This is a genomic window from Vibrio sp. Isolate30, assembly GCF_022397975.1.
Lineage (GTDB): Bacteria > Pseudomonadota > Gammaproteobacteria > Enterobacterales > Vibrionaceae > Vibrio > Vibrio fortis.
On the sequence record NZ_JAKEUS010000003.1, the window covers coordinates 230687 to 288357 of the forward strand.

General features: G+C 46.3%; 40 protein-coding genes (2 of these 40 running past the window's edge). 23 read left to right on the forward strand and 17 right to left on the reverse strand.

The window, feature by feature from the left end; all coding sequences use genetic code 11:
* Window positions 1-725, reverse strand: the 5' portion of a protein-coding gene (gene tyrS, locus L1D60_RS11270; RefSeq protein ID WP_239841168.1) for a tyrosine--tRNA ligase. It extends 463 nt beyond the left edge of the window; 725 of the gene's 1188 nt are visible here — the first part of the coding sequence; it begins with the start codon at window positions 723-725; the stop codon falls past the left edge of the window.
* 129 nt (window positions 726-854) lie between these two features.
* Between tyrS and L1D60_RS11275 the strand changes: the two genes are divergently transcribed.
* Window positions 855-2144 (forward strand): peptidoglycan DD-metalloendopeptidase family protein, encoded by a 1290-nt coding sequence (locus L1D60_RS11275; RefSeq protein WP_239841169.1) that lies wholly within the window; start codon window positions 855-857, stop codon window positions 2142-2144.
* A 119-nt stretch (window positions 2145-2263) separates the two neighbouring features.
* On the opposite strand, the gene L1D60_RS11280 is transcribed toward L1D60_RS11275, so the two are convergent.
* The 3 genes from L1D60_RS11280 to erpA form a co-directional block, all read right to left on the reverse strand.
* Window positions 2264-5368: an efflux RND transporter permease subunit gene (locus L1D60_RS11280; protein ID WP_239841170.1), complete on the reverse strand. Its 3105-nt coding sequence runs from the start codon at window positions 5366-5368 to the stop codon at window positions 2264-2266.
* Window positions 5369-5379: 11 nt separating this feature from the next.
* A complete protein-coding gene (locus L1D60_RS11285) occupies window positions 5380-6489 on the reverse strand; it encodes an efflux RND transporter periplasmic adaptor subunit (RefSeq protein WP_239841171.1) in 1110 nt (369 codons plus the stop codon).
* A 321-nt stretch (window positions 6490-6810) separates the two neighbouring features.
* On the reverse strand, window positions 6811-7152 hold the full coding sequence (gene erpA, locus L1D60_RS11290) for an iron-sulfur cluster insertion protein ErpA (RefSeq protein ID WP_032551754.1): 342 nt from the start codon (window positions 7150-7152) through the stop codon (window positions 6811-6813).
* Between the two features lie 297 nt (window positions 7153-7449).
* Here erpA and hemL point away from each other — a divergent pair, with 297 nt between their 5' ends.
* From hemL to L1D60_RS11360, 14 genes are all read left to right on the forward strand, one after another.
* Window positions 7450-8739: a glutamate-1-semialdehyde 2,1-aminomutase gene (gene hemL / locus L1D60_RS11295; protein ID WP_239841172.1), complete on the forward strand. Its 1290-nt coding sequence runs from the start codon at window positions 7450-7452 to the stop codon at window positions 8737-8739.
* A gap of 310 nt (window positions 8740-9049) precedes the next feature.
* Window positions 9050-10135, forward strand: a complete 1086-nt coding sequence (locus L1D60_RS11300) for an AI-2E family transporter (protein WP_239841173.1) — start codon at window positions 9050-9052, stop codon at window positions 10133-10135.
* 91 nt (window positions 10136-10226) lie between these two features.
* Window positions 10227-11249 (forward strand): 16S rRNA (guanine(1207)-N(2))-methyltransferase RsmC, encoded by a 1023-nt coding sequence (gene rsmC, locus L1D60_RS11305; protein ID WP_239841174.1) that lies wholly within the window; start codon window positions 10227-10229, stop codon window positions 11247-11249.
* A gap of 217 nt (window positions 11250-11466) precedes the next feature.
* Window positions 11467-14856, forward strand: a complete 3390-nt coding sequence (locus L1D60_RS11310) for a response regulator (protein WP_239841175.1) — start codon at window positions 11467-11469, stop codon at window positions 14854-14856.
* Between the two features lie 849 nt (window positions 14857-15705).
* The gene (locus tag L1D60_RS11315) at window positions 15706-17388 is read left to right on the forward strand and encodes an ABC transporter substrate-binding protein (protein WP_150869235.1); all 1683 of its coding nucleotides are present in this window, start codon (window positions 15706-15708) and stop codon (window positions 17386-17388) included.
* A 170-nt stretch (window positions 17389-17558) separates the two neighbouring features.
* On the forward strand, window positions 17559-18545 hold the full coding sequence (locus tag L1D60_RS11320; RefSeq protein ID WP_032551522.1) for an ABC transporter permease: 987 nt from the start codon (window positions 17559-17561) through the stop codon (window positions 18543-18545).
* Between the two features lie 2 nt (window positions 18546-18547).
* Window positions 18548-19573 carry an ABC transporter permease gene (locus L1D60_RS11325; protein ID WP_239841176.1) on the forward strand — a complete coding sequence of 342 codons (1026 nt, stop codon included), beginning with the start codon at window positions 18548-18550 and terminating at the stop codon, window positions 19571-19573.
* 2 nt (window positions 19574-19575) lie between these two features.
* Window positions 19576-20559, forward strand: a complete 984-nt coding sequence (locus L1D60_RS11330; protein ID WP_239841177.1) for an ABC transporter ATP-binding protein — start codon at window positions 19576-19578, stop codon at window positions 20557-20559.
* An 83-nt stretch (window positions 20560-20642) separates the two neighbouring features.
* Complete coding sequence (locus tag L1D60_RS11335; protein ID WP_239841178.1) at window positions 20643-21638, forward strand: ABC transporter ATP-binding protein; 996 nt, start codon at window positions 20643-20645, stop codon at window positions 21636-21638.
* A 280-nt stretch (window positions 21639-21918) separates the two neighbouring features.
* A complete protein-coding gene (locus L1D60_RS11340) occupies window positions 21919-23640 on the forward strand; it encodes a glycoside hydrolase family 9 protein (RefSeq protein ID WP_239841179.1) in 1722 nt (573 codons plus the stop codon).
* A 1-nt stretch (window position 23641) separates the two neighbouring features.
* Window positions 23642-24511 carry an N-acetylglucosamine kinase gene (locus L1D60_RS11345; RefSeq protein ID WP_239841180.1) on the forward strand — a complete coding sequence of 290 codons (870 nt, stop codon included), beginning with the start codon at window positions 23642-23644 and terminating at the stop codon, window positions 24509-24511.
* Window positions 24512-24532: 21 nt separating this feature from the next.
* Entirely contained in the window at window positions 24533-26452 is a 1920-nt protein-coding gene (locus L1D60_RS11350) for a family 20 glycosylhydrolase (RefSeq protein WP_239841181.1), read from the forward strand.
* 98 nt (window positions 26453-26550) lie between these two features.
* Window positions 26551-28956 carry a N,N'-diacetylchitobiose phosphorylase gene (locus L1D60_RS11355; protein ID WP_239841182.1) on the forward strand — a complete coding sequence of 802 codons (2406 nt, stop codon included), beginning with the start codon at window positions 26551-26553 and terminating at the stop codon, window positions 28954-28956.
* Between the two features lie 74 nt (window positions 28957-29030).
* The gene (locus L1D60_RS11360) at window positions 29031-30443 is read left to right on the forward strand and encodes a phosphoglucomutase/phosphomannomutase family protein (protein WP_239841183.1); all 1413 of its coding nucleotides are present in this window, start codon (window positions 29031-29033) and stop codon (window positions 30441-30443) included.
* A gap of 146 nt (window positions 30444-30589) precedes the next feature.
* Here the strand turns inward: L1D60_RS11360 and L1D60_RS11365 are convergent, their stop codons facing one another.
* From L1D60_RS11365 to hrpB, 10 genes are all read right to left on the reverse strand, one after another.
* Entirely contained in the window at window positions 30590-31618 is a 1029-nt protein-coding gene (locus L1D60_RS11365) for an ABC transporter ATP-binding protein (RefSeq protein WP_239841184.1), read from the reverse strand.
* On the reverse strand, window positions 31618-33243 hold the full coding sequence (locus L1D60_RS11370) for an iron ABC transporter permease (RefSeq protein WP_239841185.1): 1626 nt from the start codon (window positions 33241-33243) through the stop codon (window positions 31618-31620). The genes L1D60_RS11365 and L1D60_RS11370 overlap by 1 nt, the downstream gene beginning before the upstream one ends.
* A gap of 248 nt (window positions 33244-33491) precedes the next feature.
* Window positions 33492-34508, reverse strand: coding sequence for a Fe(3+) ABC transporter substrate-binding protein (locus L1D60_RS11375; RefSeq protein ID WP_239841186.1), 1017 nt, complete (start codon window positions 34506-34508; stop codon window positions 33492-33494).
* Between the two features lie 145 nt (window positions 34509-34653).
* Window positions 34654-35883 (reverse strand): ammonium transporter, encoded by a 1230-nt coding sequence (locus L1D60_RS11380; RefSeq protein WP_239841187.1) that lies wholly within the window; start codon window positions 35881-35883, stop codon window positions 34654-34656.
* A gap of 25 nt (window positions 35884-35908) precedes the next feature.
* Entirely contained in the window at window positions 35909-36247 is a 339-nt protein-coding gene (gene glnK / locus L1D60_RS11385; protein ID WP_004738200.1) for a P-II family nitrogen regulator, read from the reverse strand.
* Between the two features lie 213 nt (window positions 36248-36460).
* A complete protein-coding gene (locus L1D60_RS11390; protein WP_239841188.1) occupies window positions 36461-36829 on the reverse strand; it encodes a YacL family protein in 369 nt (122 codons plus the stop codon).
* 158 nt (window positions 36830-36987) lie between these two features.
* On the reverse strand, window positions 36988-39576 hold the full coding sequence (gene acnB / locus L1D60_RS11395; protein WP_239841189.1) for a bifunctional aconitate hydratase 2/2-methylisocitrate dehydratase: 2589 nt from the start codon (window positions 39574-39576) through the stop codon (window positions 36988-36990).
* Window positions 39577-39848: 272 nt separating this feature from the next.
* Window positions 39849-42179 carry a patatin-like phospholipase family protein gene (locus L1D60_RS11400; RefSeq protein ID WP_239841292.1) on the reverse strand — a complete coding sequence of 777 codons (2331 nt, stop codon included), beginning with the start codon at window positions 42177-42179 and terminating at the stop codon, window positions 39849-39851.
* A 40-nt stretch (window positions 42180-42219) separates the two neighbouring features.
* Entirely contained in the window at window positions 42220-44634 is a 2415-nt protein-coding gene (gene mrcB / locus L1D60_RS11405) for a penicillin-binding protein 1B (protein ID WP_239841190.1), read from the reverse strand.
* A complete protein-coding gene (hrpB, locus tag L1D60_RS11410) occupies window positions 44631-47129 on the reverse strand; it encodes an ATP-dependent helicase HrpB (protein ID WP_345772869.1) in 2499 nt (832 codons plus the stop codon). Before hrpB ends, mrcB begins: the two co-directional genes overlap by 4 nt.
* Before the next feature lie 34 nt (window positions 47130-47163).
* Here hrpB and sfsA point away from each other — a divergent pair, with 34 nt between their 5' ends.
* From sfsA to panC, 7 genes are all read left to right on the forward strand, one after another.
* Entirely contained in the window at window positions 47164-47886 is a 723-nt protein-coding gene (gene sfsA / locus L1D60_RS11415) for a DNA/RNA nuclease SfsA (protein ID WP_239841191.1), read from the forward strand.
* A 137-nt stretch (window positions 47887-48023) separates the two neighbouring features.
* Window positions 48024-48470 (forward strand): RNA polymerase-binding protein DksA, encoded by a 447-nt coding sequence (dksA, locus tag L1D60_RS11420; protein ID WP_032551504.1) that lies wholly within the window; start codon window positions 48024-48026, stop codon window positions 48468-48470.
* A gap of 87 nt (window positions 48471-48557) precedes the next feature.
* Window positions 48558-49433, forward strand: coding sequence for a tRNA glutamyl-Q(34) synthetase GluQRS (gene gluQRS / locus L1D60_RS11425; protein ID WP_239841192.1), 876 nt, complete (start codon window positions 48558-48560; stop codon window positions 49431-49433).
* A 183-nt stretch (window positions 49434-49616) separates the two neighbouring features.
* Window positions 49617-50972, forward strand: coding sequence for a polynucleotide adenylyltransferase PcnB (gene pcnB / locus L1D60_RS11430; RefSeq protein WP_239841193.1), 1356 nt, complete (start codon window positions 49617-49619; stop codon window positions 50970-50972).
* Complete coding sequence (folK, locus tag L1D60_RS11435; RefSeq protein ID WP_032551501.1) at window positions 50969-51454, forward strand: 2-amino-4-hydroxy-6-hydroxymethyldihydropteridine diphosphokinase; 486 nt, start codon at window positions 50969-50971, stop codon at window positions 51452-51454. Before pcnB ends, folK begins: the two co-directional genes overlap by 4 nt.
* Before the next feature lie 23 nt (window positions 51455-51477).
* Window positions 51478-52272: a 3-methyl-2-oxobutanoate hydroxymethyltransferase gene (panB, locus tag L1D60_RS11440; protein ID WP_150869250.1), complete on the forward strand. Its 795-nt coding sequence runs from the start codon at window positions 51478-51480 to the stop codon at window positions 52270-52272.
* A gap of 8 nt (window positions 52273-52280) precedes the next feature.
* Window positions 52281-53171, forward strand: coding sequence for a pantoate--beta-alanine ligase (gene panC, locus L1D60_RS11445; protein ID WP_150869251.1), 891 nt, complete (start codon window positions 52281-52283; stop codon window positions 53169-53171).
* An 86-nt stretch (window positions 53172-53257) separates the two neighbouring features.
* On the opposite strand, the gene L1D60_RS11450 is transcribed toward panC, so the two are convergent.
* The 3 genes from L1D60_RS11450 to L1D60_RS11460 all read right to left on the reverse strand — a co-directional run bounded on the left by L1D60_RS11450 (window position 53258) and on the right by L1D60_RS11460 (window position 56842).
* Window positions 53258-54028: an ABC transporter permease gene (locus tag L1D60_RS11450; protein WP_239841194.1), complete on the reverse strand. Its 771-nt coding sequence runs from the start codon at window positions 54026-54028 to the stop codon at window positions 53258-53260.
* A 1-nt stretch (window position 54029) separates the two neighbouring features.
* Window positions 54030-54947, reverse strand: a complete 918-nt coding sequence (locus L1D60_RS11455) for an ABC transporter ATP-binding protein (RefSeq protein ID WP_239841195.1) — start codon at window positions 54945-54947, stop codon at window positions 54030-54032.
* A 224-nt stretch (window positions 54948-55171) separates the two neighbouring features.
* Window positions 55172-56842, reverse strand: a complete 1671-nt coding sequence (locus L1D60_RS11460) for a SulP family inorganic anion transporter (RefSeq protein ID WP_239841196.1) — start codon at window positions 56840-56842, stop codon at window positions 55172-55174.
* Between the two features lie 243 nt (window positions 56843-57085).
* Between L1D60_RS11460 and can the strand changes: the two genes are divergently transcribed.
* Window positions 57086-57671 carry the 5' portion of a carbonate dehydratase gene (can, locus tag L1D60_RS11465; RefSeq protein ID WP_239841197.1) on the forward strand. Its footprint extends 83 nt past the window's final position, so 586 of the gene's 669 nt are visible here — the first part of the coding sequence; its start codon is at window positions 57086-57088; the stop codon falls past the right edge of the window.

The window sequence follows — 57671 nt, forward strand, 5'->3', positions numbered from 1 at the left end:
CTTGGAGCTTCACTAATACCGATGTAGTTGTGTGCAGACTTAGACATCTTCTTAACGCCGTCTAGACCAACAAGTAGAGGCATCATTAGTACCGCTTGTGGCTTTTGACCTGCTGCTTTTTGCAGTTCACGACCCATTAGAAGGTTAAACTTCTGGTCAGTACCACCAAGCTCAACGTCGCTCTCTAGTGCTACAGAGTCGTGGCCTTGTAGAAGTGGGTACATGAATTCGTGGATAGCGATTGGTTGACCGCCAGCGTAACGCTTTTTAAAGTCATCACGCTCAAGCATACGAGCAACAGTTTGGTTAGAAGCAAGACGAATCATGCCTTCAGCACCAAGCTCAGATAGCCACTCAGAGTTGAAACGAATTTGTGTTTTCGCTGGATCTAGAATCTTGAATACTTGCTCTTTATAAGTTTCAGCATTCTTTAGGACGTCTTCACGGCTTAGTGGTGGACGCGTTGAGTTCTTACCAGACGGGTCACCAACCATTGCAGTGAAATCACCGATCAGGAATGTCACTTCATGACCAAGCTCTTGGAAAGCACGAAGCTTGTTAAAGATAACCGTATGGCCTAGGTGGATATCTGGTGCTGTTGGATCGGCACCTAGCTTAATACGTAGAGGACGACCCTCTTTCAGTTTTGCAATCAGTTCGTCTTCTGGAATCAGTTCTTCAACGCCACGTTTGATCTCGGCTAGTGCAGCTTCAATACTCGCCATTCTTGTTCACTCCCACAGATTTGGCAAAAATATAATAATTAGACATCTTACTTGAATAGCGATGTATTTTGAAACCAGTTACACTATTCAGTCGTCTATTTTCTTAATATTTACTATACGAACCGGAACATGTTGTCTATTTTTGCACGCCTTCCTATATTGCACCGGGTCTTTATTGCATTTTTCAGTGCCGTAATCTTCGTTGCTCTTTTTCTTCTTCCCGATGTCAGTTCTCTGCGTGACAAAAGTGACTCTCTCGTTATTGGCAAACATTACCCTCTTACTATCAATGCCGCTGCTTTGGTAAGTAATGAAGAGCATGTACCCACAGCGGTGCTTAACTGGGAGAAATACACGGTTCGTTCTGGTGAAAGTACCTCGGTGCTCTTTGAACGTATCGGCCTCTCTTACCGACTACTGATCACTCTGCTCAACACCAATAAAGACATCAACAAACAGCTGTCGAACCTAAAACCGGGTGACGTGTTGCAGTTTGGTTTCGATGAAAACAACGACCTAATTCAGCTCAAAAGACAGCTAAGTGCCTTCGAGAGCTTTAAGATCACCAAATCAGGTGACAGCTACACCTCAAGCTTTGATAAAAAAGAGGTCGCCTACCAATACAACTACGCTGAAGCAGACATCACCTCTAATTTCTGGAATGCGGGTATGAGCGCAGGTTTAACCGCTAACCAAATCATGGAGCTCGCGGGGATATTTGGTTGGGATATCGACTTCGCATTAGACATTCGCAAGAACGACAGCTTTAAGATTCTGTACCAAGAGAAAGTGGTTGAGGGCGAGGTCATTGGTCGCGGTAAGATCACGGCTGCAATTTTCAAAAACCAAGGTGATACCTTTACCGCCATCCTTGATGACAAAACCGGTAACTACTACGACGATCAAGGGCGAGCGATGAAAAAAGCCTTTCTGCGCTCTCCGGTCGACTTTAGACGTGTAACGTCGAACTTCAACCCTCGCCGCAAGCACCCAGTAACAGGTAAAGTGCGCCCACACCGAGGCACAGATTATGCTGCACCAGTGGGTACGCCTATTTGGGCTGCCGGTGACGGTATTGTTCAGAAATCTGGCTACAACCAATTTAACGGTAACTATGTCTTTATCAGGCACAGTAATACTTACCTCACGAAGTACCTGCACCTTAAAAAACGTTTAGTGAAAACAGGTCAGCGAGTTAAACAGGGACAAACTATCGGTACCTTGGGTGGTACAGGTCGTGTTACAGGCCCACACCTTCACTACGAGTTCCTCGTTAATGGCGTACACAAGAACGCTCGAACGGTGAAGCTACCACAATCTAAATCTCTAACGGGCAAAGCTAAGACAACCTTCATTGCGAACTCGAAGCTACGTCTAGAGAAACTAGACCGTTATAGCCAACTACTGGCGACTAACTAGCATATACACTTATCGAGCGTTCACTTTAAGTCGCCCGATATGTAGAACAACACAAAAGACAAAGAGCACTCCACAGTGCTCTTTGTCTTATCTATCGTGCCAAACGGGTTTCGTTGGTATCACTCAGTTGCATCTGTTTCCTGTTTGTTCTTATTCCTACCCAACATCAGCAAGCAAGGCGTGAGCACCAAGGTTAAAACCGTCGCAAATGCCAAACCACCAGCAATCGCAGTTGCCAGTTGCGACCACCACTGGGTACTCGGTGCGCCAAATTCGATCTTTTGATTAATCAAATCGATATTCATCTCAAGCACCATTGGCATCAAGCCTAAAATCGTCGTCACTGTGGTTAACATTACAGGTCTCAGACGCTGGACGCCGGTTCTTAATATCGCATCGCGCTTGTCTAAACCTCGCTTAACCAACTGATTGTAGGTATCGATAAGCACGATATTGTTGTTCACTACAATACCGGCTAATGCGATGACCCCAATTCCCGACATCACCACTCCAAAAGGTCGCTGGAATATCAGTAGCCCCATAAATACACCGACGGTTGAGAACAGTACCGCACTCAAGATAAGGAAAGCTTGGTAAAAGCTATTGAACTGAGTAATGAGAATCAAGGCCATTGCCGCCAGCGCAACCATGAATGCGCTTTGAAGAAACGCTGATGAGTTTTCCTGCTCTTCATTCTGACCACGAATGCGGAATTCCACACCACTCGGTAAGCCGAGCTCACTCAGCGCCAGCTCAATCTTGGGTAGCTCGAGCGCGAGGTTATAGCCTTCTTTCATATCTGCCAAAACGTTGATCACGCGCTTACCATCAAGACGCTTAATCGTATCTTGTTTATGATCAGGCACGATCTGCGCGAAATTGGTAATAGGTACTAGACCCGCTGGTGTTTTTACTCGCAGTTGATCAAAGCGACCTATGTCTCTCTTGTCATTTGGGTAACGCACCAAGATATCGACCTCTTCTGATGAATCATCAGGCAAGTAATCACCAATTTTTAGTCCATTTGTAACGAATTGAACGGTATTCCCAACCAGAGTGGCATCTGCTGCAAAGCGAGCCGCATCGTCACGCCGAATATCCACTTTCCAATCAATACCATCTTTACTGCTTGTATCACTAATGTTGGTCAGCGCAGGGCTGGCATCCGCCCAAGAACGAACCACTTTAGCCGCTTGATTTAATTGCTCAGGTGTCTTTGCCGAAAGCTCAATGACCAAGTCATTTTCAACGGGAGGCCCGGCATCTGGAAACTTAAACTCGATTTCAACACCTGGGTATTGGTCAGTTTGAACCTTAAGTTCATCAATGATCGCTTTGACACTGCGACGATATTGCCAATCAACCGGCGTGATTGAGATAAGACCAATCTGGTCGTCTCCCCCAGTACGCGTATAAACACTGTCGAACTCTTCATGTCCCAACATCATCTGTTCAATATCTCTCATGATCACGTCTTTTTCTTGAATAGAGAGATCGCCATGTGAGCGCACTTTGACGTTGAAAAATGGCGGATCAACCTCGGGGAAGAATTCCGCGCCAAGCCCCGCTTTAGCGTAAGAAAATCCAACAGCGATAGAGAGCAATATTGCGCTCAATAAGATCTTGAGCGGATGCTGAATCGCGATAGACAGGGTGTGATAATAGAGCTTGGTAATCCCGGTCGCTTGCGAGAAGTCCCCGTTATGCAAAGCCACCATGCGAGATTGGTTGCCAGAAGATACGTACTGCGGCTTACCAATCAGCCCTCCGAGCACCGGGACAAACAACAGTGCCATCAACAAAGAGGCGAATAGAGTCGCAATCAAGGTTAATGGTAGGTACTTCATGAACTCACCGGTCACATCAGGCCAGAATAGCAGTGGAGCAAACGCCGCTAAGGTTGTTGCGGTCGATGCTGTAATCGGCCACGCCATACGTTTTGCTGCCGCTTGATAAGCGGTTTTCCTTGCTTCCCCCTCTTGCATCCTTCTGTCTGCAAACTCGGTGACAACAATCGCGCCATCCACTAGCAAGCCCACCGCCATGATCAACGAGAACAACACCACGATGTTGACCGTTAAACCAAACACCGAGAGCACCAACAACCCAGTTAAAAAAGATCCAGGAATAGAGATACCAACCAATAACGCAGTACGAACGCCAAGAATCGCGATGATCACGATCACCACCAAGATAATGGCGGAGAGGATGTTATTTTGCAGATCATTAAGCATGATCTTTACGTCTTTTGATTCATCCCAAGTGAACTTAACCAACAAGTTATTTGGCCATTCTGCTCGTTGCTGAGCACCACCAACGACCGCCTTCACCAGTTCAACGGTCTCAATAATATTCTCACCAGCGCGTTTTTTAATGTCCAATACCACAGCCGCTTTGCCATCCAAGCGGGCAAAGCTTTCAGGGTCACGAAAGGCACGCCTAACCGTGGCAACATCACCAAAGGTCACTACCTGCTTACCATCGACTTTGATAGGCAATTCAAGAACATCTTTCAGCGAGTTAAACACAGAAGGGACTTTGATTGAGAATCGACCATAACCGGTATCAACAAACCCAGCTGCCACAACGCGGTTATTCAGCGCGATCAGATTGTAGATATCCGCTTGATCTAGGCTGTAGCTCTCCATCAACAAGGGATCGACGATGATCTCTACGATATCTTCTCTATCACCAGCTATATCCACCTCAAGAATTTGACGGTAGCTCTCTAGCTTGTCACCCAATTCACGAGCAATTTGAACGATAGTACGCTCTGGCACTGTTCCATATAGAACCACAGAAAGTACTGGTTGTTCAGAGGCTAACGTAACTTCATTGACGGTCGGCTCATCACTGTCTTCTGGCAACTTAGGCTTGGCAAGATCGACCGCATCACGCACGTCTGCCATCGCTTTAGTCAAATCGACTCCGACATTGAACTCCAACACCACAGAAGCATGGCCTTCTGAAGCCGTTGCCGTCATCTCTTTTACACCCTCAATCGAGCGTAGCTCTTGCTCGATTGGGCGAACTAACAAACGCTCGGCATCCGTAGGAGAGATACCTTGGTGACCAACAGAAACGTAGATGATCGGGATGGTAATGTCGGGGCTCGACTCCTTAGGAATCGATATGTAAGTGCCGACTCCCGCAACCAGAATAAATAGCAGTAGAGAGAGCATGGTTCGCGAACGAGACATCGCAGCATCAATCAATGAATACATGATGTTATCTCCTAGTTCGCCGCAGTTGTTTGCTCTGTAGCAATCACATTGTCACCATCACGCACAAAGCCTTGTCCAACGGTGATGATGTCCACTTGCTCACCAAGCCCAGCTAGCCAAACACCATCTTGTTCTGCTTTAACCAATTGAATTGGGACAAACTTTACCATCTGGTCATCACCAGACTGGATCAATGTTTTTACCCCAAGGTTGCCAGCTTCATCCAAAGCCAGCATCGCCGGCGTCACTTTTATCGCTTGCTGGCTTTCTAGATTAAGAGAAACCTCTGCACTGACGCCCGCGGGCAAGCGGCGCTGAGGGTTTGGAATTTCAATCTCAATGGGAAATGTATTGGTCGACGCTGTTGATATCCGAGAAATATAGCGAAGCTTACCTTCGACACTTTGGTGTCCTAACAGACGAACATTAGCTGCCTGCCCTAGTTGCAACTGCTGAATATGGCGCTCACTGACATCGGCTTCAATCACTAGCGGATCAAGGTCGATGACACCAGCAACAGGATCGCCGACCCCTACAAAATCCCCGACTTCAACTTGCAGCTCTTGCACGATGCCAGAGAAAGGAGAGCGAATCACCGTGTTACGCAGAGCTAGCTCTGCATTACTCTTCATCGCTTTGGCTTCTGTCAGTGCAGCTTCTGCGGTGGTATAGGCAATCTCACCTTGCAGTCCACGCTTTTTCAGAGACTGCGCAGCCTTAAACTCTTTCTGCTTTAAACGATATAAGGCTGAAGCTCGCTCTAATTGAATGCCTAAATCAGCTTTGTCTATCTGCGCGATTGCTTGACCAGCTTCAACTGCATCGCCTTTCGCGATATTGAGCGTAACGATCTTACCTGCGATCTCTGCCCCTAAACGAGCATGTCGGTCAGGTGCTGTTCTCCCATACAGATCAATAGCTTTATAAGTTGGTGAGGCGTGGAAATTTTGAAAGGAGACCTTTGCTAGGGGGACTTCCGTGCTCGTTGAAGACGCTGGCTCTTCTGCTTGTCCTACACCTAAACCCAGCCATACAGACAGCAATATCACCAAGAAGAGGGATACCAACCAAGGTTGTTTTGACCAAGAGGAAAACCCAAGGCGGGAGAATCGGCTAGGCATAACACGTCCTTTTACTATTCATAACCTGATGATTGAGAGAAAAACTAAACTCACGTAACTATGTGCAACTTCCTGATACACAACCCCAACCATAACAGACCCACAAAAGGTAAAATTCGATGAGCCCGACACTTTATTCAACATATCGTTTAATAAACAGCCGCATAGCGCCCTTTAAAGACAGATACTTAGCCTAAAATTCTAGGTTTCTCATTAACATCAGCGATGCTCGTAAACTCACTTTAACGAGCGTAAAAAAACAAAAAAAAACGCCGAACCTAAGTTCAGCGTTTCTATATAGCAATACGTTTTTGTCAGCTCTTACACACTGAACGATGCACCACAACCACAAGTTGTTGTTGCATTTGGGTTGTTTACAAAGAAGCGCGCGCCCTCAAGACCTTCTGTGTAATCCACAACACCGCCAATCAGGTACTGAAGGCTCATTGGGTCAACCACTAGCGTTACACCACTATTTTCAATAGTCATGTCACCATCATTTACTTTTTCATCAAATGTGAAGCCGTATTGGAAACCGCTACAACCACCACCTGTAATGTATACACGCAGTTTTAGATCTGGGTTTTCTTCTTCAGCAATCAGCGTTTGTACGCGGGTAGCTGCTGCATCAGAAAAAGACAATGGGATATTTGCTTCGCTCACGACAACCTCTCTTACCTGTGTCAAAAACAACATGATACAAATCGAGTTCGAGATCATAGTTGTTGAATATATTTTTCTATTGCGCTGATTATCCAATACCTGACTGAAACGTTCAAGTATTCACCATCTGATCGCCGTTTTTCCTGCTAAAAACTCATCAAATAAAAATAAATTAGCCGCTTAACCCCTCAAAACCATCAGATTCGGGTGATTATCTCAGCGAAACCATTCCTAGTTGGTTTATGGATAGGTACAATGCGAGCCAATTGGTCCCGACAGTCAAAAGAGGATATATCAATGACCAAATCAGCAGAGCTGTACGAAAAAGCACAGCAAACTATTCCGGGTGGCGTTAACTCTCCTGTACGTGCATTCAACGGTGTGGGTGGTTCTCCAATCTTCATCGAGCGCGCTGATGGCCCGCTAATTTTTGATGCTGATGGTAAAGCATATATCGACTACGTTGGCTCTTGGGGCCCAATGATCTTAGGTCACAACCACGCCGTTATCCGTGATGCTGTTATCGAAGCGGCTCAACGTGGTCTTAGCTTCGGTGCACCAACCGAAACTGAAATCAAGATGGCTGAACTGGTATCTGAGATGGTTCCTTCAATGGAACAGCTACGTATGGTGAGCTCAGGTACAGAAGCAACGATGAGTGCGATTCGTCTAGCTCGTGGCTTCACAGGTCGTGACAAGATCCTTAAGTTTGAAGGCTGTTACCACGGTCATGCAGATAGCCTACTAGTAAAAGCAGGTTCTGGTGCTCTGACTCTAGGCCAACCAAGCTCTCCTGGCGTTCCAGCAGACTTTGCTAAGCACACGCTAACAGCAACCTTCAATAACCTAGATTCAGTACGCGAGCTATTCGAAGCAAACAAAGGTGAGATTGCTTGTATCATCGTTGAACCTGTTGCGGGCAACATGAACTGTATCCCACCAGTTGAAGGCTTCCACGAAGGTCTGCGTGAAATCTGTGACCAAGAAGGTGCACTACTGATCTTTGATGAAGTAATGACAGGTTTCCGTGTTGCTGAAGGTTGTGCGCAGGCTTACTACAACATCAAACCAGATCTAACGTGTCTTGGTAAAGTAATCGGTGGCGGTATGCCAGTAGGTGCTTTTGGTGGTCGTAAAGATGTAATGCAATACATCGCGCCAACAGGCCCAGTTTACCAAGCGGGTACTCTATCAGGTAACCCGGTTGCAATGGCGGCTGGTTACGCATGTTTAAACCTTCTAAAAGAAGAAGGCAACGAGAAGCGTCTAGCGGCAAAGACTAAACAATTGGCTGATGGCTTCAAGCAGCTTGCCGACAAACATGGTGTTCCACTACTTGTTCATCAAGTTGGCGGTATGTTTGGTTTCTTCTTCACTGAGCAAGAAACAGTTACTTGCTACGAAGATGTAACTAAGTGTGATGTAGAACGCTTCAAGCGCTTCTTCCACCTAATGCTGGATCACGGTGTTTACTTAGCACCTTCAGCATTCGAAGCAAGCTTCACATCGCTAGCTCACGGCTCAAAAGAGATCGACGCTACACTAGAAGCTGCGGACCGCTGTTTCGCAATCATTGCTGCAGAATAAGGCTATTTAGCTTTAACACATTGTTTATAAAGGCTGCTTTGTGCAGCCTTTTCTTTTGTAGGTAAACCTAGAATCACAAAATGGTTATCACCGTATCGCGACTTCCAATTAGCGCTCCCAGAATAAAAACACCAGTAGCATCAAGGTGCCTAGCAACATTCGAAACCACGGGATCTCTTTTTTGGTTGGCTGCTCATTCTCTTGGCATTTTTTGTCGTTATTACAACACCCCATAATGAAAACTCCTCATTGCTAACTCTCTGTTTTGCAGCCATTATAAACTGAGTTAGCAAACATAGAGACCATTACCGTGTCAGAAAAGATCAAAATTAACTCAAGTCATTGGGTGATTATCGTTGCCCTACTTGCGGCGGCGTATGCCTGTTACTTATTGATTGAACCTTACGTCAACTCGATCATCATGGCGTTCATCATTTCCCTATTGATGTTCCCTATCCACGAATGGCTAGAGAAAAAACTGCCTAATAAAGCCAACTTGGTCTCTCTATTGTCGTGCATTATTCTCACGTTCATCATAGTGATCCCTTTGTTAGCCGTCTTTGCTGCGATTGTTCAGCAAGGCTCTCTATTTTCACAAAACACCTATCAATGGGTTACGCACGGCGGTATCCAAACCCTGTTTGAGCATCCATTAGTCGTAAAAGCGTTGGCTTTCATCAACGACTACCTGCCGTTCGATAATATTGAGCCACAGGCGATCGCACAGAAAGTGGGTGAATTTGCCACTAGCTTTGGCTCAAAACTGGTTGGTATCAGCGCTAAAATTTTAGGTGACGCGACCAATTTCTTAATGGACTTCTTCTTAATGTTGTTCGTGTTGTTCTTCTTACTGCGCGACCATGACAAGATCATCAGTGTAGTTCGCCACATATTACCGTTGTCTCGTAGCCAAGAAGACAAGCTACTGGCAGAGATTGAGCAAGTTTCTAAGTCGGCGGTGATGGGCTCATTCTTAACCGCGATTGCACAAGGTTTTGCCGGTGGTTTAGGTATGTGGATTGCCGGTTTCCCTGGCTTATTCTGGGGCACGATGATGGGCTTTGCGTCATTCATCCCGGTCGTTGGTACCGCGCTAATTTGGGTGCCAGCTGCGGCCTACCTATTCCTAACCGGTGATACTACATGGGCCATCTTCCTTACGGTTTACTGCGTCGCGGTAGTAGGTTCGATTGACAACCTGTTGCGTCCACTACTAATGCAAGGCAGCGCAGGCATGAATACCCTAATGATCTTCTTCTCACTATTAGGCGGTATTCAGCTGTTCGGTCTGATCGGCTTGATCTACGGCCCGCTGATCTTTGCAATTACTATCGTGCTGTTCAATATCTACGATGAAGAGTTCAAAGACTTCCTTAATCGACAAGACAACACATAATCGGCTTAACGACGATTAAAACTTCAAGCTTGGGGCGGATTATGCGAAAATCCGCCCCTATTTTTTGCTAACGATTCAACAGAGAGTCCCTATGTCTGCCTATATCGCCCCGAGCCAAATCGCTCAACGCCAACTCGCCTACTTTGAAGGCAAACATGTTCTAGTTGCCGGTGAAGCGGAAGACCTATTCCCTGTTGAATTAGCTAAACATTGTGAATCGGTATCGGTATTTACCTCTAATTACAGCTATTACCGCCAACTCGAGAACTGCAATACCATTCAACGTTTCTACGGTGCTGAATTTACCGAAGAGACGCAAGCAGACCTCGTACTACTTTACTGGCCAAAAGCTAAAGCTGAAGCTGAGTTCTTACTCGCGATGTTAATGGCAAAATTAGGCAAAGATACTGAGATTGTTGTTGTCGGCGAAAACCGCTCTGGCGTAAAGAGCATTGAGAAGATGTTCAAGCCGTACGGCAAAGTGGTAAAATACGACTCAGCGCGACGCTGTTCATTCTATTGGGGACAATGTCTAGAACAAGCTCCTGCGTTCAACCTACAAGACTGGTTTAAAACCTACTCGGTGAACATTGGTGAGCAGTCACTTACAGTTAAAAGTCTGCCTGGTGTATTCAGCCACGGCGAATTTGATATCGGCAGTAAATTACTGCTCGATACGCTACCAAGCCTAAACGGTAAGGTGCTCGATTTTGGTTGTGGCGCGGGCGTACTTGGTGCGGTGATGGCTTCACGCAACCCTGAGATCGAGTTAGAGATGTGTGACATCAGCGCCTTTGCTGTGGAATCCTCTAAAGCGACACTGGCAGCCAACGGCTTAACAGGCAAAGTATTTGCTTCAGATGTCTACTCTGATACGTCAAAGGACTACCGTTTCATCATCAGTAACCCACCTTTCCACTCAGGTTTAGACACTAGCTACAGCGCGACGGAGACTCTTCTTGCAGATGCACCAAGCTACTTAAACGCTCAAGGTGAGATGATTATTGTAGCGAACAGCTTCCTCAAATACCCGCCAATTATTGAGCAAGCCTTTGGTAAATGCGCGACTCTAAATAAGACCACAAAATTCGCTATCTATCACGCAGCGAAGTAACCTACCTCAGCAAAGTGCAGGACAATCCCTGCACTTTTTGTTCATATTGCTAGCAAAATTTAATAAATTTGCGCGACTGCACACGCTTTAAATAGCACTTACTTGTCAAAGTAAAAAAACTCGTTAATTTCGTTAAATTAGAAACCACTCAATCTATTCTTTGTACTCAAATTTCAAGCATTTCAGAAGTACATCCAAGGAAAGTAGTACCTAATTTATGTTTAGATTTTATCGAAAGCAGAAGTTTAAGCGCCTTCAAAGTACGCTCATGCTAGCGTTTCTCGTATTAAGTTTGACGCCTGTTACCCTCATTGCTGTTTTTTTCCTTCAATCTCATAGTCAAGACCTACAAGAGCAGAGCACCTCTCACTTAGTGTCCGTGCGTGATACTAAGCAGCAACAGATCATGGATTACCTTCAGGCACAAGAGTCTCAAGTGATTGGCTTTGTTCGTTCAGAGTTGGCTATCGCCAGTGGTGGGCGCTTTTACGGCCTTATTAACGCATTCCAGCGTCTCGGCCTAGACATCGAAGAGGCGCGCAGCAATGCACAACAACGCTACATCCAAGGCTCAGGTAATGAAGTAAAAACGTCAATACTGCCTGAATCAAGCAGCTACGTTGGTAGTGAGCGTTATCGCCTGCTCCACAAGCGCTACCACAACGCCTATCTTGAACTGATTAAACGTGCCGATTTTGACGATATTCTATTGGTCGACATTAACGGCAACGTCGCCTATTCCGTATTTAAGCAAGACAACTACGGGACTAACCTGTTAACAGGCAAATACAAAGACTCAAACCTTGGCCTGACTTTCCAAAAGCTCGCGAAGGACGTCACAGAGAAACGCAAGACCAACGAAGATTACACACCAGTCATCGTCTCTGATTTCTTGGACGAAAACGGCAAGCAGAGCGCTTGGTTAGGTGCTCCGATTGTTCAGCAAGGCTATCTGCATAGCTACGCGATGTTCCGACTACCAATTAACGGCATCACCAAGCTGATAGCTGATCTCAACAAGAGCTCAAACATGCAAACCCTACTTGTTGGTAGCGATCACCTACCGAGAAGTCTGGCGCATTCCCAACAAGCTATCGACCTCAGCTTAGGTGTTATAGATAAGGCCCTAGCGGGCGAGACGGCGGTTGGTACATTCGACAACAGCCTAGATCAAGCCATCATTGCGGCTTACGCACCGATCGAGCTGGATTATGCGCAATGGGCACTGGTTGTTGAGCTTCCAGAGAAAGAAGCTTTTGCTCGCATTCATCAGCTAGAGAAAATCTTTGTGATCGTAATGCTGACGGCCATTGTGTTGGTGTTTGTTGCATCACACTACCTATCAAACTTCATTACCTCACCACTTCTCAAACTCACTTGGGCCGCAGAGAAAGTATCGGCAGGAGATCTTGATGAAGCGATGATCAATACCGAACGAAAAGACGAGATTGGACGCTTAGCAGTGAGCTTTGAGCGCATGCAGCGTTCGATCCGTGAGAAGATGGGCTTGATAAAATCTCAAAATGAAGAGCTTGAGGACAACCTTAAGACCATCCAAAAACAGAATGAAGAGTTACAACTAGCCAATAAACTCAAAGATGAATTCCTAGCAACCACGTCGCACGAACTGCGTACACCTCTGCATGGAATGGTTGGTATTGCCGAAGCACTCATCTCTGGTGCCAACGGCCCGATTCCATCAAACCAAAAGTACCAATTGGATATCATCATCAACAGTGGTCAGCGCCTTGCGACTCTGGTTGATGACCTGCTCGATTATCACAAAATGCGTTATGGTAGTTTAGACATTAAAAAGTCAGCGGTTGATCTTTCCGCCGCCACTAGTTTGGTACTGGAGCTATCTCACCACCTGCTTGGCAGTAAACCGATTCGTATCATCAACCAAGTTCCGGCAGATTTAGGCCTTGTATCGTCCGATCCACAACGCCTTGAACAGGTGATGTACAACTTGGTTGGTAACGCTATCAAGTACACCTCTGAGGGTAAAATCGTTATCTCAGCAAGCGTGATTGACGATAATATCCGTGTTCAAGTGGTTGATACTGGCCAAGGTATCCCAGCTGAGCATTTAGAGCACATCTTTGAACCACTCATTCAAGCAGGGCAAGATGCGAGCTCATACCGACAAGGGGCAGGCCTTGGTCTATCGATCAGTCGTCAACTGATTGAACTTATGGGCGGCTCACTCTACGTCAGCAGCCAGCCAATGGTCGGGACAACATTCAGCTTTACTCTGCCTCTGGCAACACAAGAAGAGCTTGACCACTACAACGAGTCGGGCAATTACTCCCACTTCCAAGCTCCAGAAGTATTAGAGAGTAACCAGCAAGACAACAGTGAAATACACGAAGACCCAGATGGTCCGCTGCTTGTGATTGCTGATGATGAACCGGTTAACTTGCGTGTGCTTGATAGCTTCTTGAAGCTTGAAGGGTACCGTGTCCGCACGGCTTGTGATGGGCCTGAAACCATTGAACTGATTGAAAAAGAGAAGCCTGAGCTGCTACTTCTAGACATCATGATGCCAGGTATGAGCGGCTATCAAGTGTGTGAAACATTAAGAAAGCAGCATGACCACGCACAATTGCCAATCATTATGCTGACTGCATTAAACCAACCTGAAGACCGCGTACGAGGCTTTGAGGTTGGAGCGAATGATTACCTGTCGAAGCCATTCAACAAGCAAGAGCTAGCGGCGCGAATCACAGCGCACCTATCAGCAAGTAAAGCTGAGCAACGACGTATCGAGAACGACCAGCTACAGCAAGAGCTGAAACATCGCGCAATGGTAGAGGCCAACTTGCTTGAAACCCAAGGCCGTCTACTTGAGCAATTAGAATCAGCGCCTGAAGCGATTATCTGTATTCGCGATGATCAACGCATTCGCTTTGCTAACGAAGCTGCCGCCAAACTATTTAAACGTAGTCAGGAGCAGCTCAAGCGTTCTATGGCAGATGAAATCATTGCACCGAAGTACTTGCGTGTAGATCAAGCGCACTATTGCGGCGAGATTGATGTTTATATAAGTGATACCCGCCAACGAGTTTCAAGTGACATTCTGAAGCTTCCAGAAGGTTCTGGGTTAGACACCATGTACATCTTCAATGTCGGTGGTGCTGTAAACTCAAATCGCATCAATAACCTAGAAACCGCTGTAGAAGCGCTGTCGAGCTATGCCTTTGAAGGTGACAAAGACAAGCTGCAACAACTGAAAGAGCTAGGCGGCGAATTCACTCGCCTTGCTGATAAAGCCGCGGGAGAAGGTAAGAATAAACAAGAACTGATGCGCGAAGTGCTGGTAGAAGCCATGACCAATGCTCTTATCTATTGGGAGTCGGTCACTGGAGAGACCAAGTTTGCCTTCGCTGAAAAAAGTGGCCTGTGGCGCGTCTATCTCGATAGAAGCACCCTTCAGACTCGAACGCTAGATAAGTACTTACGCGTAGAAACGCTGCCTAAAACACCTCGTTGGCGCACAGTACTGAGCTCTCTTGAATTTATCCTAGAGCACTGTAAAGAACAAACACCAGAAAGAACGCACATTGAGATGCTCAGAGACAAGCTCCAAAAGCTTCTCACTAGCTAATCTATACCAACTCTTCTAGACCCTAGCCCGCTGACCAACCGCGGGCTTTTTAGTATCAATAAAATATCGCTCGCCCCTTCCGATCAATGATTGCTTCCACGCATCGATTCTGACCTCTCTCAAGTCTCGTTTAAACCGTAACCATATCATACCTGAGCAAATTAAACGGGCACTTAGTCGCCATTTTAAGAAGCCCTAAGACACGATGCTAATAACGCCAACACACTTCTTAAATCACTTCACAAAGTACTTATTTAAAGCTATAAAACAAGCTAAAAATCACCTTGTACAAGCGGTTTAATCGAGTCGATTATTGGGCTGATTTCATCGTAACTGATACTTTACTAGGCCAGGTGTTGACTATTTGTTGGACTTTGAGAAGCGAGTCACAACAGAACGGCAGATTTAATTTTTTGTGGAAATTTAACGTTATTTAGCGAAGTGATAGAGATCTACAAATATAAAACAAGACAGAGAGCTCTTGTTAAATAAAGCAAAAAGAGTAAGTGACTACTTACTTAAAATGACCACACGTTATTAACTGCGAGTCATATCACCCAAGAATAGATTGTACATTCATCCATCAAATTAGCATTTTTTGACGTTAATGACGTGTCGATTTGTGGTTTTAACGTTTTTAACGGGAAACGAGTTTGATTAATTCATGAATAAGGTGTTTTCTTACTCGTGCCAAAGGTCTACAGGCCACTCTTACCACTTCATAGAAGCAGCAATGATTCTTGGAACAATGACTAAAGAGGTAGACCTTGAACAGAGTGTGTATCTACGAATAGCAAAAGATGACATTCAATCCATTAGTGAAATGAAAGCAAATAGTAAGGAACAGCTATGCTTGCCAATATAAAAAAAACAGCACTAGCAACAGCAATTATTGCGACTGCTACGACAGGTTTTGCATCGGTAGCAACAGCTGCAGAACGCAGCGAACTGACTATCCACCCGAAAGAGTACACAACGTTTGTACGTAACTTTAACCCGTACCTAGGTGCGACTAACTTACATACAACGACTGACTTCTTGTACGAGCCACTTGTTGTTTTCAACGAAATGCACGGTAACACACCTGTATTCCGTCTAGCTGAAAACTTCAAAATGGCTGACGACCTAATGAGCGTAACGTTCGACATTCGTAAGGGTGTTAAATGGTCTGACGGTGAAACCTTCTCAGCAGATGATGTTGTTTTTTCTTTCAACCTTGTAAAAGAGAAGCCAGAGCTTGACCAATCTGGTATCAACTCTTGGGTAACTTCAGTAGAAAAACTTAACGATTACCAAGTTAAGTTCCGCCTAACAGAAGCAAACTCAAACGTACCTTATGAGATTGCTAAGGTACCTGTAGTACCTAAGCACATCTGGAAAGACATCAAAGATCCTGCGACTTTCACCAATGAAAACCCAGTAGGTTCTGGTCCGTTTACTGAGATCGATACGTTCACAGCACAACTTTACATTCAGTGTGAAAACCCGAATTACTGGGATGCTGATAACCTAGACGTTGACTGTCTGCGTGTTCCACAAATCGCAAACAACGACCAATTCCTAGGTAAAGTGGTTAACGGTGAAATGGACTGGACATCTTCTTTCGTACCAGACATCGACCGTACTTACGCAGCAGCAAGTCCTAAGCACCACTACTGGTACCCGCCAGCAGGTACTCAAGCATTTGTTGTGAACTTCAAGCACCCAGATGCTGCGAAGAACGAAGCGCTAAACAACGTTGAATTCCGTCGTGCATTCTCTATGGCTCTTGACCGTCAAACTATCATCGACATCGCGTTCTACGGTGGCGGTACAGTGAATGACTTCGCATCTGGCCTTGGCTATGCATTCGAAGCTTGGTCTGATGAAAAGACTCACAACAAGTACAAAGGCTTCAACACTTACAACGCTGAAGGCGCGAAGAAGCTTCTTGCTGATGCAGGCTTCAAAGATGTAAACAAAGACGGCTTCGTTGATACACCATCAGGCAAATCTTTCGAGCTATTGATTCAATCACCAAACGGTTGGACTGACTTCAACAACACAGTACAACTTGCTGTTGAGCAACTAAACGAAGTTGGTATCAAAGCAAAAGCTCGTACACCAGATTTCTCTGTGTACAACCAAGCAATGCTTGAAGGTACGTACGACGTAGCTTACACAAACTACTTCCACGGTGCGGATCCATACACGTACTGGAACAGCGCGTACAACTCTTCACTGCAATCTGGTGACGGTATGCCTCGTTTCGCGATGCACTTCTACAAGAACGACAAGCTAGACGGTCTTCTAAACAGCTTCTACAAAACAGCTGATAAGAACGAACAGCTAGACATCGCTCACGGTATCCAGAAGATCATCGCGGCTGACCAAGTAACGATTCCTGTAATGTCTGGTGCTTACATGTACCAATACAACACAACTCGCTTCACTGGTTGGTGGAACGAAGAGAATCCAAAAGGTCGTCCAAACATCTGGGCTGGTATTCCAGAGCGTCTACTTCACGTACTGGACCTAAAACCAGTTCAATAAGCAGTCGTTCAATCCTTGCGGCGTAATCCCTTACGCCGCTTATAAAAATCCCCACACTCTCAATTGAAAGTATGGCGCTCGTCGTCAGGGGATTTCTCGTTCCAAATTTTCGCTAGGAGCGACCTGAATCCAGAAACAGGGAAACAATCTGGGTGAGTAAGGTGTGAGTTATGGGTTATTTTTTAAGACGTTTGTCATTTTATTTTGTCGCGCTATTAGTTGCTGCGACGTTAAACTTTGCAATTCCGCGAGCAATGCCGGGCGACCCGGTGACCATGATGTTCGCTAACGCTTCTGTTCAGGTAACCCCTGAGCGTATCGCAGCAATGAAAGAGCTACTCGGCTTTGTCGATGGCGGTCTATTAGTACAATACATTGCTTACATGAAGAATATTCTTAGCTGGGAGCTAGGTACTTCAATCCAATTCTACCCACTGTCTGTAAACTCGCTACTGGGCGGCGCATTCGGTTGGTCTCTATTCCTAGCAGGTACTGCGGTTGTTCTCTCGTTCTCGCTAGGCTCTATCCTAGGCATCTTCGCGGCATGGAAGCGTGGTAGTAAATACGATGCGTTCGTGACGCCAGGTATGCTGATTCTACAAGCGGTACCTCAAGTGGTTATCGCGATGATTGCGCTGTTCACCTTTGCAATCGGTCTTAAGTGGTTCCCGACTGGCTACGCATATACTGCGGGTACCGTGCCAGATTGGACAAGCTGGGAATTCATTAAAGACGCGGCTTATCACGCAGTTCTTCCTCTATTTTGTGCTTCTGTTGTTCAGATTGGTGGCTTCCTTGTCAACATGCGTAACAACATGATCAACCTTCTTGCAGAAGACTACATCACGATGGCTAAAGGTAAGGGCTTAAGTGAAAACCGAGTGGTATTCAACTACGCGGCACGTAACGCACTACTACCAAGTGTAACCGCACTTTCTATGTCTCTAGGTATGGCTATCGGTGGTCAGCTCATCATCGAAATCATCTTCAACTACCCAGGCCTTGGTACGGTTCTATTCAATGCGATTAACGCGCGTGACTACCAAGTTCTTCAAGGTCAGCTACTTATCATGACCCTGTTCATGCTGTTCTTTAACCTTGTCGCTGACATGCTTTACGTTGTTCTTGACCCTCGTCTACGTAAGGGTGGTAAATAATCATGAAAGATTTTATTAAACTCATTTGGCGCAACCCAATGGCACTAACGGGTGTCATCATTCTCAGCGTCTTCATCTTTGCAGCGGTGTTCGCACCATTGATTGCAAAGCACGCACCGGACAAACGTACGGGTAACCCACACGAATACCCAGGGTTCGTTGTAAAAGCAGCACAAGCAAACCCGGATGGTTGGGTTGCAACGAACCTAGCTGATGACCGTCGTACGCTAATCATGTCTAAAAAAGCAGACCACGTACTCGGTACAACTCGTATGGGTCGTGACGTTTGGTCACAGGTGGTTCACGGCGCTCGCGTATCACTGGCCGTTGGTTTCGGTGCAGGTATCACAGTATGTCTGTTGGCGACGGTAATTGGTGTTTCAGCTGGTTACTTCGGTGGTCGTGTCGATGACGTGCTAACCGCTGCAATGAACATCATGCTGGTTATTCCGCAGTACCCATTACTGTTCGTGGTGGCTGCATTCCTCGGTGAAACAGGGCCACTGACAATTACCTTAGTAATCGGCTTTATGTCCTGGGCTTGGGGTGCGAGGGTTATCCGATCGCAAACTCTAGCTCTACGTGAAAAAGAGTTTGTTAAAGCTGCTGAAGTATTGGGTGAGTCTTCTTTCCGCATCATCTTTGTTGAGATTCTACCAAACCTAATCTCTATCGTTGGCGCAAGCTTCATCGGCTCAGTGATGTACGCAATCATGATGGAAGCAACACTGTCGTTCCTTGGTCTTGGTGACCCGAATACAGTGAGCTGGGGCATCATGCTTTACAACGTACAAGCCTCTTCTTCAATGCTGATTGGCGCTTGGTGGGAACTGCTTGCACCGTGTATCGCGCTAACGCTACTGGTAACTGGTCTAGCACTACTGAACTTTGCTGTGGATGAGATTGCTAACCCACAACTGCGTTCTCACAAAGGCATGAAACGTTGGAAAAAACTTGCTGCGCAAGACAAGCAAGAACGTGAGCCTGAACTACCACCACAAAATGCACTTTGGAGCGGAGATAAATAATCATGACAGCACCTCTCATTTCTATCCGCAACCTTTGCGTAGATTACATCACAGACGCGGGCGATGTCCGCGCCTGTAACAACGTGAGCTTTGATATTGCACCCGGAGAAGTCTTCGGCCTAGCAGGTGAATCTGGCTGTGGTAAATCAACGGTCGCATTCTCGCTAATGCGCCTCCATAAGCCGCCAGCATTTATCACCGGTGGTGAGGTTATCTTCAATGGAGAGAACATCTTAGATTACAGCGACGATCGCATGCAGGCATTCCGCTGGAGCGAAATGTCAATGGTATTCCAGAGTGCGATGAACGCCTTGAACCCTGTACTACCAATGGAAGAACAGTTCTGTGACGTAATTATGCGCCACACGAATATGACTCGTGAGCAAGCAAAGCAACGCGCTGAAGGCCTGTTAGAGATCGTTGATATCCACCCTAGCCGCCTTAGCGATTACCCACACCAATTCTCTGGTGGTATGCGTCAGCGCTTGGTGATTGCGATTGCATTGGCCCTGAATCCGAAGTTAATCATCATGGATGAACCAACAACGGCTCTTGATGTGGTGGTTCAGCGCGAAATCCTTCAGAAGATCCACGCGCTAAAAGAAGAGTTCGGTTTCTCTATCTTGTTCATTACTCACGACTTGTCACTGATGGTCGAGTTCTCTGACCGTATTGGCATCATGTACTCCGGTGAGCTGATCGAGGTCGCGAACTCACAAGATATTCTAGAAAACCCTTATCACCCGTACACCAAAGGATTGGGTAGTTCCTTCCCTCCTTTAACGGGTCCAAAAACGAAACTGGCAGGCATCCCAGGTAACCCTCTGAACTTATTGGAAATACCAGAAGGCTGTCGCTTCCAAGCTCGTTGTGACCGTGTACATGAGACCTGTACTAAAGTGCCAACCAAACTGCGCGCCATTGAGCCAGGGCACCTATCAAACTGCCACCTTTACGGTGAGCCAATAGTACATACCAAGCTCTAGCTTGCCTGCTCTTAGGGCATCAATACAACAAGGCGGACACACCGCCATGCAAGCAAAAGCGATATAGGATTCTGGAGACAATTATGAGCAAAGATTTCGGTCAATTATTGGTAGAAGGTAAGAATGTCGTCAAAGACTTCCCAATAAGCAGTACCACTATTCAAACCCCGATGATGCGTGCAATCAACGACGTGTCATTCAAGATGTACAAGAGCCGTGGCCTTGCCGTTGTAGGTGAGTCAGGCTCAGGTAAGTCAACCACGGCGAAAATGATCGCTAAGATGTATGCCCCAACTGACGGCGTTATCGAATACAAAGGCCGCGATATCCAAACTATCGCGTCTAAGCATGATTTGATGACCTATCGCGAAGGCGTACAGATGGTATGGCAAGACCCGTTCGGTTCACTGAACCCAACGCACAATATCTTCCACCATATTCTGCGCCCACTGCTGATTCACAAAAAAGTGGATCCACGTAATAAACGTGAGCAAGAAGAACGCGTTTACGATCTTCTTGAGCAAGTAGGTTTGATCCCACCAAAAGAGACGGCACAGAAGTATCCGCATCAGCTGTCTGGTGGTCAACGTCAGCGTGTGAACCTGGCGCGTAATATCGCAGTAGGTGCTGAAGTGGTTCTTGCTGATGAACCAACCTCAATGCTCGACGTATCGATTCGTGCAGGTGTTCTCAACCTGATGGAAGAGATGAAGTTCGAGAAAGAGATGTCACTACTCTACATCACTCACGATATCGCAACGGCGCGCTACATCGCTGAAGACCTATCGGTGATGTACGTCGGACACATGGTGGAATGGGGAGATACCGACGAGGTCATCGCAAATCCACAACACCCTTATACCCAGCTATTGGTTTCAGCCGTTCCTGATCCTAAGAAATCAATCCATGAAAAACTGGCGGGTAACAAAGGCGAAATTCCATTGTGGACCCCTGAGTCTGCCGGCTGTCCTTTTGCGGGTCGCTGCACACACGCAACCGACAAATGTAAAGAACAGCTGCCGGGCGTGACTCAGTTAGGTGAAAACCACTTTGTACGCTGCTACTTACACGAAAGCTAATACAGACAGGTTAGGGGCATCGGCTCCTAACCGCTTAACTCCGGTCATTAACGTCGACCATTTTAACCAAAGATTTATACCAATCACAGTAAGTAAGTGATCAAAAATAGCGCAGGAAAAAGGCTTGAGAACAAGGCGGAATTTTTCGGTAAGTAGTTATTCTACAATCAAAAATTCTAACGCAATTATCGAGCATTTTAACAAGCTAGGGTGAGCAATTATTTACTACGATTGGTATTAGTACCTAGCCAATAGAAATTAGGACTGTCGGAGACATTTGATGCTGTTACTCACCAATCACATCGGCTACGAAGCCAACGCGCCCAAGCAAGCGATATTACAAACTCGCAAGGCTCGTCTTTCCTCAACCTCAGTACTTCTGGTGTGTGCAGATAACCATGTCACCGTAGATAGCTTTGAGGTGACTAAGCATGGTCGCGTGGCAAACTGGCATCAAGGCAACTACTTTACTGTTGATTTTAGTGCCGTAACGCAACCAGGGCGTTACTACTTACGCTTTGAAAACTTACGCTCAGAAATTTTTGAGATTGGTGAAAACTTACTCATACAGAAAACCTTCTCTGACGTTCTGCACTATTTCAAATCACAACGCTGTGGTGGCATTTTCGATAAGAAAGACAAACAAGCTCAACTGCTCGGTACTGATCGCTATGTTGATGTGCACGGTGGTTGGTACGACGCCTCGGGCGATGTCAGCAAATACTTTAGCCACCTGTCTTATGGTAACTACCTCAACCCTCAGCAGATCCCAATGGTGGTATGGAACATGTTGAAAGGGCTGCGACTAGCTCAAGATCATGAAGCATTTCAGAAGTTCACCCAAACTCGCTTGATTGAAGAAGCCCTGTTTGGTGCTGATTTCTTAGTTCGTATGCAAGATGCAGCAGGCTATTTCTACACCACAGTGTTTGACAAGTGGAGTAAAGATATTAACCAGCGTGATATCTGTTCCTACGCAACCCAAGAGGGTATCAAGTCTGATGATTTTCAAGCCGGATTCCGCCAAGGCGCTGGCGTTGCTATCGCCGCACTTGCTAGCGCTTCTGCTCTCAATGTCTCGGGTGAATACTCAAATCAAACCTACCTAGAGACCGCAGAAAAAGGCTACTGGCATTTAAAAGAGTACAACCATCTTTACCTTAACGATGGTGAAGAGAACATCATTGATGAGTACTGCGCACTACTAGCCACCAGTGAACTTTATCGCGTAACTAAAGACTCAAAATACCTTGTAGAGGCCAGAATTTGGGCCAACCGCCTAGCTCAACGTCAACAGTCTGATCAAGCCTTTGAGCACTTCTGGTCAGCAAATGCTGATGGCTCACGCCCTTATTTTCATGCAGCAGAAGCTGGACTCCCCGTTATTGCCCTGTGTGAATACTTAGCCGTGGAGTCAGATACGCAGCTTCATCAACAAGCGCGCCTTATCGTCGAGCAAGCTTGTCGATTTGAAATCGCCGTAACCGATAAAGTCGTGAATCCATTCGGTTACCCAAGACAATACGTCAAGCCAGTCGATGGTGAAAAACGAGATGCCTTCTTCGTCGCTCACAACAACGAAACTGGCTACTGGTGGCAAGGTGAAAATGCTCGCCTAGGTTCTTTAGCAACCATGGCTTTCTTGGCTCAACCATATGTTTTAGATGAAGCTCTCAAAGCTCGCCTGATTACTCTGTCTCAAAACTGTATAGATTGGATTTTGGGGCTCAACCCTTACCACATGTGCATGCTCGACGGTCATGGCCACAACAACCCTGACTACCTGCCTCAGCTTGGTTTTTTCAATGCCAAAGGTGGTATTTGCAATGGTATTACTGCGGGTTTTGATGACGAACAAGATATTGCCTTTAATCCACCAGCACAGAAAGACGACATGCTACAAAACTGGCGCTGGGGAGAGCAATGGATCCCTCATGGTGCTTGGTACCTGTTAGCAACAGCAGCCCAATTCAACCACACCGCGAATCAAGGGGGCCAATAACATGTACTACGTAGGTATTGATGGCGGCGGCACCTCTTGTCGTGCACGAATTCGAAACAAAGACGGACAACTTATTGGTGAAGCCAAAAGTGGCAGCGCCAATATTCTTCTGGGCACTGACGTTGCGATGGCATCTATTACTGCTGCAATTCGCGACGCGGCACTGCAAGGCGGTTTAACAGAGTCAGATTTTTCAAAGATGCATGTTGGATTAGCACTTGCTGGTGCTGAACAGAAGTCAGCGTGGTTGAGCTTTATGAACATCGACCACCCTTTTGCCAGCATCACACTCAACACCGACGCTTATGGTGCCTGTATTGGCGCTCACAATGGCCAAGATGGTGCCATCATGATTGGCGGTACTGGCTCATGTGGCATTCTACTCAAAGAGGGTGAGCAACACGTCGTTGGCGGTCGTGAATTCCCAATCTCGGACCAAGGTGGTGGTGCGGTGATGGGACTAAGACTTATCCAACAAGTGCTTCTAGCAGAAGATGGCATTCGCCCAAAGACCTCACTCTGCCTGCACGTAATGAACCATTTTAATAATGATGTCGACAATATTGTTGAATGGTCGAAAACCGCAATCCCAAAAGACTACGGTCAATTTTCACCGGTCATTTTTCAACTCGCCAATGAAGGGGATGAGCTCGCCATTGAAATGCTCAAGCAGACCGCGGCTGACATCGAAATGTTTGTAAATGCACTTCATCGTAAAGGAGCAAACCAAGTATGCCTGATGGGCAGTATCGCTGAACGCATTCTGCCTTGGCTTTCGCCCGTTGTTCAACAATGGATTGTACAGCCTCAATTCGACGCTATCGAAGGTGCGTTGATGTTTGCTGGCAAGCCCGAACACAACTTGTACTAATAGACTTAACAGGGAAGTGATATGAATTACCGCATCGACTTAGCTGTTCTCTCAGAACAAAAGCAAAACTGCCGCTTTGGTCTTACTGTACATAACTTAAGTGATTCAGACATCAAGGCATGGTCACTGCACTTTGCCTTTGACCGTTTTATTCTCCCAGATAGCTTATCGCAAGGCGCTCTAACTCAAGTGGGTAGCTACTGCACATACACCCCTAATGACTGCGAGCTTAAAGCGAACAATCATTGCTATTTCGAGTTCAGTATTCAGAGTGCGCCATTCCGTTTTATCTCGGACGGTTTAAACGATGCGTTTATCCAGACTATCATCAATGATGAAGCACAAATCTTGCCTGTTGCTATCTCACCGATTGTTTTGGCTTCTCCATATCGTGAGCGCACTGAAATTCCTCAGGTCAATAACGCACCTTTGGCTCTGATCCCACAACCAAACTCAGTCACAACACAAAACGGAGTGTTCCCCCTCACTCCAAATACAGTACTCGCTATAACCTCAGCTCTCGCAAATGATGGTGGCGAGTGGCTGAAAGAAGAATTGCGCACCCATTTCGAGCTATCACTGCCTGAGCAAGAGGTGGGTGCCATCACTTTTCGAACCAACCCAACGTTGGATGATGCTGAATATAAGCTAACAGTGACACCAGAAGCCATCACTGCAGAAGCGGGCAGCCAAAGCGGCTTTATCTACGCAGCAGCAACCCTACTCCAACTTATCGAACAACAAGGGGTTGAGTCTTTCTCTGTGCCATGCTGTAAAATCGTCGATAAACCAAGGTTTAAGTACCGCGGAATGATGCTCGACTGCGCGCGCCACTTTCACTCGTTAGAAGATGTGAAACGCTTAATCAACCAACTCACCCTATACAAGTTTAATGTTTTCCATTGGCATCTCACTGATGATGAAGGCTGGCGCATCGAGATAAAACAGCTACCTCAGCTCACCGATATTGGTGCATGGCGCGGTCTTGATGAAGCACTAGAGCCTCAGTACACACATCTGGCACAGCGTTACGGTGGCTACTACACACAACAAGAGATCCGTGAAGTTATCGACTACGCCGACAAACGCGGCATCACGGTTATCCCAGAAATAGATATCCCAGGTCACTGCCGCGCAGCGATTAAGTCTCTGCCAGAAATGCTGGTTGAGCAAGAAGATACGACCGCATACAAGAGCATTCAGCACTATACCGACAATGTACTCAACCCAGGGCTTAAAGGCACTTATGAGTTTCTCGATATCGTCATCGAAGAGGTAGCAGCACTTTTCCCAAGCAAGCTTATCCATATGGGTGCCGATGAAGTACCGCCTGGTGTTTGGAGTAACAGTCCAGCAGCGCAAGCAGTGATGAAAGAACACGGTTATCAGGACAGCAAAGAGCTACAAGGCCACCTATTTCGTTATGCCGAAAACAAGCTCAAGCAGCTCGGTAAGAAAATGGTCGGTTGGGAAGAGGCGCAACATGGCAACAAAGTCAGCAAAGAGACCATTATCTACTCTTGGCTAAGTGAAGAAGCAGCGGTTAACTGTGCTCGTCAGGGCTTTGATGTCGTACTGCAGCCTGCTCAATTTACTTATCTCGACATGACACAAGATTACGCACCAGAAGAACCCGGTGTCGACTGGGCGTCAGTAATTCCATTGGAGCAAGCTTACAACTATGAGCCACTCGCTGAAATCTCTGATGCTGACCCAATTCGCAAGCGAATTCGCGGTATTCAGTGTGCGCTCTGGTGCGAAATTGTTACTCATCAACAGCGTATGGATTACATGGTATTCCCTCGAATTAGCGCATTAGCGGAAGGATGTTGGACGCACAAGAACAATCGTAATTGGCTGGATTATCTGTCCCGCCTGAAAAGTCACTTACCACTGCTCGAGCGATTGAATATTCAATATCGTTCACCTTGGCAAGACTGAAAGACAACCCATTAATTTCGGATACATAGCCATCAGGCTCTGAATCAATATTTGTAAGATCAACTGCTGGAACGCAGTTTGTTAAAAAGGAAATAACAATGAAATACGGCTATTTCGACAACGAGAATCGCGAATACGTCATCACTCGTCCTGATGTCCCTGCACCTTGGACCAACTACTTAGGTACTGAGAAGTTCTGTACGGTCATCTCACACAATGCTGGCGGTTACTCGTTCTATAATTCACCAGAATATAACCGTGTTACTAAATTCCGCCCGAATGGCACTTTCGATCGCCCAGGTCACTATGTTTACCTGCGCGACGATGAGACGGGCGATTACTGGTCTATCTCTTGGCAACCCGTAGCAAAGAGCCTAGATGAAGCAAACTACGAGGTTCGTCACGGCCTGTCGTACTCTAAGTTCAAATGTGAATACAGCGGTATTACCGCAACCAAAACACTGTTCGTACCTAAAGGCGAAGATGCTGAAGTGTGGGATGTGGTTCTAAAGAACAACACTGACAAGCCACGTACTATTAGCACGTTCTCGTTTGTTGAGTTCTCGTTTAGCCACATCCAATCAGACAACCAAAACCATCAGATGTCTCTGTACTCTGCGGGTACTTCTTACCAAGAAGGCGTGTTGGAATACGACCTGTACTACAACACTAATGACTTTGAAGGCTTCTACTACCTAGCCTCAACCTTCTCACCAGACAGCTACGACGGTCAGCGTGACAACTTCCTGGGCATGTACCGCGATGAAGCGAACCCAATTGCGGTTGAAAACGGTAAATGTTCGAATAGCGCTCAAACCTGTTACAACCATTGTGGTTCTCTGCATAAGCAATTCACGATTCAACCAGGTGAAGAAGTTCGTTTTGCCTACGTACTAGGTATCGGCAAAGGCAACGGTGAGCGCCTACGCGAGAAATACCAAGATGTGGCAAACGTAGATGCAGCTTTCCAAGGTATCAAAGATCACTGGGATGAGCGTTGCAATAAATTCCAAGTTAAGTCTCCAAACGAAGGCTTAGACACCATGATCAACACTTGGACACTGTACCAAGCAGAAACCTGTGTGGTGTGGTCGCGCTTTGCATCTTTCATTGAGGTCGGCGGACGTACCGGTCTTGGCTACCGCGATACCGCGCAAGACGCTATCTCTGTGCCACATGCAAACCCTAAGATGACACGCAAGCGTATTGTCGATCTACTGCGCGGCCAGGTAAAAGCAGGCTACGGTCTACACCTATTTGATCCTGATTGGTTCGATCCAGAGAAAGCGGATGTGAAACCTTCGAAATCACCAACGGTAGTACCGACTCCATCGGACGACGATAAGATCCACGGCATCGAAGATACTTGTTCTGATGATCACTTATGGATCGTTCCTACCATCATCAAATACGTGATGGAAACCGGTGAACATGAGTTCTTTGATGAAGTAATTCCTTACGCAGACGGTGGTGAAGCAACAGTTTACGAACACATGAAAGCGGCGCTGAACTTCTCTGCAGAATACGTAGGTCAAACTGGTATCTGTAAAGGTCTACGAGCTGACTGGAACGACTGTTTGAATCTAGGTGGCGGTGAGTCATCAATGGTGTCATTCCTACACTTCTGGGCGCTACAAGAATTCTTAGACCTTGCTAAGTTCCGCAATAACGATGCTGACGTTGAGAAATATACTGAAATGGCCGCTAACGTTCGTGAAGCGTGTGAAACACACCTTTGGGACGAGGAAGGCGGCTGGTACATCCGTGGTCTAACTAAAGATGGCGACAAGATTGGTACTGCGCAGCAAGCTGAAGGTCGCGTGCACCTAGAGTCAAACACACTGGCGGTTCTATCAGGTGCGGTTTCTCAAGAGCGTGGCGAGAAAGCGATGGACGCGGTTGATGAGAACCTATTCTCAGAATACGGCTTGCACCTAAACTCTCCGTCATTTGCAACACCAAACGACGACATTGGCTTCGTTACTCGCGTTTACCAAGGCGTAAAAGAGAATGGCGCAATCTTCTCTCACCCGAACCCATGGGCATGGGTTGCTGAAGCGAAGCTAGGTCGCGGTGATCGTGCGATGAAATTCTACGATGCGCTTAACCCATACAACCAGAACGACATGATTGAAACACGTTACGCAGAACCATATTCGTACGTGCAGTTCATCATGGGTAAAGACCACCAAGACCATGGTCGTGCAAACCACCCATGGCTAACCGGTACTTCTGGCTGGGCTTACTTCGCGGTGACTAACTTCATTCTTGGTGTTCGCACTGGCTTTGAAGGCTTGACGGTTGATCCTTGTATCCCAACAGATTGGCCAGAGTTCGAGGTTACTCGTCAATGGCGTGGCGCGACTTACAACATCACAGTGCAAAACCCGAACTCAGTAAGCAAAGGGGTTGCGTCTATCACTATCAATGGCGAATCAGTTGACGGAGCAATTCCAGTTCAAGCTGAAGGCAGTGTAAACGATGTTGTCGTTGTTCTTGGCTAATCACGTCACTTAACGAACTGCTCTTGCCTCAAGTTCTTGCTGACTTGAGGCAATGAGACTAAAAGGATTTTCACATGATTAAATTTGGTACTGGTGGCTGGCGCGCTTTCATTGGTGAAGAGTTCACTCGCGATAATGTACGCTTGGTTGCTCAAGCACTCGCTAACATCATTAATGATGAAGATGCCGCAAAAAATGGCTTTGTGATTGGTTATGACCGTCGATTTTTATCTGATAAAGCGGCTTGTTGGTTTGCCGAAGTGCTTGCAGCCAATAACATCAAAGTCAGCTTCATCGATAAGTTTGTTCCAACACCTATCGTGATGTTCCAAGCAAAAGAGATGGGATGTACCTACTCGGCATGTATTACTGCTTCTCACAACCCAGCAGATTACAACGGCATTAAGGTGTTCATCGAGGGTGGTCGTGATGCTGATGAGATCATCACAGAGAAGATCGAACAGCAGATTGCGACACTAACCAGTGAAGATGTTGTCCGTGTCGACTTCGAACAAGCCCTCAATGACAAAGAGATCGAAATCATCAACCCGATGAACGACTTTGTCGACTCAATCATCAACTTCATCGACATTGACGCGATTAAGAAAGCAAACTTGCGTGTGTTGATCGACCCAATGTTTGGTGTAGCAAAAAATGCTCTGCAAACGGTTCTTATCAATGGTCGCTGTGATGTCGACGTTATCAACGACGGCAAAAACCCAGACTTCGGTGGTCTAATGCCATCACCAAGCGCCGCAACTCTGTATCGCTTAAAACACTTGGTTGCAGCGGAAGGTTATGACATTGGTATCGGTACCGATGGCGATGCAGATCGCTTGGGTATTATCGATGAGAAAGGTAACTTCATTCACCCGAACGAAGTGCTACTGCTGCTCTATTACTACTTGCTTGAATACAAGGGGTGGAAAGGTTCGGTCGTACGTAACATCGCAACCACTCACCTATTAGATAAAGTCGCTGCCGACCATGGCGAAAAGAGTTTCGAGGTTCCAGTTGGCTTCAAGCACATTAGCTCACAGATGGAAGCAGATGACTCGTTGATTGGCGGTGAAAGCTCTGGCGGTTTAACCATTCGTGGCCACATCAAGGGCAAAGATGGCGTATTCGCTTCAAGCCTATTAGTTGAAATGATCAGTGTAACGGGTAAGAAACTCTCTGAACTGCTTGACGAGATCTACTCCAAGTATGGTTACGCATACACAGCGGAAGGTGACTGTACTTTCAAGCCTTCACAGAAAGAAGCACTCTACACCAAGATCTACGTAGAAAAACAACTTCCCGAGTTCGAGTATGAAATTGAAAAAGTCAGCTATGAAGATGGCGCGAAAGTCTACTTCAAGAATGGTGGCTGGGTGATTGCTCGCTTCTCTGGAACCGAACCGTTGCTGCGCATATTTGCAGAAATGGAAGATAAAGACACTGCTGAACGTGTTCTTCAAAACATGAAAGCTTTCCTATCTTTGTAACTCCTTGAGGAAAGTTTTTATACCTAGCTTTAACCCTATAGGTGAAGAACGCTTGCCCAGTACCCTACTTAGTCAGTTTGGTACTGGGCTTTTTTATTCACATCAGATTGTTTCTACGACAGGGGACTGTTTATTAAGCGAACTACTTAGAACGCCAGAACACCCTTAGTATCAACTTTCACTGTCACAGGCATACCCACTTCCAACGCTTCAGAAGAGGTCGCCAATAACTTCTGACCATGCGCTTCAATCACGTAACGACAGTGGTCGCCCATAAATTGCTGCTCTAACACAGAGATAGCACTGTCTTGCTCGTAACTCGCGAGAATATGCTGAGGTCTTAGCAGTAATTCACAGTCATTACCCAGCTCAATGTTAGTTTGAGATTTCGCCTCAACCACACCTAAGCTGGTTTCAAATTCATTTTCAGAGATACGCTGAGCATTCAAGTAACTACCACCACCCAAGAAGTCAGCAACAAACTTACTTGAAGGGTGGAAGTAAAGCTCAGATGCCGAACCATACTGCTCAATCACACCGTTGTTCATGACTGCCATTTTATCTGCAAAGGCGAATGCCTCTTCACGGCTGTGCGTTACAAAAATCGCGGTCACACCCTGCTTTTTGAAGATCTTTCTGATCTGAGAGATCAGTTCGTGACGAACCTGAGTATCGATATTTGAAAACGGTTCATCGAGTAACAGTAGATCTGGCTTGTAAGCCAAAGAGCGCGCAATAGCAACACGCTGCTGCTGACCACCAGAGAGTTGATGCGGGTAGCGTTCTCCGTACTCATCAAGGTGAACCAACTCAAGCATCTCACGAACCTTGGCCTGTTTTTCTTTATCAGAAAGATCTCGTAAACCAAACGCGACGTTCTGATTGACCGTTAAGTGCGGAAACAGCGCATAATCTTGAAAGATCATGCCGATGTTGCGCTGTTCTGGCGGTAACCAGTTTTCACCGTCATCAATGGTTTGGCAATTTAGGTTCATTACGCCACTGCTCAGAGGAAGCAGACCCGCAATCGCTTTAAGCAAAGTCGTTTTGCCACAACCACTAGCACCGAGTAAACAGACTATCTCACCGTGCTCAACCTCTAAAGAGAGAGACTCTAATACCGTCTGAGACTCATACTTACAAGTCAGGTCTTTAATTGATAATGCACAACTCATTAGTTTTTTTGCTCCAAAGAACGGTTAACGATGATAAGCGGAATCAGTCCAACGAGTACCAACAGGACAGCGGGCATCGCAGCTAGCTCAAGGTGCTCATCCGAGGCGTAGTTATAAACGTAGGTCGCTAGTGTTTCAAAATTGAATGGTCTTAGCAGCAATGCCGCATTCAGTTCTTTCATTGATTCGATAAACACCAACAAACCAGCGATCAAAGCACCACGCTTAATCAAAGGAAGGTGGACGCGGCGCAACATTTGATTCGTATTACAACCCATGGTTTTAGAGGCCATATCCAGTGACGGTGAAACCTTGCTTAAGCTACTCTCAATACTACCAATAGCAACTGCCGAAAATCGCACCACCATGGCAAAAATAAGCGCAAACATTGAACCCGAGAAGATAAGACCTGGGCGTCCCCACTCCATAGCTTTAGCAATGTCGTTCACCAAGTGATCCATAAACAGCACAGGCACCATAACACCGATGGCTAATACCGTTCCTGGAACCGCATAGCCCATAGAAGAGAGACGCATATAAGCAAGGTTACGCTTGCCAGGATTCACTCGCTGGTTAAAGTTAACAATCAGTGCCACCAGCACACCAATTACAGCAGCTAGAACAGAAACATTTAAGCTATTCATCGCGTACTCTCTGAACTCAGCAGTCCAGCTTTGTGCGAAGTACTTGTACGCGTAAATAAGAAGTTGACCTAACGGGAATAAGAAAGCGACACACACCAATCCCCAACACCAGAACAGTGCCAGCCACTTTTTCCAACCGTTTAGCTGGTAGCGGAAATCTTCTCGACTATTGAATTGGTTTTGAAATAATTTCTGTTTACGACGGCTGTATCGCTCTGAACTCAATAACAAGATCACGATAACCAACATAATAGCCGAAATCTTAGCGGCCGCAGTGAGACTAGAGTATCCAAGCCAAGTGTCGTAAACCGCTGTCGTCAGCGTGTTAACGGCAAAGTAACTCACAGTGCCAAAGTCGCCAACGGTTTCCATAGCCACAAGGGATAGACCAACCGCCATTGATGGACGAACTAGCGGCAGAGAAATACGGCGGAAGCTTTCCCAAGGAGAACATTTTAGCAGTCGCGCAGATTGCAGCAGGGAGACATTCTGCTCCATAAACGCGGCACGGCATAACAGGTAAATATAAGGATAGAGAACTAACGAAAGTACGATGATCGCACCGCTTAAAGTTCGAATATCAGGGAACCAATACTCACCAGGCCCCCACCCAGTAATATCACGCAGAAGAATCTGCACTGGGCCTGCAAAATCAAACCAATCAGTAAAGATATAACCTACGATGTAACCCGGCATCGCCAAGGGAAGTACTAATGCCCATTGAAGGACGCGCTCACCTGGAATACGGCACATAGCCATGATCCACGCGGAAGGAATGCCAAAGATTAACGACAAGCACATGGTGCCAAAAACCAGTAAAACGGTATTGTAGGCGTAAGTTGGCATCACCGTAGACATTAGATGAGAGAAAAGCTCATCCGTTTCACCAACAGCGGTTGTGAATATCGCTAAGATCGGAAAAACCAGCAGCAAAGCGATCACTCCACTACTGGTGTTCCATATATAATTCTTTTGTTTCATCGCTTAATTACAACGGAGAGGGATAACTCGAAAATGCGTTTGAAAATACATCTCATATCCTTTTAAAAACTAAGGGTAGTTATACCGATATCGCACTGTGACTGCAAGGCGCGAAGCTCAGAACTCAACCGTTCCAGGCTTTGCTTTGTATCAAAAAGTGACTTGCTTAAAAACAAAACAACCCCAAGCCCATAAAGTAGGAACTTGAGGTTGTTAATCAATCTAGGCCGAAACCTACATTAATGAAATTAAAGGTCGAATTTAACTTCATCTAGAAGCTTGATTGCTGCTTCGTGGTGGTTAGCAATCTCGTCTAGAGAGATTGTATCCGCTTTGAACTCACCCCAAGAGCCTACAAGCTCAGATGGTTTAACATCTGCTTTAACTGGGTATTCGTAGTTCACTTCAGCGTACATGCCTTGAGCAGTGTTACCCGCTAGGAATTCCATAAGCTTAACAGCGTTCTCTTTGTTTGGAGAGTATTTCGCCATTGCCATACCAGAGATGTTTACGTGAGTACCAGTTGTCTCTTGGTTCGGGAAGTTAATGTAAACAGCGTCAGCCCATGCTTTTTGCTCTTTATCGTTAACCATCTTACCTAGGTAGTAGCTGTTACCAAGAGAAACGTCACATAGACCTTCTTTGATAGCTTTAACTTGTGCACGGTCGTTACCTTGAGGCTTACGAGCTAGGTTTGCTTTAACGCCTTCTAGCCACTCTTTAGTTTCTGCTTCACCTTTATGAGCAATCATAGAAGATACTAGAGAAACGTTGTATGGGTGCTTACCGCTACGAGTACAAATCTTACCTTTGAATTCTGGCTTCGCTAGATCTGCGTATGTGAAATCGTCACCTAGACGACCAACGCGGTCACGAGAAGAGTAAACGCTACGTGTACGAGTTGTAAGAGCAAACCACTCGTTGTCAGTATCTTGGTACTGAGCTGGGATGTTTTTCTCTAGTACGTCGCTCTCAACAGATTGAACTAGACCTTGTTTAGTTAGCTCAGATAGACGGCTGATATCTACAGTTAGGATAACGTCAGCTGGGCTGTACTCGCCTTCTTGAGCTAGCTTCTCTGCTAGACCTTTCTTCGCGAACTTAACGTTTACTTTAATACCAGTTTCTTTCGTGAACTCATTAAACATTGGCTCAACTAGGAAAGGTTGACGGTAAGAGTATACGTTTACTTCTTCTGCCGCGATTGCAGCTGTAGGTGCGATAGTTGCACAAGCTAGAGCAGAAAGAGTTAGCAGTTTTTTCATTGGTTCAGTCCTTTAACTTCGTAATGATAACGTTTATCAGTTGCGTTATTATATTCATCATAATTTAGAAAACAATGATAAAGAACAAAAAAACCTGCTCATCCGAGCAGGTTTCAAGTAGGTTAAATGTAAATCTTTGTAAATGTTACTTCACAGATACGAACTCTGGGTAAGCACCAACACCACAATCGTGCATGTCCATACCTTCTAGCTCTTCGTCTTCGCTTACACGGATACCGATTGTCGCTTTAAGCACAGCCCATACCGCTAGACTTGCACCAAATACCCAAGCAAAGATAACTGCAGCACCGAATAGTTGAGCACCAAATGTTGCATCAGCGTTGCTTAGTGGCACAGCCATCAGACCGAAGAAACCACATACACCGTGTACTGAGATAGCACCTACTGGGTCATCAATCTTAGCTTTGTCTAGAGCGATGATGCTGAATACCACTAGTGCACCAGAAACAGAACCGATAGCCACTGCGAATAGAGGTGATGGAGATAGTGGGTCTGCTGTGATTGCCACTAGGCCAGCCAGCGCACCGTTCAATACCATTGTTAGGTCTGCTTTACCCCAAGTTGTCTTACACACTAGTAGTGCTGCGATTGCACCCGCTGCTGCTGCTGCGTTTGTGTTTAGGAAGATTTGACCGACTGCTGTCGCGTTTTCAAAGTCCGATACCATTAGCTGAGAACCGCCGTTGAAGCCGAACCAACCGAACCATAGGATGAAGGTACCTAATGTTGCTAGTGGCATGTTTGAACCAGGAATTGGGTAGATTTCACCGTTTTTACCGTATTTACCTTTACGAGCACCTAGCAGAAGTACGCCAGCCAGAGCCGCAGCTGCACCTGCCATGTGTACGATACCTGAACCTGCGAAGTCACTAAAGCCAGCTTCAGATAAGAAACCTCCGCCCCATGTCCAGTAACCTTCCATTGGGTAGATGAACGCTGTTAGAACGACAGAGAAGATTAGGAATGACCATAGCTTCATACGCTCAGCAACTGCACCAGATACTACTGACATTGCTGTTGCAACGAATACTACTTGGAAGAAGAAGTCAGACTCTAGAGAGTGATCCGCACCTTCACCTTGCGTACCAATCAGTGCACCAAAAGATGGCAGCCAACCGCCTTCACCGTTGTCGACATACATGATGTTGTAACCAACAACTAGGTACGTTGTACATGCAATCGCATACAGACAAATGTTTTTAGTTAGGATTTCTGTGGTGTTCTTTGAACGTACAAGACCAGCCTCAAGCATTGCAAAGCCTGCCGCCATCCACATTACTAACGCACCTGAAATGAGGAAGAAAAAAGTGTCTAGTGCGTAACGTAATTCCGTTACTGTTGTTAAAAGTTCCATATTAAATTCTCCAGTCCTTGAATTCTTAAAGTGCTTCTGCGTCCATTTCGCCAGTACGGATACGTACCGCTTGGCTCAGGTCGTACACAAAAATCTTACCGTCACCAATTTTTCCGGTATGAGCAGCTTGGCTAATTGCTTCCACAACGCGATCTACGTTTTCTGCTTGAGTGGCAATTTCTAGTTTTACTTTTGGAAGGAAATCAACTTGATATTCCGCACCACGGTACAGTTCCGTGTGGCCTTTTTGACGACCAAAACCTTTAACTTCTGATACTGTCATACCTTCGATACCGACATCAGATAGTGCTTCTCTTACATCGTCTAATTTGAATGGTTTCACTATGGCATTGATGAGTTTCATAATCGTTCCTTAGATTTCTTACTTAGTCCGTTAATACTCTTTCTATAATCCAAGTAGCGTGCCAAAAAGTTAAATCATTGATATTTAACAATTTTAACTTTAAACATTTCCAATAACGAAAAAGGCCGCACCATAATGGTGCGGCCTTTTCACTATCTTAATGCGTTGGTAACAAATTGCTCTATATTTGGGCAATGCGCTCAAATGGGTATTCTACAACCCTAAGAAATCTACCCAGCGCTCCATCAACAACTCAAAATCATCAATACCACATACCGATAAACTTTCACTATTGTAAAAGTCGAACTCGCTGCCCTCTTCCATTTCATAGTCATGGCCAAGAACGTTCTCTTGAATTGTCACTTCATCTTCATTTATCGAGAGTGTGATCTCTTTGCCGAACATTGAAAGCTCATTGCTAAAGTTAGTGCGTGAGGATTCGATCAGCGCTAGCACTTGGTCAATTTTGGTTTTATCTTTGCCAATCTCTTCTTGAAGCCAACGTCCTACGATCTCGTGTCCCATGCTGCACTTTACGTAGTACTCGCCCATCAAAGTGTTTCTTGTAAATTCGAATTCCATCGTAGCTCCACGCAGTAACTGCAGACAGGGTTAAAAATGAGGCGAGAGTATATAGTGAAGTTATGCGGAGATCGAGCAACGTTCAGCTACCAAACGGCATAAAAAAACGCCCTCTACATAGTAGAAGGCGTTTTATCATTCGATCAATCAGTCAGCGATTATGCTGGTTCTTGGAAGATAACCGTGTCAGCTTTCTCTGTGTACTGACCCATCTTGTGGAAGTTCAGGTAACGGTAAGTATCAGCTGCCGTTGCATTAATCTTCTCTGCGTACTCTAGGTACTCTTCTTTCGTTGGGATACGACCTAGAATCGCACCTACCGCAGAAAGCTCAGCTGACGCTAGGTAAACGTTCGCACCTGTACCCAAACGGTTCGGGAAGTTACGAGTAGATGTAGACATTACTGTCGACTTGTCAGCAACACGTGCTTGGTTACCCATACACAATGAACAACCCGGAGTTTCGATACGAACCCCAGCACGGCCGAAGATACCGTAATAGCCTTCTTCTGTTAGCTGGTCTTTATCCATCTTAGTTGGCGGAGCCACCCATAGACGAGTGCTTAGCGAGCCGTTGAACTCTTCAAGCATCTTACCTGCAGCACGGAAGTGACCGATGTTCGTCATACAAGAACCGATGAACACTTCTTGAATCTCAGTGCCTTGCACGTCAGAAAGAAGACGAGCATCATCTGGATCATTTGGTGCACATAGGATTGGCTGATCGATATCAGCAAGGTCGATCTCGATAACGTGAGCGTATTCAGCATCTGAATCTGCAGATAGCAGCTCAGGGTTCGCTAACCACTCTTCCATTGCCGTGATACGACGCTCGATAGTACGAACATCACCGTAGCCTTCAGCGATCATCCACTTAAGCATAACAATGTTTGAGTTCAAGTACTCTTCGATAGACTCTTGAGATAGCTTAACAGTACAGCCAGCAGCTGAACGCTCAGCAGATGCGTCAGAAAGCTCGAATGCTTGCTCAACAGATAGGTGCTCAACACCTTCGATTTCCAGTACGCGACCAGAGAATTCGTTGATCTTACCTGCTTTTTCTACTGTTAGTAGACCTTGCTTGATGCCGTAAAGCGGGATTGCATGTACTAGGTCACGTAGTGTGATACCCGGTTGCATTTCACCTTTAAAGCGAACCAAGATAGATTCTGGCATATCAAGAGGCATTACACCTGTTGCTGCTGCGAATGCTACTAGACCTGAACCCGCAGGGAATGAGATACCTAGAGGGAAACGAGTATGCGAGTCACCACCTGTACCTACAGTATCAGGCAGAAGCATACGGTTTAACCATGAGTGGATAACACCATCGCCTGGGCGAAGTGAAACCCCCGCACGGTTCATGATGAAATCAGGTAGCGTGTGGTGCGTGTTAACGTCAACTGGTTTCGGGTAAGCCGATGTGTGACAGAAAGATTGCATCACAAGGTCAGCAGAGAAGCCCAGACACGCAAGGTCTTTAAGCTCATCACGCGTCATTGGACCCGTTGTATCTTGAGAACCTACTGTGGTCATCTTAGGCTCACAGTATTGACCTGCGCGAACGCCTTCAACACCACATGCTTTACCAACCATTTTCTGAGCTAGCGTGTAACCCTTGTCAGATGCAGATGGATCAACAGGCTTAGCAAATAGATCTGTCTCTTCTAGACCAAGAGATGTACGAGCACGGCTAGTTAGGCCACGACCGATGATCAGTGGAATACGACCACCAGCACGAACTTCATCAAGCAACACTTTGCTCAGTTCAAAGCTAGAGATCTCTTCACCGTTTTTACGTACAACACCTTCGTATGGGAAGATATCAATAATATCGCCCATGTTCATGTTCTGTACGTCGAGTTCGATAGGTAGTGCACCAGAGTCTTCCATTGTGTTGTAGAAGATTGGCGCGATCTTACCACCCAGACAAACACCACCAGTACGCTTGTTTGGTACGTATGGAATATCTTCACCCATGAACCAAAGTACTGAGTTGGTCGCAGACTTACGAGAAGAACCTGTACCTACAACGTCACCGACGTAAGCAAGCTGAATGCCGTCTTTTTGTAACTCTTCAATCTGAGCGATTGGACCTACAGTGCCAGGTTGGTCAGGGTTGATGCCATCACGTTCCATTTTCAGCATCGCTTTTGCGTGTACTGGAATGTCTGGACGAGACCATGCATCAGGTGCTGGAGATAGGTCATCGGTGTTCGTTTCACCAGTGACTTTAAATACTTTTACTGTAATTTTTTCGGCAACTTTCTCTTTCGAAGTAAACCAATCAGCGTCTGCCCAAGATTGAAGTACTTGTTGTGCTGAAGCATTACCTGCCTTGGCCTTCTCTTCTACATCATAGAAAGCATCAAACATCAGTAACGTGTGAGATAGCGCTTTAACAGCAATAGGAGCAAGTTCAGCATCATCAAGAAGTGAAATCAACGACTCGATATTGTAACCACCTTGCATAGTACCTAGCAGCTCTGCCGCTTTCGCTTTGCTAACAAGTGGTGATGCTACTTCACCTTTGGTGATAGCAGTTAAGAAGCCCGCTTTTACGTAAGCAGCTTCATCTACACCTGGTGGAATGCGATTTTCTAGTAGGTCAAGAATGAACTCTTCTTCACCTTGAGGTGGGTTCTTTAGAAGTTCAACTAGGCCAGCAACCTGCTCGGCATTTAGTGGTTTTGGAACAACTCCTTCGGCAGCACGTTCTTCGACGTGTTTACGGTAGGCTTCAAGCACGACTTTTTTCCTCTCATTGCGGTCCACCACCTTCCTTCATAATTGTTAGTAAAATAAAGCGGTGAACATCCTTGGAAACTTGGCTCTCCATTGCCATTTTCGTCATTCAATTTGTATTGATGATCGGCATCAGAGAGGCCAAACTGTGGGCGGTATAGTAGCAAATTTAACGATTAATTAAAATCTTATCATTTTGACCAACATAGCAAGTTAAGACGAAAGTCCCACTATTTTTGCCTAATTAGTCACCAGTATCGCTATTTTTCGCATGGTTATTTATATGACGTTCCGATAATAAGGTAAACAGAATTGTAGTTATCTTCTGTCATACCATACGCCAAAATAATTGGCCCAATCGGTGAATCGCCCCCCGCAAATAGCGAACCTGCTGTGTACAACGGAGCTTCATTAATTTTCAAATCATTGTTCGACCAAACACCACCGTGTTCAATGGATGCGCCCAGATAGAATGGGGATTCAAACAGGCCGAAATCATTCTCAAACCATTTATAACGGTATACCAAACTCGTGAACGCAAGGTTCTGACCCAGTAAACTGTTGCGTGGAATACCGGACAAGTTTAAGAAACCACCTAACTGTTTAGGATCAATTGGGAACAGCGAGTTTTTGCTCTCCACAATGCCATAATCCACCTTTGCGACTAAAGTATGGCGTTTGTAGCTCTGCGCAGCCATGAGGTTAGCGGAGAACTCATAAACCGTATCGCTATCTTGAACGAGGTTAGGATCAGAGATAACAGAATCCGCATCAAACTCATCATGAGAGACGAGGTATTCTAAATCAACAAAATAGCCCTCTGTCGGAAGACTGAAGTTATCCAACGTATCTAAACGATAACCAATAAAGCCACCAATTCGCTGGTAAGAGCCCCCTCCAAGCGATGGCAGCGACGACACTTCGACCTCACCGTCGGTGTATCGTCCACCGAATTTAAACTCTTGCCACAAGGTCGGTTGGTAACCAAAAGCCAACTCACCAATGCTCTCTTTGTATGTCATCGAAACAAAGTCTTGGGTTACATCTAAAGTTGGCTCTTCAATTTCGTCGATATTGGCCGGTAGGTTGCGCTTTTGATTCGCATAGACAAACGAGGCCGATGTAAATAGCTTCTGTTGTGAGAAAAACGGAGAAAACAGCTCAGCCTCAATGCGCTTATCTGTCCCCATTTCTAAGTTGGTTCTTAATTCTGCACCGTGCTGATTGATGTCTGTAAAGTTCGCAGAGACACCAATCGAGTATTGACTATCTGTGGCAAAGTCATCTTCCAAGAAAAAGCGGAAATTGAGGTAGTTAGGCCCCCACTCTTTCTCATTCACATCCACAATTAGTTGATCTTGACCATCGACATTGTCGAATTCGTAGGTAATAAGCTCGAAGCGATCCAATGCGTACAGGTTTTGCACACTGGTTTCAATTTGACTGGTTTTTAACACCTGTCCCTCTTCGAGATTTAGGCGGTTTTCAATCAACTTATCTGAATAGTGACTGTTGTTGTTGATCACAACTTCATCCACTACCGTCTTGTCGCCGTGTTTCAGCTTACGTCGTGCTTGCTGTTTGGCTTCGACATAAGATTGGTACTCGGCAGTGCTCATTGAAAGGCTGCGAAGATCCTCTTCAAATTGATACGCGACTTGATAACCGGCTTCGTATGCACCCGGCATTTTATCAAACTCGGTGGTTTCCATTTGGCCTACATCAGGCTGAAGAAAGACATCTTCCTCCGTCAAAGTTTCCGCTTGTTGTTGAGTGCTACGACGTACTAAGTAATTAGAAAGTTGGTCTGCCACCGTAAAAAGGTTAGTGAACTCTTCTTCGCCTTTGTAGTTGGTACTGATATCTACTGCGATAACGATATCCGCGCCCATCGCACGAGCAACATCTACAGGCATATTATTGATGACACCACCATCGACCAACATGCGCCCATCCACCTCATATGGTGGTAAGGCTCCCGGCACTGACATACTCGACATCATTGCATCAACGATCTGCCCTTTGTCGATCACCACTTCTTCGAGTTCGATGATATCCGTTGCGACTGAACGGTAAGGAATAGCAAGATCATCAAAGGACTCAAGTGGTGCTAAGTTACCCGTTGTTTCGCGAAGGATACGCAGCATATTCTGACCTTGTACCACACCCGTTGGCGCTCGTATTTCCCCCCAACCTAAACCTAAATCCGTGGTCAGTTGGTAGCGGTCTTCATACTCTTTGTCACGCACGCGTCGATCACTACGGTTTACACGGTCGCGATAGCCTTTATTCCAATCAACAGAATAGATAAAGCTTTCAATCTCATCAGCACTCATACCCGTCGCATACAAGCCACCGACATAGGCCCCCATACTAGTGCCTGTCACGTAGTCGACCGGAATGTGCATCTCTTCAAGTGCTTTTAAAACACCGATGTGAGCCGCTCCTTTGGCACCACCACCAGCAAGAACCACGGCGATACTCGGTCGTGTTTTCTGTTCAGCTTGCGTTTTATCAGTAGGCTCAACCGCATTGTCAGCCAAAACTTGTGAACAAAATACAAATCCAACAACACCGAAACCACGACGCAGCCAACGAGAAATCATCATGTAAACTCTATCCTTGTCATCTATTTCTTATGCAACTTTACCACTCAAAAAGCTTCTTTAGCCACTGTTTTGGTTGGCTTTCACATCCCTTTTTAATGTCGCCACGTTCATCCCAAACGGGTAACTTCACCGGGCCGTCACAATTAAACTCTAGTGCTCCAGAGTTAGTATTCACGAAATTGGCCGTAGCAATACCATTAGGCCACGGCAAACGAAGTACTTCTGGGCCTCGCTGCTTAAGGTAATCCGCATAAACACGAAGAGCGCCGCTAGAGCCGGTCAGCTTGGTCGGCTTGTTGTCATCACGCCCGAGCCAAATTGTGGTTACCTCTCGCCCATCGACGCCAACAAACCAACTATCGCGGCTGTCGTTACTGGTACCCGTTTTACCCGCTAATCCAGCCCAAGCGAACTGGCTCTGTAGGAATCGCCCCGTACCTTCCGACACGCCTCGTTTCATCGCATAGGTCGTTAACCATGCGGCCTGTTGCTCAACACTTTGTGACACGCGAGGTATTGATTGATAAAGAACTTCACCATCGCTGTCTACCACTGAGCGTAACGCCGAAAGGGGCGCTTTCCTACCTGAGTTAGTGATCGTCTGGTACATCTGTGCGACTTGGAACGGCGTGAGAGAAAACGAGCCTAAGAACATCGATGGTACTGGGCGAATCTCATTTTTATCCACCCCTAACTTTTCGATGGTATTTGACACGGAATCAATGCCAAGTTGCATTCCTAAGCGAACCGTAGGCACGTTATAAGATTTTGACAATGCAACATATAAAGGCACTTCACCACGGAATTTGCGATCAAAGTTTCTTGGGCTCCATACACTGCCCTTGCTGCCTTTCAAACTTAAAGGCGTGTCCATCAAGGTTGTCGCAAGCGTGTATTTGTCGGGCTGTTGAAGCGCTGTCAGGTACACCGCAGGCTTGACCAATGAACCAATCGGGCGGCTAGCATTGAGTGCGCGATTAAAGCCATCGTAACCAGTACGCTTGCCACCGACCATAGCTCTGATCTCACCGGTGTTACGGTCAACCGCAATCGCCGCGGCCTCAAGTTTGTCCCCTGCAGTTTTAGCCAATTGAGGCACCTTTCGAGCAATGGAACGTTCAAGCTCTTGTTGCGACACCGGGTCTAGCGAGGTAAACACTCGTAACCCTTTCTGCGCCTCAAACCGGTCGCCAACAAACTTCTTCAACTCGACATTCACTTGTTGGAAATAGGCAGGCTGACGGCTAGCAATACGTGGGTTATCTTGAATATCAAGATCTCGACTGGCTGCGGCCTCGTACTGGCTGGCACTCAAGATGTCTTGCTGCATCATGAGACGTAACACCAAGTCTCGTCGTGTTTTAGCTCGTTCTGGGTAGCGCACAGGGTTGTAATAAGATGGCCCTTTCACCATGCCCACCAGCAATGCCAGTTGGTCGATTCTCAGCTCTTGGATTGGTTGTCCAAAATAGAGGCGAGACGCCAAGCCAAAGCCGTGGATCGCTTCACCACCGTTCTGCCCTAGGTAAACCTCATTCAAGTAAGCCTCTAAAATCTCATCCTTGCTGTAACGATAATCCAAAATCAACGCGATGTAGGCTTCACGAATCTTACGCCAAAGCGTTCGCTCACTAGAGAGGAATAGGTTTTTCGCCAATTGCTGGGTCAAGGTACTACCGCCTTGCACCGTGCGACCAGCCTTAACGTTGACGACCATCGCACGAGCGATCGCTAATGGCGATACACCGTCGTGTTGGTAGAAATCTCGGTCTTCGGTAACCAGCAACGCATCAACCATCACCTCGGGGAATTGGTTACGTTTCAAGAAAAGACGTTGTTCATCGTTACTTTTTTCAAGCATCCCCAGCATCTTAGGTTCGATACGTAGGTAGCCCATATCGCCTTTCTTTTCTAGAGACTGAATACGCGTGAGCTCATTGTCATTGAAGTGAAGCATCACATGACGGTCTGCCTCTGGGCCATCAACAAATTCAAATGGACGACGAATCAACTCAATCTTAGTGGAAGATGAAGAGTACTCACCTGGATGGCGAGGCGCATTGACCTTGCGGTAGTTGAGTACATCAAGCTCATTGCGTACCTGCTGAATGCTAATCGGTGTGCCCGGTGATAAATCGAATACACGAGCATAGACCACGGTCGGTAGCTCGAAAAGCTGACCTTCAAAACGTTGTTTCACCACGGTATCGAGGTAGATGCCAACAAAAAGCAGGATCGCAGCAACGGCAAGGCCAGCTTTCCAGGCAAAGCCCCACAGCATCTTCAACCAACCACGATTCGCTTTACCGCGCTTACCCGTCGTTCGTTTTTTAGCTGATGCTCTTGGCTTTCTCGGTTTTGCTTTGGTTTGAGGCGACTTGGTTGCCGGTGATTTTTTAACAGGTGCCTTTTTTGCTGGCCCCTTTTTTGGTGTAAACATCTTTATCATCATCGATTCAACTGTCGTTTGGTTTTGGTCGTCGCAACATGATTCGCCGGATCATCCGGCCACGGGTGTTTAGGGTATCGACCTTTCATCTCTTTCTGAACTTCTTTGTAAGCCCCAGCCCAAAAACCGGCTAAGTCTTGCGTGATCTGCAGTGGCCTTTGTGCTGGGGAGAGTAACTCAAGCACAACTTTTTTACGCCCTTGAGCGACCAAAGGAGAGTCTTGCTCACCAAACACTTCCTGCATTCGAACCGATATCACAGGCTCTGCATTTTCTTGATAACGAATAGCCTTCTTACTGCCCGTTGGCATGACATAGTGTGTTGGCAACCATTGGTCGATCTCTTGGTTGAGCGGCCACCCCAGATACGCCATCAAAGCCTGCTCAAGGTTGACACTTTGTAACCCCTTCGCCGACTTCACGCCATTGAGATACGGTGTTAGCCAATCCTCTATATGATTCAATAAGCTTTGTTCGTCAGCTCTAGGCCACTCATGCTCTGGCAACCACTGCGCCGCGCAAAGAATTCGAGCTTGAAGCTGTGTTGCAGCTGGTGTCCAGTTCAATATTTTCAGGCCTTTGCGCTTTACGTAGTTAAGTAGAGCATCACTGATTTGATCACTATTTGGCTCTGGCAATGCCTTACTGTTAATAACAAGCTGGCCAAAACACACACGTTGCTCTGCCACTAGACACCCTCGTTTATCGTCCCAATCAACATAATCACGAGCTGTAAACATATCCGGGAAATGCTCTTCTAGACTCACTAGATCCACTGCGGTGGCTAAGAATACTTGACTAGAGCGACTCGCACTTCTCATCAAATCAATCACTACTAAGTAGTTGCTATCAGCAAGAGGATCGTCATCGCGCACCTCAGCACCATGACCATTGGCAAGCAAAAACTGATGATTCTGCTTACCGCGCGATTGTGCGATACGATCAGGAAACGCCAAACACAATGCCAAAGACAGGTGGGACTCATCAACAGTCTGCAAGTCAAATTTGTGTTTTAACTTCGCAGCTAGCGCATGCGCTCTTTGGGAGATATAGCGGTTTCTGGTGTGCTTGCCTTGTTTGAGGCGGTATAGGGAGTGCTGCAGATCAGAGATATTGCGCTCTGGTTCTTCAATCAGTGCCGCCGCAGCAATCGCCGCATTGAGCAACTCATTACTGTGCTGTTTGGCTTTAATCAGCATGCTCGCAATACGAGGATCCAACCCAAGTTGCTGCGCTTGCTTACCTTGCGCAGTAAATTGCCTACTATGATCCAAAAGCCCCAATTGCTGCAACAAACTGCTCGCCTGTGCCAAAGCAGCTTGAGGTGGAACGTCGAGCCATTGCAGCTCATCAGCAGTTGCTGCTCCCCACTGAACCAGCTCAGCCAGTAGCGAAGATAAGTCGGAATGAAGAATTTCAGGGACTGGAACCAAAGGCTGTTGTTGCAGCTGAGCTTCACTGTACAAACGCACACACAGTCCTTCTTCTATACGTCCGGCACGGCCCGCTCGCTGCTCGGCAGACGATTGAGAAATTTTGACCTGCTCAAGCTTTGTTACACCCGTTTTCAAATCAAACTTCGCCACACGCTCAAGTCCAGAATCGACCACTAAACGAATCCCTTCAATAGTCAATGAGGTCTCCGCAATGTTGGTCGCCAGCACAACTTTGCGCTGACCTCGCTTGGCAGGAGCTATGGCTTGCTGCTGCTGAGCAAAAGTGAGCTGACCATACAGCGGGAGAACATCGACATTGCCGCTCAAATGTTGCAACCGTTCTTGAACTTGCTTGATAGCCGAGACGCCCGGCAGAAAAGCCAACAGTGAACCTTGCTCTTTCTCAATCAAAGATTCGATGGTTGTGGCCATTTTCGCGGGCAAATAATCATTGGTCGCCAATGGTTGATAACGATACTCCACAGGGAACGAGCGCCCCTGTGATTCAATATATTCAGCCTCTGGTAATAGAGCTTGTAGCGTCGATTGTTCGAGTGTCGCAGACATCACCACTATCTTGAGATCATCCCTGAGCGCTTCTTGGATCTCCAGACTAAAGGCCAAAGAAGTATCAGCATGAATACTGCGTTCATGGAACTCATCAAAGATCACCATATCAACGCCTGTGAGCTCCGGGTCGCTTTGAATCATGCGCGTCATGATCCCCTCAGTGACAATCTCTAAACGAGTTTTACTGCTGGTTTTATTCTCACCACGAACCCTAAAGCCAATCGTCTCCCCCACTTTTTCACCCAACTGTTCAGCCAAATAACTGGCAATATTGCGCGCAGCAAGACGCCTTGGTTCCAGCATGACTATCTTGCCACTCACTACCTGAGACTTAACCAGCTGTAATGGAAAGAACGTAGATTTGCCAGCACCAGGGGCCGCTTTGAGGATTACTTGAGAATGGGAACGAACGCCGGAGAGCAACTCTGGCATCACAGCTTCAATAGGCAGTTGTGACAATGGGAAGACCTTGTGGTGTAATGTTGCCAATATTGTACATAAAAACAGTTCCCTCTAAATAAGTAAAATGCACTTCGATCCTCCTTTAGAGTCTGCGACTCTTATAAAACGCTACAAACGTTTCCTAACAGATATCAAACTTCCTGACGGCAGTGAACGTACTATCCACTGTGCGAACACTGGCGCAATGACAGGCTGTGCTGAACCAGGAAACATCGTGTGGTACTCGACCTCTGACAACCCAAAGCGAAAATACCCAAACAGCTGGGAGATCTCAGAAACAGCACAAGGCGATCGAATTTGTGTGAACACTGCCCGCGCTAACCAATTGGCAGTGGAAGCGATTCAAAATGGCGCTATAGTTGAACTTTCAGGTTATCAAACGCTGCGTACCGAAGTGAAATATGGCAGTGAGAATAGCCGGATAGACATTTTGCTCGAGGATGAAGCCAAAGCGGATTGCTATATAGAGGTGAAAAGCGTCACTCTATTAGCGGATGACCCAAGTGTTGAAAAGGGACAAGGCTACTTCCCAGATGCTGTTACCACGCGTGGTCAGAAGCATCTGCGTGAACTCACAGAAATGGCAGAATCTGGTCAAAGAGCAGTACTTTTATTCACTGTTTTACATTCAGGTATTGAAAAAGTCTCAGCGGCACACCATATAGACGCCAAATATTCATTATTACTAAAACAAGCACAAGACGCTGGTGTTGAAGTTCTCTGTTACAAAGCGGAACTCAACAATACTCAAATGGAATTGAATCAAGCGGTTGAATTCATCGCTTGATTCACAAAGTGCGGAACTCTGCACATTGATAACAACTTTACATTTGAGTGTTTGCCACCATTCGTTCTTTCTGCTATAGATACCCGCCTTAAAATTAGCTGCTTTGCAGTTGACTAGGTGTAAATAGGAGATGCTGTATGCCAGAATCTAAGAAAAAAGCGCTAGGCATCCTAGCAATCGCAGGTGTTGAACCATACCAAGAAAAGCCAGGTGAAGAGTACATGTCACCTGAGCAAATGGCTCATTTTACAAAGATTTTAGAAGCTTGGCGCAACCAGCTCAGGGAAGAAGTTGATCGTACTGTTCACCATATGCAGGACGAGGCAGCAAATTTCCCAGACCCAGTTGACCGCGCTTCTCAAGAAGAAGAGTTCAGCCTAGAGCTACGTAACCGTGACCGTGAACGTCGTCTAATCAAGAAAATTGAGAAGACACTAGACAAGATCGAAGAAGACGATTTCGGCTTCTGTGACTCTTGTGGTATCGAAATCGGTATTCGTCGTCTTGAAGCTCGCCCGACTGCAGATCTTTGTATCGACTGTAAAACACTTGCAGAAATCAAAGAGAAACAGATGCAAGGCTAATCCTTGTTGATGTGAAGAAAGGGAGCACTCGCTCCCTTTTTTATTTGGTCTTTTATTCCCCATACAACCATTACTTAGGTTTTCACTATGAGTTATATCGGGCGCTTTGCACCTTCTCCTTCTGGCCCTCTTCACTTTGGTTCGCTAGTGGCTGCACTCGGCAGTTACTTCCAAGCTAAGTCACAACAAGGGCAATGGCTAGTTCGCATGGAGGATCTTGATCCACCACGTGAAATGCCGGGAGCAGCCGATCTTATATTAAAAACTTTAGAGACTTACCAGTTGCATTGGGATGGCGAAGTCATATACCAGAGTCATCGACATCCAATTTACCAAGCGCAGATTGAACAGTGGCTTACTGAACAGCAAGCCTACTACTGCGAGTGTACCCGCAAGCAGATAAAAGCGCTCGGTGGCTTCTATAACGGTCATTGTCGCCATGCCGATCTAGACGATAATGGTGAGCGTGCAGTGCGCTTAGTCATGAATCACCCTGTAGAGTCATTTGAAGACATTCGCCACGGCACCATGACGATTCCAGCCGAACTCGCCAAAGAAGACTTTATTATTAAACGTCGCGATGGCTTGTTCGCCTACAACCTTGCTGTGGTATTAGATGATATCGCTCAGGGAGTAACAGAAGTAGTAAGAGGCGCCGACTTAATTGAGCCAACAGGCCGCCAAATCAGCCTGTATAAAGCTCTAAAGCAGCAGCAAGTGAGTTATCTTCACCTGCCTTTGGCTACCGATGCCACAGGTAACAAGCTCTCAAAGCAGAATCACGCTAAAGGGATTGATCTAGATAACCCAAAACCAGCACTACTGAGCGCGATGCGCTTTCTCGGTTTCAGTTTACCTCGCGATATTGAGCAGGGGTCTTTAAGCGAGATTTTAGCTTGGGGGTGCGAGCATTGGCATATCAATCAACTCCCCGATACACTGCATAAAGAGCACCTTGATTGACACGTTCGCGGCATGAAATCGTATAAACGACACATAAAAATGCCATAACCCGTAGGTGTGTAACAGCGGACAATGTTCTCAAATGGCTTCCGCTAGGCTATTATTAGCCGCAATTAAACTCTGCACTACCACTTTGGACTAAGAGAAAAGCAAAGTTGGCGATACCTACTTTGTTGTAAACTAATGAATACAAACGACAATACCCCTAGCGAACAACGTGGCTTCCACGATTTAGCTCTGAATATTTACACTCGACAAGAGCACAATATTTCACGCAAGCAGATCAGTGATAACGCACTTAAAGTGTTATATCGCCTGAATGGTGCGGGTTTTGACGCATTCCTAGTCGGTGGTGGTGTGCGAGATTTACTACTCGGCTCACAACCGAAAGATTTCGACATCGCGACCAACGCGACGCCTGAACAAATCAAAAACCTATTCAGAAACTGCCGCCTTATTGGTCGTCGTTTCCGCCTTGCGCACATCATGTTTGGTCGCGACATCATTGAAGTTGCAACTTTCCGTGGTCACCACCAAGAGCCATCAAAAAACGTATCAGCCCAGTCTAAAGAAGGCATGTTGCTGCGTGATAACGTCTACGGCAGCGTAGATGAAGATGCAGAGCGTCGTGACTTTACGATTAATGCGATGTATTACAACATTGCAGACTACAGCATTCACGATTACGCAGGCGGTGTAGAAGATTTAGAAGATCGTCTGATCCGCCTGATTGGCGATCCAGAAACTCGCTACCGTGAAGATCCGGTGCGGATGCTACGTGCGATGCGTTTCTCTGCGAAGCTAGACTTCGACATCGAAGAAGACACGGCCGATCCAATTGAAGAGCTAGCGCACCTTCTAAAAGACATCCCTGCGGCTCGTCTTTATGAAGAGTCACTGAAGCTGCTTCAATCAGGTTACGGCCTTGAAACCTACCATCTGATGCGCGAGTACAACCTGTTCCAACAGATGTTCCCTGCTGTGGCTGAGTTCTTTACAGAAGACTACTCATCTCAGACAGAACAGATGCTAGATTTGGTACTTGATTCTACCGATCTGCGTATTGAAGATGGCAAGCGCGTTAACCCAGCCTTTATGTTCGCGGCTATCTTGTGGTACCCGATGAACAAGTTGGCAGAGAAACTGGCCGATGAGCTTGGCCTTTCTCAATACGATGCAATCATGGAAGCGAGCAACGTGATTCTTGATCAGCAGGTTAAGAGTATTGCGATTCCACGCCGCCACACAGCAACGATTCGTGAAGTATGGCAACTGCAGCTTCGCCTACCTCGCCGCAATGGTAAGCGCGCTCAGCGTCTGATGGAGCTCAACAAGTTCCGTGCTGGCTTTGACTTCCTTGAGATGCGAGGCGAGATCGAAGGTGGTGAAACACAAGAGCTTGCTAAATGGTGGGAGCGCTACCAAAGCGCAGGACGCAACATGCGCCAAGCAATGGCAAACGATGTGGCTCCACCATCTAAATCAGGTCATCGACGTCGTAAGACTTACCGTAACAAAAAAAGTAAGCCGTCATCATGATCACAGCGTATATCGCGGTCGGCAGCAATCTCGCCGACCCTGTGAGCCAAGCAAATTTGGCTATCGAAACACTAAAAAGCCTACCGCAATCAAAGTTTATTGCGACCTCGAAGCTATATAGTAGCACTCCAATGGGGCCGCAAAATCAACCGGATTACATCAATGCGGTGGTTGCTATAGAAACCGAATTAACGCCAATTGAACTACTCAACTGCACCCAAGCGATTGAGCAAGAGCAAGGGCGTGTCCGTAAAGATGAGCGTTGGGGACCAAGAACCTTGGACCTAGACATCATTTTATACGGCAATGAGGTGATCGATTCAGAGCGCTTAACTGTTCCTCACTACGGAATGAAAGAGCGAGAGTTCGTTCTTTACCCGCTAGCTGAAATCGCACCAAGTTTACAACTCCCTGATGGGACTGAGCTCAGCGAACTGCTAAAAGTAGTCGACAAAAATGGGCTCAATGTTTGGCAAAAATAAGCCAAGCGCATTAAGGAAAACCAATGAAAAAAGTAACCATTAACGACCTGATCAAGTGCAAACGTGAAGGCCGTAAATTTGCAACGTCAACGGCTTACGACGCAAGCTTCAGTCAACTATTTGAAAGCCAAGAAATCCCTGTCCTTTTAGTCGGTGATTCGCTTGGTATGGTACTGCAGGGTCAAACTGATACCCTGCCAGTTACCGTTGAAGACATTGCATACCACACTCGCTCAGTACGTGCAGGAAGCCCAAACTGTCTGTTGATGGCTGACATGCCATTCATGAGCTACGCAACACCTGAGCAAGCATGTGAAAACGCGGCGACGATCATTCGCGCTGGTGCCAACATGGTTAAGATCGAGGGTGGCAGCTGGCTGGTTGATACAGTGAAAATGCTGACAGAACGTGCTGTACCTGTGTGTGCACACCTAGGTTTAACACCTCAGTCTGTGAACATCTTTGGTGGTTACAAGGTACAAGGTCGCGATGACGAGCAAGCCGACAAAATGGTTGCCGACGCATTGGCTTTACAAGAAGCAGGCGCGCAAATCGTTCTGCTTGAGTGTGTACCTGCTTCATTAGCAAAACGTATTACTGAAGCCTGTGATGTACCCGTGATTGGTATTGGTGCAGGTAATGTGACCGATGGTCAAATCCTAGTTATGCACGACATGTTCGGTATTTCTGCGAACTATATGCCTAAATTCTCTAAGAATTTCTTAGCGGAAACGGGCGATATGCGTAAAGCCGTGGCAAAATATAAAGAAGATGTTGAGAGCGCACGTTTCCCTGATGACGCTCACACAATCGCTTAGGAGTTAGTATGCAATCTTTCGCTGAAGTAGCGGCTCTTCGTGAGCAGATTAAGCAGTATAAACGTGATGGACGCACTGTTGCTTTCGTTCCTACTATGGGCAACCTTCATGAAGGTCACCTTACTCTGGTGAGAAAAGCACGTGAACTGGCTGATATCGTTGTGGTTAGTATCTTCGTTAACCCAATGCAATTTGACCGTGCAGACGATCTAAATAACTACCCTCGTACTCTAGAAGCTGATTTGAGTAAGCTAACTGGCGAAGGGGTTGAGTTGGTATTTACACCAACACCAGAGATCATGTACCCAGCGGGTCTTGATAAACAGACTTTTGTTGAAGTACCTGGCCTTTCTCACATGCTAGAAGGGGCTTCTCGCCCTGGTCACTTCCGTGGTGTAGCAACCATCGTAACTAAGCTGTTCAACATCGTTCAGCCTGACTTTGCCTGCTTTGGTGAAAAAGATTTCCAACAGCTCGCTGTCATTCGTCAAATGACGACAGACCTTGCACTCGACATCGAAATCGTAGGTGTACCTACGGTGCGTGAGATGGACGGGCTAGCAATGAGCTCTCGCAACGGCAACCTCACTATCGATGAGCGCCAGCGTGCACCAGTATTAGCTCGCACAATGCGTTGGATCAGCAGTGCTATCCGCGGCGGTCGTGATGACTACGCGTCAGTGGTTGAAGATGCGACCGACCAGCTACGCGCTGCAGATCTGCAACCAGATGAAATTTTCATCTGCGATGCGAAAACTCTACAGGCCATTACTTCAGAATCAACACAAGCTGTCATTCTTATGTCAGCGTTCCTAGGTAAGACACGCCTTATCGACAACCAAGTTCTTGATTTGGTAACGGAAGCTAAAGAAGAAGTGAAAGAAGAGACCGCTGAGTAACTGGCCAGCTTCTGAATGATAAAACACAAAAAAGGTCGATGTAATATCGACCTTTTTCTTTATCTGCATTTTGGGTTAATCAAAGATTAGCTACGTAAGCCGATACCCTTTGTCACCAAGTAATGTGCAACGCCATACAGCACTACGATAAATACCCCTAGCACGCCAAACGAGGTCGCAATACCCACATCAGACACACCCAAGAATCCATATCTGAATGCGTTAACCATATACACAATCGGATTCAACTTCGACACACCTTGCCAGAACTCAGGCAGTAGACTGATCGAGTAGAAGACCCCACCAAGATAAGTCAATGGCGTCAGGATAAAGGTTGGAATAATCGAGATGTCATCAAAAGTACGTGCAAAGACTGCATTGATAAGACCGCCCAAGGAAAATACCACTGACGTTAGGAATACTGTCGCTATGATTACGCCCCAGTGGTCAACCTGCAGGTCAACAAAGAACAAGGATACAAAGGTAACAATCGCGCCGACCAATAATCCACGTACCACGCCACCCATCACAAAGCCTGCAATGATCACATAGTTAGGCACAGGAGCGACGAGCAGCTCTTCAATGTTCTTTTGGAACTTAGCACTAAAGAACGAGGAGGCTACATTCGAGTATGAGTTGGTAATCACCGACATCATGATAAGACCCGGCACGATGTACTCCATGTAGCTAAAACCGTTCATCTCACCGATACGAGAACCGATCAAACTACCGAAGATAATGAAGTATAAAGTCATGGTAATCGCGGGTGGTACCAAGGTCTGAACCCAAATACGGGTAAAGCGGTTCACCTCTTTAGTGAGCAGGCTACAAAAAGCCGTCCAATACAGTTGATACATCTTACTTGCTCCCCTCACGCACGATACTGACAAACAGCTCTTCCAAACGGTTCGCCTTGTTACGCATCGACAATACCTTGATACCCTGCTCTGTTAACTGACTAAAGATAGTGTTCAAACCTAACGTCTTATCAATCTCGATCTCTAGCGAACCATTCACCATAGTTTGGCTGTTGACACCTTGCAGTGTCGGTTCAGGTGCGCCCTCTTCCAAATCAAGAATGAAGGTTTCAACGCTAAGCTTATTCAATAGCGACTTCATCGTCGTATTCTCAATCAACTCACCACGATTGATGATACCGATATTGCGACACAGCATCTCAGCCTCTTCTAAATAGTGAGTAGTCAGGATGATAGTGATGCCTTGTTTTTCGTTGATCTCTTGTAGGAACTCCCACATTGAACGGCGTAGCTCAATATCAACGCCAGCGGTTGGTTCATCCAAGATCAGCAGTTGAGGCTCATGCATCAATGCACGGGCAATCATCAAGCGACGCTTCATACCACCAGACAGGTTTCTCGCTCGTTCGCTACGCTTTTCCCACAGATCGAGCTTAGATAGATACTTTTTAGCGCGCTCTTTGGCTAACGACTTAGATACCCCGTAGTAGCCAGCTTGTTGCAGTACGATCTGCTCCACGGTCTCAAACTGGTTAAAGTTGAACTCTTGAGGAACTAAGCCAAGGTTTTGCTTCGCCAACTCTAGGTCTTTGTCGATATCAAAACCAAAGACATTCACCTTGCCTGAAGTTTTGTTTACCAGTGAGGAGATGACGCCTATCGTGGTTGATTTGCCCGCGCCGTTCGGCCCAAGTAGAGCGTAAAAGTCACCTTTTTTCACCTGCAGACTGATGCCTTTCAAGGCCTCAAATCCACCAGCGTAGGTCTTTCTAAGTTGTTCGATTTCTAATGCGTACATGAAGATTGCTTGCCATTTGCGATTAGTGAGTGGGCGTGAGAAAAATATGACTTATTCTCAGACACGTCCAATATACCAACAAGTCTATCGTCAAATGACGATTAAGACAAACTAACATTTCCAAATCTATAGAAATATTACGAGGTAAAAATAATGAGTGATAAAAAAATACCGCTAAGTCATTAACTTAACGGTATTTCGAATCTATATTAATTTGCTGTTATCTATGCAGAGCCGAACTCATGCTCATCGCGTGCCACGTAATTGGTTGCAGCTCTTAACGCTTCATAACGGAATCGATAAGTGTTTGATTCAGGCACCAAATCAATCACATGAAATTTTTCTAGCTGCTGGCGAGTATTATCGTTAGGACACAGCAGGTACACCTCACAGTTGGCGTCCAGTGCATCCTTAATCGCATTCTCCAGCGCAAGACCAACCGTCACATCAATCATAGGCACATCGGTCAGATCGAGAATCATCGCTTCATAATCAGAGATACTGGTGTGCTGACGTGAAATCGCCTTAGATACGCTGAAGATCATTGGTCCAGATAGATAGAAGAACAGTACCTTACCGTTCGCCATATCAAGCAAACCACGCTCGCTGTCTGACAATGGTACGTCATCTTCATCGGCATCACTGATCGCCTTCACTTGACGAGCCTGTTCACGGCTCAATCGCTCAATGATGATGATATTAGAGATAAAGACACCTAAGCCAACAGCCACAATCAGGTCAACGAATACCGTTAGCAGCATCACGCCATACATGATAGCCATGCCGGCAAAACTCACGCGGTGTGCACGCTGAATGAAACTCCAATCAAGAATATTGAAGCCCACATAAACAGCAATACCAGCCAACACCGCCATTGGGATTGGTTCAGTCAAACCGCCTGCAACCAGAACAACTAGCGCAAGTACTAGCGCGCGAATCACACCTGATAGTGGAGAGCGCGCACCAACCTGAATGTTGGTTACGGTACCCATGGTCGCACCGGCACCAGGGAGCGCACCGAACAGACCAGAAATCATATTTGCTAGACCTTGACCGCGCAACTCCTTGTCCGAGTCATGCTCTTTACGCGTCAGTGAGTCACCAATAACGGCCGTCAATAGCGTATCAATACAACCTAGGGTACCCAGAACCAATGCATCGATGACCATCTCAGTAAACATTGAAGCATCAATATGTGGCACGACTAGAGATGGCAAGCCCGCAGGAATCTCACCAATGCGGCGAATGGCTTCCGTATCAAACAGAATCACCGATAACAGAGTGACGGCAACCAATGCCACGAGCTGTGCAGGTACATACTTTCGGTACTGTTTCGGGAAGAAAAACAGAATGCCTAATGTGAGTAAGCCTAAAAACAGTTCGCTAAACTTCATGTTAGCGACCGTATCTGGCAGTGCGGACAGTGTACCCATGACACCACCAGCAGGAGCGGCATGACCTAAAAGTGGAGAGAGCTGTAGAATGATAAGAATAACGCCAATCCCCGACATAAAGCCGGAAATCACGCTATATGGCATCAAAGTTATGTATTTTCCTAACTTTAATGTCCCGAGTAACACCTGAAATGCCCCTGCCATCATCACGACAGTAAACGTCATTGCCAAGCCTGTTTCAGGGTACTTAGCCATCATGCTGGTTAATACCGCCGTCATGATCACCGTCATTGGGCCCGTAGGCTCAGAGATCAGGGTATTGGAACCACCAAATAGTGCGGCAAACAGGCCGACCATGATCGCCCCCCATAAGCCCGCTTCGGCACCGGCACCAGAAGCAACACCAAATGCCAACGCCAATGGCAATGAGATAATGGCTGTAGTAACACCGCCAAACATATCCCCTTTGAGGTTGATATCTGTAAAACGACTTCCAAACAAAATACATCTCCCTGTGATGAGCTGACAAACCGTATCACTCTAACAAATGTATCAACTGTTCAGAAAGTGTTAATTCAATCACAATATTTATGTCTTATAACCGGATGATAGCTTAAAGCCTAAGTTTATGATTTTACGTACTAGAACACGTCAGATGAGTACTTTTTGACGCACTTTTTACAAGATTGAATTTGTAACATTGTGTATAGTTAAGCATCTTAATTGAGGGATGTATGAAGCAAGATGCCAGAAATAAAACAGCTTTTTGAAAACAATTCCAAATGGTCTGATGAAATTCGCTCGGAACGACCTGAATATTTTACCACGCTTGAAGAGGGTCAAAACCCGGGGTTCCTTTGGATCGGTTGTTCAGATAGTCGCGTACCGGCTGAACGCTTGACCGGGCTCTATTCTGGTGAACTGTTTGTACACCGTAATGTGGCAAACCAAGTCATTCATACCGACCTTAACTGCCTATCTGTTGTTCAGTACGCGGTTGATGTACTCAAGGTAAAACACATCATCATCTGTGGTCACTATGGTTGTGGTGGCGTGAATGCAGCGATTGATAACCCTAAGCTGGGTCTTATCAACAATTGGTTACTGCACATCCGTGACAATTACTTAAAATATCGCAAACAGATCGAATCACTGCCTCGTGAACAATGGGGAGACAAGCTTTGTGAAATCAACGTTGCTGAACAGGTATACAACCTAGGTAACTCAACCATCATGCAGAGTGCTTGGGAGCGTGGTCAAGAGGTTGAAATCCACGGCGTTGTGTATGGTATCGGTGATGGCAAATTGAAAGATCTTGGCGTGCGTTGCT

Excerpts from the sequence above, each read along its gene's own strand:
- L1D60_RS11275 (WP_239841169.1), top strand. The coding sequence starts at position 855 with ATGTTGTCTATTTTTGCACGCCTTCCTATATTGCACCGGGTCTTTATT.
- L1D60_RS11280 (WP_239841170.1), bottom strand. The coding sequence starts at position 5,368 with ATGTATTCATTGATTGATGCTGCGATGTCTCGTTCGCGAACCATGCTC.
- L1D60_RS11285 (WP_239841171.1), bottom strand. The coding sequence starts at position 6,489 with ATGCCTAGCCGATTCTCCCGCCTTGGGTTTTCCTCTTGGTCAAAACAA.
- hemL (WP_239841172.1), top strand. The coding sequence starts at position 7,450 with ATGACCAAATCAGCAGAGCTGTACGAAAAAGCACAGCAAACTATTCCG.
- rsmC (WP_239841174.1), top strand. The coding sequence starts at position 10,227 with ATGTCTGCCTATATCGCCCCGAGCCAAATCGCTCAACGCCAACTCGCC.
- L1D60_RS11310 (WP_239841175.1), top strand. The coding sequence starts at position 11,467 with ATGTTTAGATTTTATCGAAAGCAGAAGTTTAAGCGCCTTCAAAGTACG.
- L1D60_RS11315 (WP_150869235.1), top strand. The coding sequence starts at position 15,706 with ATGCTTGCCAATATAAAAAAAACAGCACTAGCAACAGCAATTATTGCG.
- L1D60_RS11320 (WP_032551522.1), top strand. The coding sequence starts at position 17,559 with ATGGGTTATTTTTTAAGACGTTTGTCATTTTATTTTGTCGCGCTATTA.
- L1D60_RS11325 (WP_239841176.1), top strand. The coding sequence starts at position 18,548 with ATGAAAGATTTTATTAAACTCATTTGGCGCAACCCAATGGCACTAACG.
- L1D60_RS11330 (WP_239841177.1), top strand. The coding sequence starts at position 19,576 with ATGACAGCACCTCTCATTTCTATCCGCAACCTTTGCGTAGATTACATC.
- L1D60_RS11335 (WP_239841178.1), top strand. The coding sequence starts at position 20,643 with ATGAGCAAAGATTTCGGTCAATTATTGGTAGAAGGTAAGAATGTCGTC.
- L1D60_RS11340 (WP_239841179.1), top strand. The coding sequence starts at position 21,919 with ATGCTGTTACTCACCAATCACATCGGCTACGAAGCCAACGCGCCCAAG.
- L1D60_RS11345 (WP_239841180.1), top strand. The coding sequence starts at position 23,642 with ATGTACTACGTAGGTATTGATGGCGGCGGCACCTCTTGTCGTGCACGA.
- L1D60_RS11350 (WP_239841181.1), top strand. The coding sequence starts at position 24,533 with ATGAATTACCGCATCGACTTAGCTGTTCTCTCAGAACAAAAGCAAAAC.
- L1D60_RS11355 (WP_239841182.1), top strand. The coding sequence starts at position 26,551 with ATGAAATACGGCTATTTCGACAACGAGAATCGCGAATACGTCATCACT.
- L1D60_RS11360 (WP_239841183.1), top strand. The coding sequence starts at position 29,031 with ATGATTAAATTTGGTACTGGTGGCTGGCGCGCTTTCATTGGTGAAGAG.
- L1D60_RS11365 (WP_239841184.1), bottom strand. The coding sequence starts at position 31,618 with ATGAGTTGTGCATTATCAATTAAAGACCTGACTTGTAAGTATGAGTCT.
- L1D60_RS11370 (WP_239841185.1), bottom strand. The coding sequence starts at position 33,243 with ATGAAACAAAAGAATTATATATGGAACACCAGTAGTGGAGTGATCGCT.
- L1D60_RS11375 (WP_239841186.1), bottom strand. The coding sequence starts at position 34,508 with ATGAAAAAACTGCTAACTCTTTCTGCTCTAGCTTGTGCAACTATCGCA.
- L1D60_RS11380 (WP_239841187.1), bottom strand. The coding sequence starts at position 35,883 with ATGGAACTTTTAACAACAGTAACGGAATTACGTTACGCACTAGACACT.
- glnK (WP_004738200.1), bottom strand. The coding sequence starts at position 36,247 with ATGAAACTCATCAATGCCATAGTGAAACCATTCAAATTAGACGATGTA.
- L1D60_RS11390 (WP_239841188.1), bottom strand. The coding sequence starts at position 36,829 with ATGGAATTCGAATTTACAAGAAACACTTTGATGGGCGAGTACTACGTA.
- L1D60_RS11400 (WP_239841292.1), bottom strand. The coding sequence starts at position 42,179 with ATGATTTCTCGTTGGCTGCGTCGTGGTTTCGGTGTTGTTGGATTTGTA.
- mrcB (WP_239841190.1), bottom strand. The coding sequence starts at position 44,634 with ATGATGATAAAGATGTTTACACCAAAAAAGGGGCCAGCAAAAAAGGCA.
- sfsA (WP_239841191.1), top strand. The coding sequence starts at position 47,164 with ATGCACTTCGATCCTCCTTTAGAGTCTGCGACTCTTATAAAACGCTAC.
- dksA (WP_032551504.1), top strand. The coding sequence starts at position 48,024 with ATGCCAGAATCTAAGAAAAAAGCGCTAGGCATCCTAGCAATCGCAGGT.
- gluQRS (WP_239841192.1), top strand. The coding sequence starts at position 48,558 with ATGAGTTATATCGGGCGCTTTGCACCTTCTCCTTCTGGCCCTCTTCAC.
- pcnB (WP_239841193.1), top strand. The coding sequence starts at position 49,617 with ATGAATACAAACGACAATACCCCTAGCGAACAACGTGGCTTCCACGAT.
- folK (WP_032551501.1), top strand. The coding sequence starts at position 50,969 with ATGATCACAGCGTATATCGCGGTCGGCAGCAATCTCGCCGACCCTGTG.
- panB (WP_150869250.1), top strand. The coding sequence starts at position 51,478 with ATGAAAAAAGTAACCATTAACGACCTGATCAAGTGCAAACGTGAAGGC.
- panC (WP_150869251.1), top strand. The coding sequence starts at position 52,281 with ATGCAATCTTTCGCTGAAGTAGCGGCTCTTCGTGAGCAGATTAAGCAG.
- L1D60_RS11450 (WP_239841194.1), bottom strand. The coding sequence starts at position 54,028 with ATGTATCAACTGTATTGGACGGCTTTTTGTAGCCTGCTCACTAAAGAG.
- L1D60_RS11455 (WP_239841195.1), bottom strand. The coding sequence starts at position 54,947 with ATGTACGCATTAGAAATCGAACAACTTAGAAAGACCTACGCTGGTGGA.